The following is a 57671-nucleotide window of genomic DNA, read 5'->3' as shown; positions in this document are numbered from 1 at the left end:
CTATGACCAGCGCTGGACGGGCGTGATGGCGGCGGCGCTGGGAGCGGGCTACCATATCATCGAAGAAGGGTTGAGCGCGCGCACGACCTGTCTCGACGATCCCAACGATCCGCGCCTCAATGGCGCCAATTATCTGCCCTCGGCCATCGCCAGCCATCTGCCGCTGGATCTGGTCATCGTCATGCTGGGCACCAATGACACGAAGTCCTATTTTCGCCGGACACCCTACGAGATCGCCAACGGAATGGCGAAACTGGTCGGGCAGATCCTGACGAGCGCCGGCGGTATCGGCACGCCTTATCCGGCTCCGAAGGCGCTGGTCATCGCGCCGCCGCCGCTGACCCCGATGCCCGATCCCTGGTTCGAGGGTATGTTCGGCGGCGGCCACGAAAAGTCCAGGGAGCTGGCCAGGCAGTACAAGGCGATGGCGGATTTCATGAAGATCGACTTCCTGAATGCCGGCGATTTCGTCACGACAGACGGTGTCGACGGCATCCATTTCACCGCTGGCAACAACGCCGATCTCGGCCGCGCGGTCGCCGACAAGGTCAAGTCTATTCTTGAGCCAAGCCGCGCCAGCACCGCCGCCTGAAGTCGCAACGCCCGCCGGCTTGCGCAACAGGCCGGTTCGCAGGCGTGTCGCATTCTTCCTGTATGCCATTGTGGACCCAACGATGAGCCTGGTCCGTAATTCTGCCCAACACGTTCCGTGGCACTTGACCCACTTGCTTTTATGAAGACGAGCTATCCACTCAAGCCGTTCAACAAGCGCACATTCGAGGTTTGCCTGGGCCGATAGTAAGCTTGGGCTCCTCGTCCTTCACGCCGCCTGCACCGCCGCTCCCAACCCTCGAATGATCTTCGCCAGCTCCATGCACTCATTGCGCAAGGTGCTGTTGCGCCGCCAGGCGAAGCAGATCGTGCGCTGCGGCATGGGTTCCTGGAACGGCACGATCTTGAGATCGGGGATAGTGCCGGCAGGTCCCGTGGCCATTTCCGGGATCAGCGTCACGCCGAGCCCGTGCGCCACCATCTGCAAGAGCGTGGTCAGGCTGGTGGCGCCGTAGCTTGCCATCGCCACCGGCCGCACATTGCCGCAGACAGCCAGCGCCTGTTCGCGCAGGCAATGACCCTCCTCCATCAGCATCAGCCTTTCCAGCGCCGGGCTTTCGGGCGGCACCGGCGGCGAGGCGAAAGCCGGATCGCCTGACGGCACGGCCAGGAAGAACCGGTCGGGGAACAAAGCCTCCGTCACCAGGCCGGGATGGTCGAGCGGAAGCGCGGCGATGAAAGCATCGAGCTTTTGCGACGCGATGTCCTCGACGAGCGAGGCGGTCACCGCCTCGCGCAGTTCGAGCATCAAGTCCGGGAAATGCATTTTCAGCTCGGGCAGCGCACGCGGCAAAAGATAGGGCGCGACGGTCGGAATGATGCCCAGCCGGAAGCGCCCTCCCATGGCAGGGCGGCCACGCCGGGCGATGGTCTCGACCTCGCGTATGTCGGAAAGGATGCGTTCGATGCGCGGCAAAAGGGCTGCCGCCTCGTCGGTCATGCGCACCGATTTGCCGCCGCGTTCGAACAGCCGGCAGTTCAGCCGCTGCTCCATTTCCGCGATCTGCGAGGACAGCGCCGGCTGGCTCACGCCTGCAAGTTTCGCCGCACGCCCGAAATGCAGCGTCTGCGCAAGTGCGTCGAAATAATGCATCTGGCGGACGGTTAGGCCTATCATAAGAAAATCCTATTGAAAGGAACAGGAAAGGCAATTTGTTTTTATCGGCAGGCTGGCCTAGTCTGGAATCATTCCAGGATGGCGGCGCTGGCTGCCCGGAACCCTCGGCAAAATTGGAGTGCAAGATGGACGCGAAAACCGACGACAACAGCGCGGGCAAATGCCCTGTCGCGCATGGACCCGGTGCCAGGACCAACCGTGACTGGTGGCCCAACCAGCTGGACCTCGGTGTTCTCCACCAGCAGTCGAAGCTCTCCGACCCGATGGGCGAGGACATCGACTATGCCAAGGAGTTCGCGAGCCTCGATCTCGACGCGGTGATCAAGGACCTGCACCATGTCATGACGGATTCGCAGGATTGGTGGCCGGCCGACTTCGGCCATTACGGGCCGCTGTTCATCCGCATGGCCTGGCACAGCGCCGGCACCTACCGCATCGGTGACGGCCGCGGCGGCGCCGGCGCCGGCCAGCAGCGTTTCGCACCGCTCAACAGCTGGCCTGACAACGCCAATCTCGACAAGGCGCGCCGCCTGCTGTGGCCGGTCAAGCAGAAATATGGCCGCAAGATTTCCTGGGCCGACCTGCTGATCCTCACCGGCAATGTCGCCCTGGAATCGATGGGCTTCAAGACCTTCGGCTTCGCCGGCGGCCGCGCCGACGTCTGGGAACCCGAGCAGGACGTCGATTGGGGATCGGAAACCAAATGGCTCGACGACGAGCGCTACTCCGGCGACCGCGAGCTTCGCGGCCATCTCGGGGCCGTGCAGATGGGCCTGATCTACGTCAATCCGGAAGGCCCGAACGGCAAGCCTGATCCGCTTGCCTCGGCACGCGACATCAGGGAAACCTTCGGCCGCATGGCGATGAATGACGAGGAGACGGTGGCGCTGATCGCCGGCGGCCACACCTTCGGCAAAACCCATGGCGCCGGCGATGCCTCGCTGGTTGGCGCCGAGCCGGAAGGCGCCGGCATCGAGGCGCAGGGCCTCGGCTGGTCGAGCAAGCACGCGTCAGGCATTGCCGGCGATGCCATCACTTCGGGGCTCGAGGTCACCTGGACCACGACGCCGACCAAATGGAGCAACAACTTCTTCGACAACCTGTTCAACTACGAATGGGAATTGACGAAAAGCCCGGCCGGCGCCCATCAGTGGACGCCTAAGGGCGGCGCAGGTGCCGGCACGGTGCCGGACGCGCATGATCCCTCGAAGCGCCGCGCGCCGGCCATGCTGACCACCGATCTCGCGCTGCGGGTCGACCCGGCTTACGAGAAGATCTCGCGGCGGTTCCACCAGAATCCGGATCAGTTCGCCGATGCCTTTGCCCGCGCCTGGTTCAAGCTCACCCATCGCGATATGGGCCCGGTCGTTCGCTACCTTGGCCCGCTCGTGCCGAAGGAGGAGCTGATCTGGCAGGATCCGATCCCGGCCGTCGACCATGAACTGGTCAGCGAACAGGATATCGCATCGCTGAAGGCCAAGATCCTGGCCTCGGGCCTGTCAGTTTCCGAACTGGTCTCGACCGCCTGGGCTTCGGCCTCGACGTTCAGGGGTTCCGACAAGCGCGGCGGCGCCAATGGCGCCCGCATCCGGCTGGCGCCGCAGAAGGACTGGGACGTCAACCAGCCTGCTGAATTGGGCAAGGTGCTTGCCACGCTCGAATCCATCCAGAAGGCTTTCAACGCGGCACAGACCGGCGGGAAAAAGATCTCGCTGGCCGATCTGATCGTGCTCGGCGGCGTCGCCGCGGTCGAGAAGGCGGCAAAGGATGGCGGCAACGAGGTGAAGGTGCCGTTCACGCCGGGCCGCATGGATGCCTCGCAGGAACAGACTGATGTCGCCTCCTTTGCCGCACTCGAGCCAAAAGTCGACGGCTTCCGCAACTATGTCCGGGGGCCGCAGCCGATGTCGGTCGAGGCGATGCTGGTCGACCGGGCACAGTTGCTGACGCTGACCGCGCCGGAGATGACGGTGCTGGTCGGCGGCCTGCGGGTGCTCGGCGCCAATACCGGCAAGTCCAGGCACGGCGTGTTCACCGACAGGCCGGGCACGCTGACGAACGACTTCTTCGTCAACCTGCTCAGCATGAACACGGTCTGGGATCCGGCCGCCGGGTTGGATGAGATCTACGAAGCGCGCGACCGCAAGACCAAGGCGGTCAGGTGGACCGGTACCCGCGCCGACCTGATCTTCGGCTCGCATGCGCAACTGCGTGCGCTGTCTGAGGTGTACGGGTCCGCGGATGCCGGGCAGAAATTCGCCAGGGATTTCGTTGCGGCGTGGACCAAGGTGATGAACGCCGACCGGTTCGACATCGCTGCCTGATCCGAGCAAGGACTTCTCGACCCAAGAAAAAGGCGCGGGGCTCGGCCCCGCGCCTTTTTCTTGTCCAGGCTTTCGAAATCAGTCCTTTTCGAAGACGCGCGCCTTGGCGACGACGCCGGCAATGGCGCCGCCGATCAGCGGCGCGACGATGAACAGCCAGAGCTGGCTGATCGCGGCGCCGCCCGAGAACAGCGCCGGGCCAATGGAACGGGCCGGATTGACCGATGTGCCGGTCACCGGGATCATGGCGAAGTGGATACCCGCCAGCGTCAGGCCGATGACCAGTCCGGCGAAGGCCGTCGCATGCCTTTCCGCGGTAACGCCGAGGATCACGGTGACGAAGGTGAAGGTGCCGATCAGCTCCCACAGGAACGCGGAAGAGACGCCCCATTTCGTCTCGTCCCAGCCATTGGCGCCGAAGCCGCCAGTGTGTCCCCCGGCCTGGCCGGAGACGATGATCCACAGCGCCAGCGATGCCAGGATGGCGCCGATGATCTGCGCGATCCAGTAGGGGATGACGTCCTTGGCCGGCAACCGGCCGGCAAGGAACACGCCGAGTGTCACAGCCGGGTTGAGATGCGCGCCCGAAATGGGGCCGATCGCGTAGGCGGCCGCGATAAGGCCGATGCCGAAGGCCAGCCCGATGCCTTCCTGCCCGAGCGGCAGTGCGCCGCCGAAGCCACCCGTCACCACCGACGCGGTACCGATGAACACCAACAGGAATGTGCCTAGAACTTCCGCCAGATAAGTCTTCATTGCCATCTCCTCGTGACGATCCGCCGGTCCACGCTTTCCGCGCCGCGAATCATGGCGTCAAGAGTATTCCCAACCGAAAAACTTGGAAAGCTGAGCTGTCGCATCCCTACCGTGCTTGCAGCCGCCAGTTAAGAACATTAGAGAGCTTGCATCTATTGACGATCTGCTGTTGACCACACCGGAAGATTTACTGCTCGGGCGGTTTTCGCCGATCGCCCGACAGGTTGCCTGTCGTCGCGAGCCGGGGCGGGGTTCAATCTCACCGTGAAAGGCTCTAAGAGCAGGCCGAGATGATGCGCGCGATTTGGTGGACTGAAGAATGCGACTAGGCGGACGGCTGGCTGCGGCCATCGAAGTGCTGGAAGACATTGGCCGGCGTCATCGGCCGGTGGCCGATGCGCTGAAGGACTGGGGCCTGTCGCACCGCTTTGCCGGCGGCGGCGATCGCGCGGCGATCGGCAACATCGTCTACGATGCGCTGCGCCGCAAGCGCTCGGCAGGCTGGCTGCTGGGCGAGGACACGCCGCGCGCCATCGGCTTCGGCGCCCTGCTGCTCGAATGGGGCCAGACCGCGCGCTCGCTTAACGAAGCGCTCGACGGCGACAAGTTCGCGCCGCCGCTGCTGACGCCCGCGGAACTCCAGGCAACCGAAGAGCGGCGGGTTGCCGACGCGCCGCCCGCGGTGCGCGCCGACATACCGGATTGGTGCGAGCCGCTTCTGCAACGCGCCTTTGGCGAGGCCTGGGTCGAGGAGGGCGCGGCGCTCGCCACCCGCCCGCCGCTCGACATCCGCGTCAACACTTTGCAGGCCGATCGGGCCAAAGTGCTGGCGGAACTTACCGAAGCCGGCGCCAAGCCAGCCCCTATCGCCCCGCACGGCATTCGCATTCCGCCGATCGACGGCGACGGCCGGCATCCCAACGTGCAGGCCGAGCCGGCTTTCCAGAAGGGCTGGTTCGAAGTCCAGGACGAGGGATCGCAAATCGCCGCCGCTCTTGCCGGTGCCGAGCCTGGAATGCAGGTGCTCGATTTCTGCGCCGGCGCCGGCGGCAAGACGCTGGCGCTATCGGCGGCGATGGGCAATACGGGTCAGGTCTTCGCCCATGATGCCGAGAAGGCGCGGCTGGCGCCGATCTTCGATCGCATCCGCCGCTCGGAAAACCGCAACGTGCAGATCGTCACCAAGCCGGCGGAATTGTCGCCGCTCACTGGCCATATGGACCTTGTCCTGGTCGACGCGCCTTGCACCGGCAGCGGCACCTGGCGGCGGCGCCCGGACGCCAAATGGCGGCTGACGCAAAGGCAGCTCGACGCCCGCAAGGGCGAGCAGATGGCGATCCTCGATACCGCAAGCAGCTTCGTCAAGCCGGGTGGCCTGCTGGTTTACGTCACCTGTTCGGTGTTCGACGAGGAGAATGGCGACCAGATCGCAGCGTTTTGCCAGCGCAATGGCGGTTTTGCCCCGGTCGACCATCGCCGGCTCTGGGACAGCCGTTTTCCCGGCCATGAAACGGCGATGCGGCTCGGCGCGCTGGGCGGTATCTGCCTGTCGCCGGCGCTGAGCGGCACCGACGGTTTCTACATCTGCGCGCTGCGTAGGGCTTCCTGAATGGAGCGGAAAGCGAAGCCGTCCTGCGCGCCCTCGAGACCAAATTGCTGCAGTGCAGCATTGGATGATTGCTTGCCGCTCACGCCTCTGCAATAAGCTTTTCCGGCAAAGGTGAAAGCAGCGACGGCCATGGCAGCAAAGATCGTACCCGCTCCGGACTATGAGGACCGCGTCAGGGCGTCCTTCGCGCGCCAGCAGGCAATGGCGACCATCGGCGCCGAATTGACGCTGGTGACGCCCGGCATCATCGAAATCGAGATGCCCTATTCGGCCGCACTCACCCAGCAGCACGGTTTCCTGCATGCCGGCGTCATCTCGACCGCGCTGGACTCGGCCTGCGGCTATGCGGCCTTCTCGCTGATGCCGGAGAATTCCGGGGTGCTGACCATCGAATTCAAGGTCAATCTGCTGGCGCCGGGCAGGGGCGAGCGCTTCCTGTTCCGCGGCTCGGTGACCAAGCCCGGCCGCACCATCATCGTCGCCGACGGCCAGGCCTATGCCTTCGCCGCCGACGGCGAGGCCAAGTTGATCGCCACCATGACCGGCACCATGATGACGATGGTGGGCCGCGACGGGATTGCTGGGTGAGTCGCAGGTTCGCCGCAGGCGAATTCATCGTGCCAGTGGCACGATGAAAGGCCACGAACGCCGGGAGCTGCCTCAGGCAGCGGGTCCCGGCGAGCAGGCGGTGAAGACTGCAGGACAGGGAGGAGTAAATCATCATGACCGACAAAGTGTCGCGCCTGTCCGGCAAGAACGTCCTCTTCGTCATGGCGGTGCAGGCCGAATACGGGCCGCATCTACAGCGGCTGTTTACCCCGCTGATGACCGGTGTCGGCCCGATCGAGGCAGCCGTCCGGCTTGGCGCCGAATTGTCCTGGCTGAAGTCGCAAGATGCGCTGCCGGACCTCGTCGTGTCGCTCGGCTCCGCCGGCAGCCGGACTTTGGAGCAGACGGAGATCTATCAGGCGGTCTCGGTCAGCTATCGCGACATCGACGCCTCGCCGCTCGGCTTCGAGAAAGGCGCGACGCCATTTCTCGATTTGCCGGTTACGGTGCCGCTGCCGTTGCGCATCCCGGGCATAAAGGAGGCGACGCTGTCGACGGGCGGCGCAATCATCACCGGCGCGGCCTTTGACGCCATCGCGGCCGACATGGTCGACATGGAGACCTTCGCCTGCCTGCGCGCCTGCCAACTGTTCGGGGTGCCCCTGATTGGGCTGCGCGGCATTTCCGACGGCGCGGCTGATCTCAGGCATGTCGGCGACTGGACCGAATATCTGCACGTCATCGACGAAAAGCTGGCGGATGCCGTCATGCGCCTCGAACAGGCGATCGGCTCGGGCTTGCTTCGGACGGCATCTCCCGGTGACGTGACGGGACCGGTCTGAAAGTCAGGTTCGCAACCCATTGCGTCGACTCGTTTCTTTCTCTAAACGCTCGCCATGAAAACAGCCAATCAACCCGACACCGTCCTGATTGTCGATTTCGGCAGCCAGTTCACCCAGCTCATTGCCCGCCGCATCCGCGAGGCCGGCGTGTTTTCCGAGATCGTGCCGTTCCAGTCGGCCGAGGCGGCATTCAAGCGCATCAATCCAAAAGCCGTGATCCTATCCGGCGGTCCGGCCTCGACCACGGATATCGGCAGTCCGCGGGCGCCGCAGATCGTCTTCGAGGCCGGCGTGCCGGTGCTCGGCATCTGCTATGGCCAGATGGCCATGTGCGTGCAGATGGGCGGCGTTGCCGAAAGCTCCAATCATCGCGAATTCGGCCGCGCCTTCGTCGAGATCGAGAAGGAAAGTCCGCTGTTCGAGGGCCTCTGGGCAATCGGCCAGCGTCACCAGGTGTGGATGAGCCATGGCGACCGCGTCATCTCCTTGCCCAAGGGGTTCGAGGTGTTCGGCAAGTCGGAAGGCTCGCCCTTCGCCATCTTCGGCAATGTCGAGCGCAAGATGTATGGCATCATGTTCCATCCGGAAGTGGTGCATACGCCCGACGGCGCCCGGCTGCTCAGGAATTTCGTCCACAACATCGCCGGCATCGAGGGCGACTGGACGATGCGCGCCTACCGCGAGCACGCGGTCGAGGCGATCCGCAAGCAGGTCGGCAAGGGCAAGGTCATCTGCGCGCTCTCGGGCGGGGTCGACTCCTCGGTCGCCGCGCTGCTCATCCACGAGGCCGTCGGTGACCAACTCACTTGCATCCTCGTCGACCATGGCCTGATGCGTAAAGACGAGGCCGCCGGCGTCGTTTCGATGTTCCGTGAACATTACAATTTGCCGCTCATTCTGGTGAACGCGTCGGATCGCTTCATCGGTGCGCTCGAAGGCGAGGCGGATCCCGAGAAGAAACGCAAGACCATTGGCCGGCTCTTCATCGAGGTGTTCGAGGAAGAGGCCAAGAAACTCGGTGGCGCCGATTTCCTGGCGCAAGGCACGCTCTATCCCGACGTCATCGAAAGCGTCTCCTTCACCGGTGGCCCGTCGGTGACGATCAAGTCGCACCACAATGTCGGCGGCCTGCCCGAGCGCATGAACATGAAGCTGGTCGAGCCGCTGCGCGAACTGTTCAAGGACGAGGTCCGCGCACTTGGCAAGGAACTCGGCCTGCCCGAGAGTTTCATCGGCCGCCACCCGTTCCCGGGCCCGGGTCTCGCCATACGCTGCCCCGGCGGCATCACGCGCGAGAAGCTGGAGATCCTGCGCGAAGCCGACGCCATCTATCTCGACGAGATCCGCAAGGCCGGCCTCTATGACGCCATCTGGCAGGCCTTCGCCGTGCTCTTGCCGGTGCAGACGGTCGGCGTCATGGGCGACGGCCGCACCTACGAATTCGTCTGCGCGCTGCGCGCCGTCACCTCGGTCGACGGCATGACGGCAGATTTCTATCACTACGACATGGCCTTCCTGGGCGCCGCCGCCACCCGCATCATCAACGAGGTCCGCGGCATCAACCGCGTGGTCTATGATGTGACGTCGAAGCCGCCGGGAACAATTGAGTGGGAATAAAGGTCGGTCGTTCGCCAGCATTCGGCGACTATCGAAGAAACTTCATTAAACCTCTGAATCTTATCTTCTTTTCTCTCTAGGTCTATCGCTGACTATCGCCCCTAAGCGGAATCATTTGACGGTATATCTGACGGCATTCCTTTTCGCGTCATCTTCGCTGCAGACTGATGCCGTCAGTGCGCCGGACTCAAGCATGTTGGCATCTTTCGAGGTAAGGCATTGAATCCAATGGGCTCTCGCAGAGCCTTGACGGTAAAACGAATGACGGTAAAATTAGGCGTTTCACAATCCTAGATGCGCCCGTCCGTCTCCTCCTATGCTCACAGATATCGCACTTAAGAAGCTGAAACCAAAAGATAAAATATACAAAGTCACTGATCGTGACGGTATGTACGCGACCGTGGCTCCCACAGGGCAGATATCATTCCGATACGACTACCGAGTAAATGGTCGGCGAGAGACAGTGACGCTTGGCCGCTATGGGGAGGGAGGCATCTCGCTTGCAGAGGCGCGTGACCGCTGTCTTGCCGCACGAAAAATGGTTGCAGCCGGAAAATCGCCAGCCCAGGAAAAGCAGCGTGACAAGCGGCGCCTGTCTGGGACGGCCACGTTCGGCGATGCTGGCAGAAGATGGTTTAAAGAGGCGAAGATGGCGGACAGCACGCGCTCGATGCGCAAAGCCGTCTTTGATCGCGACATCTTGCCGATTTGGGACAAAAGGGTCCTCGCAGAAATAACATCGGACGATTTGCGGGCGCTGTGCGCAAAGGTGAGGGACCGTGGCGCACCGGCAACGGCCATTCATGTCCGGGATATCGTTAAGCAGGTCTATGGTTATGCCATTCTGCACGGCGAGAAGATCGCCAATCCGGCGGACGAGGTAGGGCCAGCTTCCATAGCCACCTTCGAGGCGAAAGACCGGGCGTTGTCACCCGCAGAAATTCGACTCATGCTGAAAGAGTTGGAAAATGTGCCGACGTTGTCGACCATTCGGCTGGGCGTAAAGCTGATCCTGCTCACGATGGTTCGGAAAAGTGAGCTTCTGGACGCGACGTGGGATGAGGTTGACTTCGAGAACGCGCTATGGAGCATTCCCAAAGAGCGAATGAAACGGAAGAAGCCACATAACGTCTACCTGTCCCGCCAATCCCTCGACATCATGATTGCGCTTAAGACTTGCGCCGCGAACTCTCGATACGTGCTTCCATCTCGCTACGACGCCGACGAACCCATGTCGCGCGCGACCTTCAATCGGATTACGATGGCGATTGTGGAACGCGCAAAACAACAAAATCTGCCGCTAGCTCCCTTTACCGTGCACGATCTACGGCGGACCGGGTCCACGCTCCTAAACGAGATCGGATTCAATCGCGATTGGATCGAAAAATGCCTTGCCCACGAAGACAGTCGCTCCTCCCGGGGCGTCTATAACAAGGCTGAATACGAACCGCAGCGGCGCCACATGCTGCAGGAATGGGCCGACATGATTGAAGCGTGGGCGGCTGGCAATAAACACGCACCCACACTGCAGCCGATTTCCGGGGCAGCCGTCATCCTCGATCCGATTTGACGGGCCTTCTCTTCCGTGACCGCACGTCTGGTCCTGGGGCCAGTTCGATTGAACCGGCAGAGGACGCGTTCCGCCGTTCCTGAATCCAGGCTTCGACTTCTCCCAGGTCCCAAACGACGCAGCGGGGGGTCAGATTGAACCGTCGTGGGAACTCGCCTCGTTGTTCCATTTCATAAATGGTCGTGTCCGATAGCGGGACGATTTCTCGCAACTGTGATCGGCGAACAGTTCGCACGACCTGTCGCGCCGCAATGTGAGGTAGAACCGGAAGGGAGCGATCCGCTGGCGCGGCCTCTATGCCTTGGCAGCTTTCGTGTTGAGTTTGCTTCTCCCGTTTGACCATTTGCATACCAAGGGCTCCTTCGGGCCAATGATCGCGCATCTGCTTCAATCTGAGTATAGCTCTCAACTACGATCGCATCGTCTCGTTTGACCAACCGGCGAGCTTTGCGATGGTCGAAAAGCCTAGGTCTTGCTCAGGAGCACACCCACTTCGCGAGCCTCAATGACAGTTTATTACGCGCCGATCCGCAAGAATGAACGGCGGCAATGGGGTACCTCCCTACGGCCTGCTGGTAGTTGTCGTCACCGGGCAGCGTCCCGATCGCACGGAAGGGCGCGGGCAAAGACCAGCACCACGGAGGCAGTATTCCTGATGGGGATACTGCAACACCTTTAGATTCCGGTTACCCGTTTTTACCCAGTTCGCCTGGTGCATTCAGAGCGAGGTATTTGGAAATCGCTTATGGTGGCTTTGGGCGAACTCGGGATGGAGGAGTGGACCCAGAAATTGGCAAAATGCCCCAGGGAGGATTACATGGGTCGCTCATTCGCCGTACTCTTTACAGGTGCCCGTCGCTACGCAAACAGCTTGCTTTTGACTTCAGCGTTTTTTGCCGTCTCGGCATCGCTCTCCAATTCGGCCGCTGCCGAAACCATGAACTGGCGCCAATTCGAAGGGACCAGCATAACTTGGGCCTACGACATCCACCCGTATGCCGATGCTCTGGCCGCGCAACTTCCCGAGTTTGAGAAGCTGACCGGCATCAAGGTCACGCCGGAACTGTACCCGGACGACTCCTACTGGAGCAAGATGACGATCCAACTGACGACGAAGTCGCCAGCATGGGATGTGTTCGGCACTGGCATTCAGCCCGCGTGGGACCTCGCTCCGAGTGGCGCTCTGGAGCCGCTGGACAAATACCTCGGCGATCCGAAGCTTACCGATGCTGGATATGACTTCAACGACTTCTTCCCGAGCCTACGCTCGGCGCTTACCTGGAAGCTGGAAGATGGCCAAGTCGCAACGGGGGATGGTGGCCAAATCTGGGCAATCCCGCACGCATTTGAGAACATCCAGCTGTTCTACCGCAAGGATATCTTGGACAAATACAACATCGCGGTTCCGACGACTCCGCCGGAAATGGCAAACGCGTGCGAAGAACTCAAAGCCGCCGATCCTTCCATCACGCCGTTGGGCGTCCGAGGCGTGCGTTTCTGGAGCAGTATCCACACCGCCGCAGTCTCGATCGCCCGCTCTTACGGTGTCCACGATTTCGTCGTCAAGGACGGCAAGCTCGACACGGGACTGGATTCGCCGGAATCGATCGCGTTCCACAAGGATTACGTGGACATGATCAAAAAGTGCGCGGCTCCTTCCTTCGCCAATGATAACTGGTACCAGGTCGTGGACGGCATCTCGTCTGGCCGCACCGCGATGGCGATCGACTCAAACATGTTCGGCTTCTGGAACGATGTTGCGGGAAAGCCGGCATCCGGCAAGATCGCCTTCGCTCCGCCGCTTCGCGCACCGAACGCCACGAGCTTCGATTCCAACATCTGGATCTGGGCTCTCGCCATGAACGCGGCTTCCGAAAAGAAGGGCGCGGCCTGGCTGTTCATGCAGTGGGCCACCTCCAAGCAGGTGGCCCTCAAGGGTGCCGTTGCCGGCCAGCTCGTCAATCCGCCGCGCACGTCGACCTGGCAGGACGAGACCTGGACTAAGTACGCTTCGCAGCCCGAGTTCAACAATTTCGTTGACAGCTTCAAAAAGACACAGGACCACGCCGCGCTGGCTTTCACACCGCGTGTCGGCTTCGGCGAAGCTATGAACGCATGGGCTGTGGCGATGCAGAAGATGGTAAACGGCGATGACGTCGAGACAACGTTGAGGGCGCTTGCCGAAGAAATCCGCGCTGGTCTCTGATCAAAAGGAACAGGGCAGTATTATTGCACTGCCCTGTTCCCGCCAACGACGGAGACCACGCCGTGTCATCCCAAGCACTTAAACCCATCGTGCCGGTGGCAGCCGAAGGACCTGGCGCGTGCGCTTCGTCCGGTTCGGATTCGCTGGAGGGGCGTTCCATCGACTGGTTCAGCCTTGCAATCATTCTTCCTGCCGTCCTTATCCTGTTCGGCTTCCTTCTTCTGTTCTTCTATGGTGTCTACCAATCTCTGACTGACCTTCGCCTGGGCAGGCCGATCGCTAAGTTCGTCGGCTTCGCCAACTTTATAGCGCTCGGCAGGACGGCTGATTTCTGGAACAGTGTTCGCGTCACCGTAACTTACGCGCTCTCGTCGGTCGTGATGGAGGCTCTGCTGGGCCTAGCAGTCGCGAAACTGTTCGCCTCCGGCGTGTTCATGGCCAGGGCTTTGCGTCCGGTCATCCTACTTCCCCTCGTCCTTCCACCCATGAGTGTCGCGTTGATGTGGACGACGATGATGAACCCGCAGAGCGGCATCATGAACTATCTTTTGTCCCTGATCGGGCTGGCGCCTTTCGCCTGGATTTCGGATACCAGGACCGCACTGCTTTCGGTGATAATGATTGATGTCTGGACCTACACCCCATTCTTCGCGCTCATCATCTTCGCAGGGCTCCAGGGCATCACGGACGATATTCGCGAGGCCGCCCGCATCAACGGCGGGAAGGCATGGGCCACATTTGTCAACATCGAGCTGCCGCTGGTCGCGCCCCACATCCTGATCGCCGCGATCTTTCGGCTTATCGAGTCCCTGAACCAGTTTGACATCATCTTCGGAACCACGCAGGGCGGTCCGGGAAACTCGACCTCGGCGCTTTCCGTGCAAGCCTACATCACGGCTTTTCAGAACCTTACATTCGGCCGCGGCGCGGCCTTGATGGTCGTCAACTGGCTCATCGTGTTGATCGGCGCGTTCTTTACCGTGAAACTCTGGCGGGCGGTTCGCCGCCGCGTGCAATAGGAGCCAGACCCATGGATTTCACGCGCTCCCTCACGACCAGGATCGTGCTCAACGCAATGGTTCTGATCTGCGTCGCCGTGCTCGCATTTCCGCTCGTGTGGATCGTCATGATGGCGTTGAAGCAGCAGAGCGACGTCATGGCCTGGCCTCCGAGCTTCGTCTTCACTCCCACAATGGACAATTTCCGCGTCCTGTTCGATGCGGCCCAGGCGGGCGCCACGAGCTATGGAACCATCAAGGTCGACTTCCTCAAACCCGTGATAAACAGCGTCGTCATCGCCCTCGGCGCAGTTGTGGTTTCGCTGATCGCGGGAGTCCCTGCCGGCTATGTATTGGCCAGACGCGACATCCCCTACAAGGAAGACATCGCGTTCTTCATCCTTGGGTTTCGCTTCGCTCCCGTTCTCTTGGTGGTGATCCCGCTCTTTAGCTTGTTTCAGTCCCTGGGCCTTTATGACACCTATATAGGCATGATCTGGGTCTACCAGGTCGTGACGCTGCCGATGATCGTCTGGCTGACACGATCCTATGTCGAGGACATCCCGAAAGACATCGAGGAGGCTGCGGCAATCGACGGCGCGAAACCGTTTCGTGTCGTCCTGCACATAGTCCTTCCGTTGCTGAAGCCCGGCCTCATCGGCGCGTCCCTGCTGGTATTCCTCCTTGCCTGGCACAACTTCGCGCTCGGACTGATGCTGAGTTCAACCAAGGCGCCTGTCACCGTCGCGCTGCTGAAACTCCTCAATCCCGGTATCCAATTCTATCCCGTCATGGCCGCCGGGCTGGTCGTTACCATGATCGTGCCGGTTATCCTGATCGTCATAGGACAGCGCCATCTTGAGCGCGGGCTGACCTTCGGAGCTGTTAAATGAACCCTTGCCCCCTGATCTTCTTTGGCACCACGAATCTCGACTTGTGCTTCAATGTGGAACGGCTACCCACGATAGGTGAAAGCTTGATCGGCTCTCTTGTCCGTCACCCCGGAGGCAAGGGTGCCAATCAAGCCGTGGCCGCGGCGAAGCTTGGCATGCGGCCAAAGTTCTTCACGCGCCTCGGCGATGATGAGGCGGGAGACGTCTTAATGCGCGCCCTGTCAGACGCCGGGGTCCTGACCGAGGCGGTCCAGATCGCGTCGGGCGAGGCCTCGGGGTCAGCGCTCGTCATGGTGGCAGACGACGGTAGCAACATGATCATCATCGATCCTGGCGCAAACGCGAATGTCACCGCGGCCGTGATCGACGAAGTCGCGCATCACATAGAGCCCAGGTCCATCGTGGTCGCCGAAATGGGCCTCCCCGTGAATGCGCTGGAGCGGCTTTTCGCGCTGAAGCCCAGGCTCGGCTTTCGCCTTATCTTCAATCCGGCCCCCGTGCGCACCGGGCTCTCTCGCAAGGCCTGGTCCCAGGTCGATTTCGTCACCCCCAACGAGTCAGAGACCTTCGAACTCACAGGAGTGGAAGTCGTCGATCCACAGAGCGCAGCCCGAGCTGCGACGATTCTACTCGAACTGGGGGCCAGGGCAGCCCTCATTACCCTGGGAGAGCGCGGGGCGTTCTATTCGAACGGCGAGGAAAGCTTTCTCCTTCCTTCGTTCCCTGTGGTCGTGGTGGATGCCACGGCGGCAGGCGATGCTTTCAACGGAGGGTTCGCGGCAGCGCTCGCCAGGAATGTGCCTGTCCGCGAAGCGGTCCGCCAGGCCATGGCCGTTGCGGCGCTCTGCGTCACGAGAAGGGGCGCACAGCCGTCAATGCCCACCGCCGCAGCTGTCGACGAGTTCCTGAACCACAGAACATTACTGGAGATACGATGACATCACCAATTTTCACGATGTCCGGCAAGACGGTTCTCGTCACCGGCGCGGGCGGCGGTATCGGTGCCGCCATCGTCAACGCCTTTCTGGCGAGCGGTGCCAATGTCGTGGCGACCGATGCGAGCAGTGAGGCGCTCACCCGGACCTACGGCATGGTTGAAGCCAACGGCCAACCGCTCACGCTCGCCATGGACGTGACGAGCGAACAGGACATCGTCCGCGTCCTCGACATCGTCGCCGAGCGCTTCGGACGACTGGATGTTCTCGTCAACAACGCCGGGATCAAATCGGCGGAGTCGCTTCTTTGCGGCGACAAGGCCAAGATCGACCGCACGATGCTGATTAATTCTGACGCGGTGCTCCTCTGCTCCAAGTCGGTCGTGCAACGATTTCTTCGTGACGGCGGCGGACGCATCGTCAACATCGGATCATCCCTGTCGTCGCAGGGCGCCGTATTCAACTATCAGGCAGGCGGAGCCGACTACTGTTTCTCCAAGGCCGTAGTCCACGATCTCACAAAACTTCTCGCCTATGAATGCGCACCCATGGGCGTCAACGTGAATGCCGTCGCGCCGGGCATAATTGATACGCCCATGCATGGCCGCCCAAAGGAGGAGACCGAAGCAAGGCATGCGGGTCGCATCCCGCTGGGACGGGTCGGATCGCCGGAAGACGTCGCCGGACTGGCGGTGTTCCTGGCGAGCCCCGCGGCCGCCTACATTACCGGTCAGATCGTTCATGTAAACGGCGGGATGTTGATGAATGGCTGATATGGTTTCAACGCTTGCGTGGCCGCGCATAACGGGGATCGTCTCCGACCTCGACGGCGTCGTCTATCGTGGCAAGAATGCGATCGAAGATGCTGTCGAGGCATTCAAGGCCTGGCAGGCCGAGCGGATCCCATTCTGCTTCGTCACCAACAACTCGACCCACACGGCCGGCGACGTCGTCTCGAAGCTGCGCGGCTTTGGCCTGGAGGCGGGGGAGGAGAACGTCGTCACATCCGCAGTCACCGCCGCGAAGATGATCCGGCAAACCTATCCCGCGGGGACGCGGACCTATGTCATCGGAGCGCCTTCGCTGAAGAAGGCCATCACCGATGCGGAGCTCGAGATCACCGACAAGCAACCGTGCGTCGTGGTCATGGGGCTCGACCGGGAAATCACGTACGAGAAGCTCACGATCGCAGTCGACGCGATCCTCAAAGGCGCGGTGCTGATTGGAACCAATCCGGACCTCCTGCTGCCCACCCAGACCGGTTTCGAGCCCGGGGCAGGTGCCTGTCTGACCGCAGTCTCGGCTGCCGCACGTGTGAAGCCCATCATCGTGGGAAAGCCGGAAGTGCACATGATCGAAGCTGCACTATCGCAGCTCGGCACAGATCGAGCCTCGACGCTGATGATCGGCGACCAGATACCAACCGACATACAGGCCGGGAAACGCGCCGGGCTATGCTCAGTCCTGGTGACCACGGGCGTTCCGCCGATCGACGATCCGTCGCTGCTGGCGCCGGATTTTACCGTATCGAGCCTGAAACAAATATTTTTGAAGCGCTGATGCGCGCCGGCACCTTGGGAGGAAATCATGGCTGAGGTTCGCCTCGAAGGGATCAGGAAGGCCTATGGCAACCTTGAGATCCTGCGCGATATCGACCTCGACATTCGGCATGGCGAGTTCGTGGTTTTTGTGGGTCCCTCCGGATCCGGCAAGTCGACATTGCTGCGCATGATCGGCGGACTGGAGAAGATCACCGGTGGAACGCTCAGGATCGACGACAAGGTGGTAAACAAGATTGATGCCGCGGACCGCAATCTAGGCATGGTCTTCCAGTCCTATGCGCTCTACCCGCATCTGTCCGTCCGCAACAATCTCGCGTTCCCGCTTAAGATGGCAAAGATGAAGAAGGACGAGATCGCCGACCGCGTCCAAGCCGCCGCCGCACTGCTCCAGATCGAGCACCTTCTCGACCGAAAACCAAGGCAGCTGTCCGGCGGACAACGTCAGCGCGTGGCGATCGGAAGGGCAATCGTCCGAGAGCCCAAGGTGTTCCTGTTCGACGAGCCGCTATCCAATCTGGATACCGAGCTGCGTGTCCAGATGCGAGTGCAGATAGCCAAGCTTCATAAGCAGCTGGGCAACACCATGATTTATGTGACGCATGATCAGGTCGAGGCGATGACCATGGCCGACAAGATCGTGATCCTAAAGGACGGGCGCATAGAACAGGTCGGGTCGCCGCACGATCTCTACCATCGGCCCGCCTCAAAGTTCGTGGCGGGTTTCATAGGGTCGCCAAGAATGAACTTTCTGCCCTGCAAGGAGAAAGGCTCCGACCAGGCAAGGACCGAGATTACCTTGAGCGATAAGATGTCCCGTTGGCTGCCGATACAGACGACATCGTCGAAAGGCGGCCGCGCGCTGACACTCGGCATCCGCCCCGACGATTTCGTGGCGCCAACCGGCATGCCGGGCGAGCTCGTCATCGAGATCGACGTCGACTTCGTTGAACATCTGGGAAGTGCGACATATCTCTATGGGACCGCTCTCGGCGACCATGTCGTCGCCCGATCGCCCAACCACCACTTTCCCGCCGGCAACGCCGGGCGGGTATCGCTCGCCGTCTCCGCTGCCGACTGTCACCTCTTCGACCCCGAAGGGAAGGCACTGACGAGGCTGGAGGCGCCCGGGAGCTGGAATTGAACATTGGATCCGCAAACGTGCTAGGATCGCGGCATTCCAATGGGAAAGCCTGAGATAACGGACTTCAAGCAAATCCTCGGCAACTCGCGTTCATTTATCCTGGGAGCCGCGATCGGCTCCGGCATGACAGCGCGGGCCGCCGAGCGCGCGGGGGCGGACTTCGTGCTAGCGCTCAACGCCGGCCGGTTCCGTGCGATGGGGGGGTCGTCTCCGGCGTCGATCTTTCCCATCCGCAACAGCAACGAATTCGTTGCCGGTTTCGCCCGCTCCGAAATCCTCAGGAGCACAAAACTCCCGGTGTTCTTCGGCGCCTGTACGTTCGACCCTCGGCTCGACCTCGATCGCTTCCTCGACAACATCACCCGATGGGGGTTTGCAGGGATCACGAATTTTCCGTCCGTGATCCATGTGGACGAGGCGCGCAGGTCGATTCTCGAGGGCTGCGGCCTCGGATATGCGCGCGAGGTCGAACTACTCATCAACGCCGCGGCGCGGGGGCTGATGACGATCGCCTACACCCGCACGCAGGCTGAGGCCCGCCGAATGGTCGAAGCGGGCGTGGGCGCGATCTGCATGAATTTTAATCTCAACCCTGCTGAAACTGCCGTGTCGTCGTCGTCCATCGGCCTGGCGGAACTCGCCGCCCGAACGGGAGACATCGCCCGGGCGGCTCACGGTATCAACAGGAATGTCGTCTGTCTGCTCGGAGGCGGCCCGATCACGAAGCCCCAGGAGTTGATGGACGTCTGCCGCGAGACAGGAACGCAGGGGTTCATAGGCGGTTCTTCCCTCGACCGGGTGCCGCTCGAAATGTCGGTGCTGGAGATGACCTCGGGGTTCAAGACCATCAACGTTCTGCGGGAAAAGGTCGATCTTATGGAGCGGCAGCTCCAGCTGAACGGCTACCGCCATGGCGTGATCGCGCAATCGGCGTTGATGAATCAGGCGCTTGACGCGGCAAAGCGTCTTTCGACGGGCACGAACCCGGTTCTGATCGTCGGCGAACCGGGCACGGGGAAGCGTCGCGTCGCGTCCCTGGTGCATGCCTTCGGCGCGAGAAAGCACCGCAAGCCGGTTACCTTCCCCTGCCGCAAGGCGCCCGGCAACCAGAACGAGATGGCGCTCTTCGGCATGGAAGCGGAAAAGGACGCACGGCGCCGGCTGTCGCTGCTGGAGATGTCAACGGAGACCTCCCTGGTCATTCTTCACCTCAACACACTTTCTGAAGACGGCCAGGAGCAGCTTGCCGATTATCTGGAGCGCGGCACCTTCAGCGCCGTAAACGGCGCGGTTGCGACGCGATCGGAAGCAAAGATCATCGCCACCTGCACCGTGCCGGCCGGAGCAAGCCTGGAAGCGCTGCCCCTATCGCCACGATTGAGAAGCGTCTTCGCCGGACTGGAAATTATCCTTCCTCCCATGCGGGACCGTCTGGAAGACCTTCCTGCGCTCATCCATCATTTCACAGTGGAGACCAAGGGCGATGCGGATGCAAAGGCGCTGACGATCGAAAACTCCGCCTTTTTGGCGCTGGCCAGCCATGCCTGGCCAGGCAATGTCAGGGAGCTTCGCCATGTCGTCGAACAGCTGGCCACCTTGCCCTCGAACACGTCGATCACGGCGGAACGGGTCCTTCCGGTCCTTGGAGCCAAACCGGCAACCAAAGCGACCACTACCCTTTCGGAGAGAGAATGGATCATCGACGCCTTGCGCCGGAACAAGCTTCACCGCGGCAAAGCTGCCGCCGCGCTCGGCATTACCCGCAAAACCTTATACAACAAGATCAAGAAGCACCGCATCCTAGAATGACGTCTCAGCCTTGGCGAGCGAGGGCGCCGGCAGCGACCAAACAGGCAGTTCACTACCCGTTTCGCCCAGACGCACAAGCGACGTGATCGGCGCTATCGGACAGGAAAGGGCCGTCGCCGGTAGATAGAGCATGGCTTCCGGCTGTTTCTCGAACAGGTTCCCTGCCGCGGCTGCGTCTCGATTAGTCGATGTCAGAGCTAAGCCCAAGCCATTCTCCGCGAACCATCTCATGCGCTCCAGCTCAATTGAATTCAGATGGTCTTCGGCCCCCGCCTCCGAGCTGGTTTGTATGAGAGAGGCTGGCGGAAGGTTCACCACGCCGCAGAAACCTTTCTCCGTCAGAGCATCCGCGACGTCCTCCCAAAGCGCGAACGGGTCGATCATCAAGATCGCTGCGTAGCAACGAGCGCCTGCAACGGGCTCGATCTCGTTGAGGCCGCGCAGCAACTCGCCATTCCAGTCGCAAACGGGAAGCGTCGCGATTACAAGGGGAAACCCAGCGGGCAAGGCGCGAAGGCTCGGCGCAAACACGTAGGCGTCATCGGCGCTCGGGGCATCGGTCCAGATCGGTCGGTCTACGATTACCCACCTACCCATATTTACCCATCTCTCCTTCGGCAGCCGATTATCCAGCCTGCCCGAAGCGTTTACTAGTCCTGGGCAACAAAGCAAGAGCGGTGCCTTGGAGGGCGAAGACATGGGAGCTCAAGGTTCGACGTCCCCTCCATCCCCTGCAGGAAGGTACGGAACATCGTGATCGCAGAGACAACCGTTGATAACTCCGTGGCCATTGTCGCGACGATGGACACGAAGCAAGTCGAGGCTTCGTTCGTGGCCGACATCGTCAGGGGCGCGGGACGCAGCGTCTTATTCGTCGATGTGGGCACCTCAAAGGACGGAAGGTTCCGGTCCAATGATCCGGCGGTTCTGCTTGCGGGAATCGCGCGCGAGGCCCGCAAGTCGGTGAACGGACTTTTCGAGACCGGCAAGGTCTCCGCCGTGATTGGCATCGGCGGCGGCAAGGGGAGCGGCGTGTTCGGCGAAGTCGTCGCCGACCTGCCATACGGTTTTCCCAAGCTGCTAGTCTCCAGCGCACGCCCGGCCCTGCTTGCCGAACTGGCCGGGAAGCTGGATGTCCTGCTCTATCCCACGCTGGTCGATCTCTTCGGCGTGAACGGGTTCACTTCGCGGGTGCTTGAAAACGCGGCGCGGGCAATCGCCGCCATGCATTACCTTCCCAAAGCGAAATCACGGCGAAAGATCGTAGCCATCACGTCGTTTGGCGTGACGACCCCCGCGGCCAATGCATGCGTCCGGCTTCTTGGGGACAAGAAGATGGAGGCGATCGTTTTTCCGGCGAATGGCGCTGGCGGTCGAAAGATGGAATCGCTGGTCGACGCGGGTGAATTCGATGCCGTAATAGATCTCACCACGACCGAGCTGGCCGACGAGCTCCTGGGCGGCACCGCCAGCGCCGGACCGGATCGGCTGACTGCAGCCGGGCGGTGCGGGATTCCGCAATTGATCGCTCCCGGCGCCGTGGACATGGTAAACTTCGGTGTCCTCTCCTCGGTGCCGCCCGAGTTCGCCGAGCGCAGGCTGTACGCGCACACACCGTATACGACCCTGCTGCGCACGACGCCTGAAGAGACGAACGCGATCGGACGTCTTACGGCGCAAAAGCTGTCGGCGTCGAGAGGACCCGCGCAAGTCCTGTGGCCCTCGAAAGGTGTATCGGATTACGACCGCGAAGGCGGGCCGTTTCACGACCCCGAGGCGAACCGCGCATGGCTCTCAGGCCTGCGCGCCGCGCTTCCCGGGAACATCCCCGTCCGGGAACTCAATTGCCACATCAACGATCCCGAATTCGCAAGTGCCGCGGTCGAATGGGTACTTGACCACATTGATACGGAGACCGCCGATGAGAATGTTTGACCGCAACGAAATCCTGGCCCGGATCGCCGAGCAGTCCGTAAAAGGCGCCGCGATCCTGGCTGCCGGTAGCAGCTGCGGCCTTGTCGCCAAATGTGCCGCGCTTGGCGGTGCGGACATGCTTGTCGTCTACAGCACGGGCCTCTCGCGGCTCATGGGCCTGCCGACCAGCCGGATTGGGGATTCGAACGCGCGGACCATAGAAATGGCCGACGAGATCCGCAATGTCATCTCCGACGTTCCGGTGATTGGTGGCGTTGAAGCGTGGGACCCGGTCCGGCTCGATCTCGACAGGCTTCTCGACAAGTTTTGGGCCGCTGGCTACTCCGGCGTGATCAACTACCCGACGATTTCGACGATGGGCGACAAGTGGCGCGACCGCCGTGGCCGCGTAGGCCTTGGCTTCGCGCGCGAAGTCGAGATGATCGCCACGGCGCGGAAGAAGGACATTTTCTCAATGGCCTATGTCGCCTCAGCGAACGACGCGGCGGACATGGCCAAAGCAGGCGCGGACTGCATCGTTCCTCATGTCGGCGCCACACGTGGCGGACTGGTCGGCCATGACGAGGGTCAGGCGATCGGCGAGGCGATCGAACGGATTAACCGGATCAACAACGCGGCGCGCACTGTCCGCGGCGACGTCATCCTTCTTGCCCATGGCGGCGCGATAGCCGAACCGCAGGACACCGAAGAAGTCTACAGGTCCACCGATTGCATCGGCTTTGTCGGCGCGTCCTCGATCGAGCGCATTCCGATCGAGCGGGCCGTGAAATCGGCTGCCGAAGCCTTCAAGGCCGTCCCCCTGAACCGCAAGAAACCCTAAGCACGACTGCCGAGGAATCCATGGCCGACACTGTAACCCCACTCGTGACCAAGCAGGAGGACCCCACACACTGGGACGCGGCCTACGACATGGTCGCGATTGGAAGCGGCGCGGCGGGCTTGTCTGCGGCCCTTTATGCTTCCCAGTCGGGACTAAGTGTGCTGGTGACCGAAAAATCCCCAAAGCTGGGCGGCACGACCGCCCTGTCGAACGGAATGATATGGGTACCCTGCTCGCCGCAGGCCTTAGCTGCGAAGGTCGAAGACAGCATCGACAATGCTCGCACGTATCTGAAGGGAGAACTCGGGAATTACTACCGGAAGGAGTTCGTCGAAGCCTATCTGGCGGATGGACCCGAGGCACTCATCGAGATCCAGAAGCACTCCGAGGTCAGGTTCACGCTCGCCGCGGCTCCCGATTACCACTCAAGCCGGCCCGGCGGGATGAACTCAGGCCGCGCGTTGAGCCCCGCTCCGTACGATGGCCGCCTGCTGGACAAGGACTTCGATCTGGTTGGCGATCCCATTCGCGTGGTTCTCGGAGGCATGATGATCTCTTCCGGCGAGGTTGGAAGATTCCTCAATCCCTTCAAGTCGGGGGATTCCACGAAGCATGTCCTGAGGCGCCTGGGGCGCTACATCGGCGACCGGATGCGCTACAGGCGCGGCACCGAGTTCAGCGGCGGAAACGCATTGATTGCGAGGTTCATCAAGAGCCTGAGACAGCTGCAGGTGGATATCTGGACCAGCGCGCCAGCCACCGGACTGATCATAGATCAGGGCAAGGTGGTTGGGGCGGTCATACGCAAGGACGGCAGGGACATGCGCGTGCGGGCAACTCACGGCGTTGTGCTCGCAACCGGGGGGTTCCCCCATGATGCCGGACTTCGCAGTGCTCTCAGCGGCGATCACCAGCATGACCAAAGCCTGGCCCATGCGGACGCCACGGGCGACGGCATCAAGATTGGACTGCAAGCGGGCGGCAAGATCGACAACGAGGTCGCGAGTGCCGGCTTCTGGACACCCGTGTCGCTGCTGCGCGAGAAAGGCGGGCGAATGCAGACGGTTCCTTACGGCTGGCTGGACCGCGGCCGCCCTGGCGTGATCGCCGTCGGCCCGGACGCGCGGCGTTTCGTCAACGAGTCGAACCCGTATCACGACATCTGCATGGCGATGTTCGAGAACGGCTACCCGAAGGATAAGCACTTCTACTTCATCTGCGATCATGAATTTCTCAAAAAGCGCGGAATGGGCCAAGTTCTTCCGTGGCCGTGGACCCTCAGCACGAAATCCTATGAGCGTGCCGGGTACATCCAGGTGGCGGATACCCTCGCGGCGCTGGCCGTGAAGATCGGCCTCGATCCCAAGGCGCTCGCACAGACGATTCAGGAGCATAACGAGCATGCCCGAACGGGTGTCGACCCGTATTTCCAGCGAGGTGAATCCGCGTTCAACCAAACGCTCGGTGATCCTTCCGTTGGCAAGCCGAATTCAAACCTCGGTCAAATCAAGACCCGTCCTTTTGTTGCCTTGCGGATCGTTCCAGCCACCTTGGGGACGGCTACCGGTCTTGCGACAGACACCTATAGCCGGGTGCTCGACCAGTGGGGAAAGCCGATCGATGGGTTATACGCCTGCGGCAATGACGCGACTTCAGTCATGCGAGGGGTCTATCCCGGCGCGGGCATCACAATCGGCCCTGGGATTGTGTTCGCATTCCGCGCGATCAAGTTCATCCGCGACAGCGCATTGCGCGGGCTTTGATATGCAGTTCGGTACCAGGACGTAAAAGACTGGGTCATACCAGTTCCCCATGTCTCCTGCGCCGACCAGGCCGATCTTTTGTCCTGTGTCGTACGCGTTGCGGGTGATGCCGGATCTCCGGTCAGGTCTATTGCATAACTCATTTACGCATTCCGAAAGAAGCCGTACTTTCTCAGAATGGGCAGCAGCTTGTGATGGTCATCGATGATGTAGTCTGGCTGCGCCGCCTGCAAACGTGATTCGGAAACAAATCCGCCTGTAATAGATATGCTGATCAGCCCGAGGTTACGTGCAATATCAGTTTCGATCGGCATGTCGCCAATGATGAAGGTCGACTCGGCACTCAGATTGTTCGTTTGCATGTACACGCCAAGCCGGTCGCCCTTACTCATAGATTTATATTGAGTGGCGCGGCTTTCAAATGCCAGAACCTCGGTAACACAATCGTCGATTCGGAGCCTTCGCAGTTGGGTACGAAGGGGCTCGACTATATGGTTGCTGAGAATGATGGTTGAGACAGCTTGTTGACGCGCCGTTTCCAAAATGAGGCGCGCGCCTTCGCGTAGATCGGCTTTGCTCGCCAGCGGTTCGTACATGTCGTGAAAAAAAGCGCTGTCATCGTTTTCCACTTCTGCGACCTCGCGCTCCGACATTCCAAGATTGCGGTAAAGGATAGAAAGTGGAACCTCGCACTGTTCCCGAAGAGTATGCATATCGATGGCAGCGCGACCGAAGCGGCTCAGAATAGCGTTGGTTGTTTGTAGAAATGCCTCGGCATCGTCAAGCAGGGTCCCGTTCCAATCGAATACAAGAGTAGGTTTCATTATGTGACCTCAGGCAGGCATAGTCAGGTTAAGGCGAGATTGATAGTCGATCTATTCAAATTCTTATTCGCGCGTTTTTCTCCTTCTGGAGTTGGCATGTCGAACGTAAACGGAGATAGATCAATCCCATCGGACCCTCCAGGCAGCAACGATATCAGAGCCTTAAAGGGCAGAAAGGTGATGGACGCAGCGTTGATTGATAGGGCTATTTTGCTTTCGATCATCCTGAGGATTTGCGGTTCGGTTTTATGAAAGCTAAGGCTTTCTTTCCGCTTTTTGGATGGCAGTGTTTTCCATACCTTCCAGAACGCCAGCTCGTCGATCGTCTCGATGCCCATGCCGTAGTAATTCGGTGCGACGATAGGCGGCGAACCGATCGCCCAATGCACAGCCTTCGCTCCGGCAGCATGGAGCATTGCTGTTACAGCCCGGCTTGTATCCCCCCGAATTAGTGCTTCGTCCACCATCATGACAACTCTGCCCCTAACATCGCTCTCTGCATTGACACAGTATTTCTGCGCGATAAGCGAGTTGCGAGTGCCAACGATACCTATAAGCGTCCGCTGCTGAAGTTGTGTTGCGATTACTTCACGTCGCTGGACGAAAGCGCCGTGTTTCTCGGCCAGAGACGCGAACAAGCCGTCGGCGTACGGGCCCCCGGTATGCGGCATGGAGGAAACGACAATAGGGGCAGAGCCCATCTGTGCCGCCACTTTCGGCGAAATAGTTCCACCGAGACTCGCGCCTATATTGTGCCGCGTGGCCAGGTGAGATTGACCTCGTATGGACGTTTCGAGATTTCCGATGTAAAGCGTTTCGTAGACGCAAAGCTTAGGGCTGTATCGGGTATGGCCAACGAAGCTGTCAATGCATTCTCCTGTTTTTCCATCCAAATACTTGATGTGGCCTGGCGAAACTTCCTCCGTGGTGCCTTGTAATCCGGCAAAAGCTGAATTTTCAGAAGCAAAAAGTATATCACCATCTTCCGTTTGCATAAATTCCAGCGGACGTAAACCGCTACTATTGCGGAAAGCGATCAGATTTCCTTCGCCATCTAATACAAGTGCACTCACGGCTCCATCAATCCGATCATCGATATCACGAAAGACATTTTCGTAGTTGACCGGGAGAGCATGCTGCCAAAAAGCTCTTTGGCAAATGTGCTCAATAAGCTTGAGCAGAAGCTCTGCATCCGTTTGGCCGTCGAAGCTATGCCCTCGCGCGTGCAATTCTTTCCGAAGTTCATTAGCGTTGACTAAAGCCCCATTCAACGAAAGGGCCAAATGGCGGCAGCCTGCTTTATGGTTATCAACAGGCTGGGCGACGTTGCCATCGTTTTCCAGGGAAGATGGACTTCGAATATGTGCAATCGCTACATGAGGCCTGAAATTCGCGTCCTGCCCATCGCAATCGATGGTTACCAATTCGCGTGGTGGCCGACACGACCTTATATGTCGAATTCCTTTTGCGTGCATGAACGCTGCAAGACCGAACCCAGCTTGTCCACGATTGTCAAGCTTCGGAACCATGTGCTTGAGCCGATTATAAACCGTCTGCTGTGAATGACTTGAAGGCAACACAAATGCGCCCGCAATACCGGACATCCGACTTTTCCTTCAATGCGGCTCAGCGCGAGCTCGTGGTTTGTTTCCACTTACGCAAGGCTCGTGCCAAGGTCTTGAAGGCACGCCTGACGATGCGCCACATCGTCTACGCGCCCGACGATCGGGATGTCGTCAAGCGGCCCTGATCCGGATGGTGGGACTTGCGATTCGCTGTCCTCGTCAGACGCCAGCTTAGGACTTGTCGCAGAATCGGTGGGTTTGCGGCATTAACACCGCGATTGTCGGCCACATGCGCCATCGGTCGCTTCAGGCGTGTGGTCGGAGAAATGCTGCTGGATTGCGGGATCGCGGTTTCTTATGGGACCATCCGCCGTGGCGTTCAAAAGTGTCCGGTTGAAGACGTTCATGTCTGAAGGCCGACAACAAAGCGGATGCACTCGGTTAGCTTGAATTCTTCGCAGGCAGCATGGGCGACGACAGCAATGATTACGGGGAGCGAGGGCGGTGGACCGAGGCGTGCCGGCGCGAAGAGGCAATCCGCGAATTCCTGGAGCGGTATCTACAAAGTTTGGGCGGTCAGGAACTGGACCTCAGCCCGGTCACCGCAAGCGCGGTCGACGCCAGGGACATCGCGCCCTCGACAAAGATCGAGAAGCCCTCGTGCGTCGAACGATGGAAGGCTTTTATCTCAAGCCGACACCCCCCCTTTCGCGCAGTTGGTTCGCCAAGTCCAAATCGCTTGCGCAAGCGGCCGGCCTTGCTCCACCAAACTGGCTCTCCATCAAATCCCGGGTTGAAGATGTCGATCTACGGGTGAGGGGTGTAAGCGCGAGAGCGAGGTCATCAAAGCTACAACCACGCCAGGTGCCCTTTCGGTGCCGCGGCGGCTTGAACTTGTGCAACCGATCATAGTTGACGTATTCGTTGTCGACGAAGAAACGCGTCTACCGCTCGGACGGCCTTGGCCTTGGCTGAAATTGGCGTTGGACATCTCTTCTCGCATGGTGACGGGCCTCTATCTAACCATGGAGGCGCCATCGCGAGTTTCGATAAGCCCATGCATACTGCACTCCGTGTTCGACAAGACCCCATGGTTCCAGGAGAGGGGTAGGCACTGCAGCTCTTCTGCGAGCGATTCTCCAGAAGAGCTGCTTTCACGCCTAATGTGCTGATTCTGAAGCATGGCTCTGAAACTTTCGCAAACTTAGTTGGAACGGACCAAATGGCGTCACGGGAGCATACGGAACGATATGGGAAGCTTTCCGTTTCTGGCCCACGAAAAACTCAATACAATCAACGATCTTAAGACGCCCTCCGGGCCCACCATTATCGTTATTTATAGTGCGTTAAATGGTGGTTCGCCACGAGGTTGGCCAACAGGTTCGCCAAGCAATGGTTTGCGCGTTACCAGCCTTACGACTCGGTCCATGCCCTGCACAGCCAAACGCACCTGCGACGCTTCCCGGGAATAGAGTTCGGCATGGTCGATATCGTCATGGCCGAGAACGTCCATCATCTGCCTGGTGGATGCTCCCGCCTCGGCGAGATAAACCCCGAGTGACTTCCTCAAGCCGTGCAGTGTAAGGCCCTTCGGCAATCCGGCGAGAGCGAGGTACGGAACGTCCCGGACCACGAGGTGCAATGTGTCGACCCTCAGGGCGTAGCCCTTTTCAAGCAGTCGGCGGATGTCGTCGTTATGACTGGCCAGTTCGATTAACACTGAAGACCATTCCTTCCTTGACCTTCACGCTGCCACCCGGAGCCAGGATGCCTTCCGGCTTGTGACCGTCGCCGCGGGTGTAAGTTACCGAGTAGGTGATCTCGGGTGCTGCGGATAATCGGGATAAGCTAGTGTCACCACCTCGGCGTAGGTGATGGTGTCCTTCTTCGGGACCTCGTAGGGGCTGCCGTCAACAATGATGGTGACGGTCTTGTCCTTGCCCTTTTCGTTCTCCTGGGTCTGCATTTTAGGATATCCTTGTGTTGAAGCCGCTAACCGCGCGGCGGGAAGGGATCGTTGCCGTAAGAGTTCGAGTCGCGGATCTGCCCGTTGGGGCGATGGATCACCACCTCGCTGTGCTGGTTGATGGCGATGTCTCTTGCCGAGGCGACCGCACCGGCTTGGGTCGGATGAAGCGAAGTGGCGCGGTTATTGCCGGCGCCGAGCACCGCCCACTGACCGTCGCGAGGTACGACATGCTGATTTTTGCCCATGAAAGTCTCCGTTAAGGTTCGTTTGTCCGTCGGCAGGCAGCAGCGGTGCGCCATCATGTGCTCGGAAACGCTTTGGTGGCGCTGCCACAGGAGAATCGTCGCGAATTATCTGATCAGTCGTGGCGAGTCCGCGCCGCCGCGGCATCGGAGACGCGCAAGGTCGGGTGTGTGAGGCGGATGTTCGGCTTGCGCCGGGTTTTGTGCAGTCCTGCATTTGAATAGACGTGCTTTGCCTGCACCAGCCGCCCATCAGGGTGCGGAACTGAGCCAATTCATGAAACCTTGCTGGAAGCGCCGAGGCACTTCGGCCTCTGGCACGTTCCACGAATTGAAGAGACGCTTGCCTGCTTCGGGTCACTGCACGAGCATGCTCGCATCGGTGTGGAGGTCCGATCGACCAGCCGGGCATACTACCAACCGATGCTAGGGATAGCGTCCAAAAAAGCGCCTAAGTTCGAAGTGCTACTGCATCTCTCCACTTCCGCGACTATGTGAGAAGGATTCAATCTCCTCCAAATCAATCCTGCCATCGCCGTTCTCGTCGACGACGTCAAATATCCTCCCGATCACATCCTGGATCTCGCTCTGCGAAAGTGCTCCATCGCCGTCGGCGTCCATTATCGCAAACATTATTTTCATCCTGGCCGCGTGCATCATGCGAGGCCCCATGCGATCAGGCTTTCGAGCTATCCTGTCCCCATCGTGCGGCCCTTGCCCTATGTCCCGGTGCCAATCTTGCCGATGCGGAGGCCTTTCTTCGGGGCCGCGATCTCCCTGCAGCTTGTCCTGTAACATCTCGTCCATCATCTGCCGCATCATCTCACGCGTCTGGTCTTCTGTCTGTTTGTTAGGGCCTGGCAGTGGTGTGGATCCAGACTGCTGCGGCGGCGGCTTAAGCTCCGGTGTCCCACTCGTCTGGGCCAGCGCCGGCAAGCTTAACATGACCAAAGCAGCGGCAGCTGCCGTCGTCCCACATTGTACTTTCATCGGATTTTCCTTCCTTGAATGGCCATGCCAAACTTCGGCATTCACGGCCAAACTTGCTCCTCAGACTTTGGTTCCGGATGCAAGCTGCACAATAGAAGCTCAAATCGTGAGGTTCGGCAGCTGAAGTACGATGCAGCGATGTCGAGCGACAACATCTTCGGTCATTTGATGGGCCGCCTCGCTCACGGCTGCGGGGTACTCACCGTTTGGCGGGCGCCGACGACGCAAACCGCCGCCGAACTGGAAGCGATTGCATCTTCACACGGCTGGACGCCCGAACCCGTGTTGAGGAACTGTCGGCTTCGGAGACTGTCAGTGGCGCGGCCATCAGACGATTTCCAGACTGCCGACCTTCGCTTGGGTGAGACGCGTAAAGGCTATCGAACGCGCAATCGAGGAACACAAACCACGGTGATCGTTGCTGCCGAAATGGTGAGATAGAGAATGCTCGCAGGCTGCTCCTAAAAAAGATGATCGAACGCCGCTTGGAATGGAACATGCGCTCCCACCACTGCTTGGCGCTCCGCCGGCATGCATTGTAGAGCTTGGCACAACGGGAACCTGCGTTGCAGTCGAAAGTTCTTGATGATGGCAACTCGCCCGATCACGAGCGTGCTCACCTCAATTGGCACGTTGACCTCTCGGCCGGCAGCATTCCTGGTGCTGCTGGCTTACGCGGCCCTTTGGCTATTTCTCGACAGGGCGAGTTTGAACTGGCACGGCGCGGCGACCCTGTTCACCTGGGCCATGACACTGTTCATTCAACGCGCAGAACATCGCGACACGCAGGCGATCCATGCCAAGCTGGATGAGATGTTGCGAACGAATAGCTCGGCATCGAACATCACCAGAATCGATGATGAGGAACCAGAGGAAATCGAAAAGCATCGCACTCGTAAACAGCAGGGCGATTGAGATGTGCCATGCGGACTCGCGGCGCTACGGGCGGGTGCGGACCCAGTGAGGTTTGGCGTAAACCGGGGAAGGCTGCTTAAGAGCCTCAAATACGTGGCCCTTGCCGTCATCGCCAGCCTGATCACTTTGCTGAGCATAAACTTGGCACCAGAGCCACGCATTTTGCGAACGCTTGTCCCGCACCGATTCGACGCGTCGGATCCCGAATTTGCAAGGAGCATGAGCAGTTATTCACAAGGACAGCTGTTCGATTCAAACTCGGTACAAACCCTTGTCAACGGAGATGAGATCTTCCCTTCAATGCTGCAGGCAATCCATGCGGCTCGGTCTACAATTGATTTCGAGACCTATATCTATTGGTCGGGGGTCGTCGGTTATGAGTTCGCGACCGCGTTGGCAACCAAAGCCCGGGAGGGTGTCGAGGTCCGTGTGCTCGTTGACTGGGTCGGCAGCCTGCCGTTCGATGAAGACCTGATCGAGATCATGACAAGCGCCGGTGTGCGGTTCCAGCGCTATAGACCTATTCATTGGTATACGTTGGATCGTGTAAACAACCGGACCCATCGCAAGCTGCTCATCGTTGACGGGCTGGTCGCGTTCACCGGCGGCGTCGGTATTGCCGACAACTGGCTCGGAAACGCCCGCAATCCAGATGAGTGGCGCGACACGCACTATCAAGTCAAAGGACCCGCAGTGTCTGCCTTCCAGGCGGCATTCGCGGAAAACTGGTTGGAGACGGCCGGCGAGACATTGCAAGGTGAGAAGTTCTACTCACCCTCCGAACCTGCGGGGTCGCTTAGCGCTCAGCTGATCCTGTCATCGCAGCCAAATGGCTCGGAGAACATGGAACTGATGATGCTGGCGGCGATCGCTGCCGCCAGGGATCATCTTCGCATCGGAATGGCCTATTTCGTGCCTGACGATATTGCCCTGCAGCAGATCTTGGACGCCAGGAAACGAGGGGTAGCAGTCGACGTGATCGTGCCCAACTGGCTCACAGACGTGCCCCTGGTCCGAAAGGGCTCGCGGTACTTCTGGGGCGACTTGCTCAAAGCTGGGGTCCGGATCTTCGAGTTCCAGCCAACGATGTATCATCCCAAACTCCTGATCGTCGACGACGTCTGGACGAGCTTTGGCTCTGCCAACCTGGACGAGCGCTCTTTGCGACTGAACGACGAAGCCACGCTGAATGTATACGGCCGGGATTTTGCCAAAACGCAGATCGACCTGTTCAGCCAGGATCTTGCGCGATCAAGGCAGATCAGTTTGGGCGAATGGGAAGCGCGCCCCCTGACCGAAAAAATATCGGACTGGCTGGCCAGCAGACTACACTCGCAACTCTAGAGCCTCTTGGTGGACGAGTCCCCGCAAACCGGCATCTGCGCCCGTCAAATGGCTAATATGGTGCGCCACGCGCAAGAATGGGAGCAACCCCGCAATAACACCGAGCGGATTGCTCAACACGCGCCCAGCAACTTCATCGGTCGATGCATCCCCACCTCGTCGGTCACGCGGCCCCTTTGCGATCATGACAGTGAGACCCGAAAGTGCTCTCAACGATGGTGTATTAAGGTCCGCGCATGGGCGGCTGGAAGCCTGAGCGATCAGAGGCACCGGCATGTCTTAATGAGGACGAATACGCCCACTTGCGTAAGGCAGCGCCAAAAGCCCCGGGGCGATCCAGAAGCCGGGCTCAGCCATTGCGGCGAGATCTGACAGAAGTCGCTTCATGTTGCCCCACCCGTGCCCTGACGAATCCGCGGCCGATCATAAACTCGAGACAAGAGTCCGCTCTTGTGGGAGGAGAAGCGGGCTCTTAGCTGCGACCTAAGACCCAGCGGCCGGCGCAAGAGCCGCCCAGCGGACCCGATCGCCAGAAAAAAAGTCCGCCCGCGCCATTTGGGCGTCACCGTTTCGCGGCATCGCTGTCGGCAGCGGCGCGAGACAGGAACATCTGCGTCGTCTCGGCGAGATGGCTCTTGAGCCAATCCCCCCATCGCCTCCTCTTCGCGCAGATTCTGTTCACACACACACGCGCCACCTCGGCCTCCCCTTCGGCGTTGGCCGCGGCGATGAGCATCGTGTAGGAGGCAATCTCCATATGCTCGAAAGTATAGCTGGCAAGCGAACCCTTCATCACCTCGTCGCCGGCGAACACGCCGCTGATCGACTGGGACATGGCGGTGAGCTTGCCACCTGCGTCTTTCATCGCGGAGGATCCCTCTCCGATCCGGTCAAGACAGCTTTTGAGGCGCGAGGCCTGCTGCCGCGCTGACGGATGCGGTCGCCGAGTTCCGGATAGCTTTCGAGGCGTGACAGTTGCCCGGAGAGCATCGTCTCGGCCTGCTCCTCCATGGCGTGAGCGTCTCTCAGCCACTGTATCAACCAGTCGCGCGATTGTGTCATGAAGCTCTCCCTTTGGGTTGCTCGCCCAAACCGCGAGCGGAGAGGATGGTTCCGCCCGGGCTATGGCAGGCTCGGCCAGAGGGCTGTCGACGCGCGGATTAACCACCGACGCGACTTCGAGCAGCGAGCCTCAACTGGCAGAGGGCCGGAGTCTGTAGCTTCTTTAGACCTCGGATAGGTTTTGGCGGTATCTATCGGGAAAAGGAGCGGGAAAGTCATGACCGAGTTCTGGCAGTCACTCCTCGCCAATCTTGCCCTGGTCTCCATCCTCGTGGTCGCCTGGGATCTTGTGGCGGACTTCACCGGGCGCCTGTCGACGCGGATGCAGTCGCTGGTTCTTGGTGTGGTCATGTGCATGGGCGCGATCATTTCCATGGCGACGGGCTTGTCCGTCTCCGGCTTCGTCGTCGATCTCCGCGCCGCCTTCATTGCGGCTGCCGCGTTCTTCGGTGGATGGCCGGCGATGTTCATCGCTACTGCCGGCTCCATTGCCTATCGCATCTATCTCGGTGGACAGGGCGCGAGCGTCGGTGTCGTGGGGATCCTCATCACCGCTATAGTCGGTATTGCGTGGCACCACATCGTTACTGCCCGGTCTCGCACCATGTTCGACATATTCGGACTCGGCGTGTCGGTAGCTTTCGCCGGGCTGATCACGCTCCTGATCATCCCCTCGCAAGTCGTTGCCGACCTGGTGCAGCAGAGCACACTCCCATCACTCGTGTTCCGCTTCCTCAGCACCGTCCTCATAAGCGTTCTGCTGGACCGGCAGCAGCGGCGGCGCGATCTTGCGATGTCCAACATGATCTACCGGGCCATGGTCCGCGAACTCCCGGATTGCCTGAACATTAAGGATGTCGACGGCCGGTTCATCGCCGCCAATCCCGCCACTGCCGAAATGATGCGCGCCGCTTCGGTCGAACAGCTTATCGGCAAGACGGATTTCGATTTCTACTCTAAGGACGTGGCCGAGCGCTTCCGGCAGGATGAGATGGGCGCTCTGGAAGCCGGGCAGACGCTGCGCATCGACCAGCCGGCGGTTTTCCCGGACGGCAGACAAGGCTGGCTCTACACGCTGAAGGCACCGTTCCGCGACGAGACCGGCAAGATCAGCGGCGTCATCACCTACAATCGCGACATCACCGAGCAAAAGCGAAATGCCCAGTTGAAGAACGATTTCATCTCGACGGTCAGCCACGAATTGCGCACCCCACTGACCTCCATCCGCGGCTCACTTGGTTTGATCGCGGCCGGCGTCGCCGGCGAACTGCCGCCCAAGGCCGCCAATCTCGTCAACATCGCCCACACCAACAGTGAAAGGCTGGTTCTTCTCATCAACGACATCCTTGATATGGAGAAGATCGAATCTGGCGTGATCACCTTCAAGATCAGGCAGATGGCTGTCCGCCCGGTCCTGGAACAGGCGATTGCCGCCAGCACCAACTACATGGCCGACAGCCGAATCAGGATCGTCTTGGTCGACGATGCCCCGCGCGCCGAAGCCAACATAGATCCGGATCGCCTGCATCAGGTGATGGCCAACCTGCTGTCGAATGCGATCAAGTTCTCGCACACTGATGGCATCGTCACGGTGAAACTCCATCGTCGTGCCCCCGATATGCTGCGCATCTCGGTCGTGGACCAGGGCGCTGGCATCCCCGAGGCGTTCCGCAGTCGCATATTCGGGAAGTTCGAGCAGGCGGACGCCTCCAGCACTCGCAAGATAGGCGGTACTGGCCTGGGCTTGAGCATCGTCAAGGCCATCACTGAAAAGTTGGGCGGCGGCATCTCCTTCGAAACCGAGGAAGGCAAGGGAACCTCGTTTCACATTGACCTCCCCGAAGCGCACAGGCAGACCGAGAAGCCGGTTTCGGTCGAGCGCCGGGCGCGCAAGCGCGATGGCCGCCTGCGTGTCCTCATCTGCGAGGACGAGCCTGACATTGCTGTGGTGATCGCAGCACTTCTCGATGCAGAAGGCTTTGCCAGCGACGTCGCGCCCGATATCGACACCGCCAAAGCGCTGCTGAGCTCGCGCGACTACGTGGCGCTGACGCTCGACATCAAGCTGGCGGGGGAATCCGGAATCAAGCTCTTCCACGACATACGGGCATCACCGGTGAATTCCGACATTGCGGTCATCGTCATCTCCGCCGTCGCCGACGAGGCCAGGCGCTCGCTGAACGGCAGCGCCGTCGGCATCGTCGACTGGCTGGAGAAGCCGGTGGATTCGAAACGGCTTCACGCCGCTCTTGCCAAGATCGTCGGCCGTAGGGTCGAGCCGAAGCCACAAATCCTGCATGTCGAAGACGATGAGGGCGTGCTTGCGGTGATGTCAGAAGGGCTGGGTTCGGGCGTCTCGATCACCTCGGCGAAGACACTAAAGCAGGCCCAGGAGGCGATCGCCCGCTATCGCTTCGACCTAGTCATCCTGGATATCGCGCTTCCCGACGGATCGGGCCTCGACCTCCTGACCGATCTGCCCCTCGAGACTGCGGTCATCGTGTTCTCGGCGGCGGAACTCGACCAGAAGCTCGGCGATCGGGTGCAGGCGATCATGACCAAGACCAGAGCGTCGGAAATCGATGTGGCAAAGTTGGTACGGAACATGTTGGTTTCGTCCCGCAATGGCACTCGGCCTGCCGCGCACGCCAAGGAGTGATGCTAATGCCCGCAAGGATCCTCTATGTAGACGACGAGGACGATATCCGCGAAATCGCCCAGATGTCGCTGGAGCTCGAGCCGGAATTCGAGGTGCGATCCTGTTCTTCGGGCATGCAGGCGCTGGCCGATGCCGCCGAATGGCGGCCCGACCTCATCCTGCTCGATGTGATGATGCCGGACTTGGACGGACCGGAGACGCTGAGGCGCCTGGCCGAGTCCCGGCCGACGGCGTCGATACCCGTGGTGTTCATCACCGCGCGCACCCAGACGCATGAGGTCGAACGCTATCTGGCTATGGGGGCGGTGGGGGTGATCGCCAAACCTTTCGACCCGCTTGCGCTTGCCGGTGAAGTCAAAAGATTGCTTCTATCGCGCACCTGAGCCGAGGTATGGCTTGGCCACCGAGCGCAGTTTGTCTGCACACTGTGCGATGCCGTTCAGGGCTCCTATACCATGTCGCCTTATTCATCTACTGATTGTGCCGAGGTGCAGGCGCAGCGAATCAGGTTGTCTATAATCGCGTGGCATCGGCGGACGTCGATGAGAGAGTCGAGACGAATATTTCTGTCTGCATGGACCGCATTGGCGGATGTCGGTTCATGGGATCACTCCGGGGGGCGACGGAACCGGAGCAAGGCTGGTGAACGGAGCGAAGGCAAGAGTTCTGATTTGCGATGACGATCCCTTGTTGATCGAGCTGATGGAATTCAGGCTCAGGGCAAAGGGATATGAGGTCATCAAAGCAGTAGACGGGGCGGAAGCGCTCTCGAAGGCAGAGCATGAGGCGCCGGACATCATCGTGCTCGACGCGATGATGCCCAAGGCCGACGGCCTGGAGGTCCTTGCCCGCATCAAGGGCGATCCGGCTTTGTCCGAAACCCCGGTCGTCATGCTGACCGCCCGCAAGGGCGAAAGGGACATCGTCTCGGCCCTCGAAAAAGGAGCCGACGACTACCTTGTGAAGCCATTCATCCCCGAGGAGCTTCTGGCGCGGTTGGCGCGTCTGCTCGCGCGAAAGAGCGGGAAACGCTGATGCGGCGCTGCCGGTGCGCAGCCCTTGGCGCATGTCTGATCCTGGCGATCGCTGCGCCCCAGGGCGCGGTGCTGGCGCAGACGGTGGATGAACTTTACGAGTTCGGCGTCAAGGCCAGGCAAGCGCAGCATTTTGACGAGGCGGTGGAGTTTTTACGGCGCGCCCTTGCGCTTAAACCCGATAACGCCGACGCCTTGGTGCAACTCGGTTTTGCCGAACTCGGCCGCGACAATCTGTCGGCAGCGCGCGACGCTTTTTCCAACGCCCTGTCCTTGGCCCCAACCTATCGGGACGCCAGCTTTGGCATGGCTGAGGTCGAGTTCCGCTCGGGCAATCTGGATGCCGCGCTTCCGCTAGCCGAAACGGCCCTGCGGGCCGAGCCCGGCAACGCTGACGCCGCCACGCTTATCGCGAATATCCAGAAGGCGAAGCAAGCCGCCGGCAGTGAGGTGAGACGGTCTCCCGCGGTTCCGGCGCCGACAAAGAAACCGACTAGCCGGCGGCCCGATCCCGTCGCCGGTCTGATGGAGCAGGGCAGACGCCTGCGAGCGGCGGGAAAGCTGCCCGAGGCGGAGAAAGTCTATCGCCGGGCACTGGGACTGGCGCCGAAGAACACCGACATCCTCGTCGCCCTTGGCCTGGTCGTCGGCTCCAGCCAAAGCTTCGACGAGGCGGGGCTTTTCTTCGACCGCGCGCTTGCGATCAAGCCGGGCCTTCTCGACGCGCGGCTCGGCAAGGTGCGCCTGGCGATCTGGCGGGGCGACGCGCCGAGCGCCCGCCGCTTGGTCGATGGCGTGCTGGCCTCAGTGCCAGGCAATGTCGAGGCGCTCGAGCTGGATGCGAGAGTGGCTTTGCTCGAGGCCGATTACACGCGGGCCGGGCAGTCGTTCCAGCGCGTGCTTGCGGCCGATCCGCGCAATGCCGAGGCGCTGGTCGGGCTCGGCGATGTGCGCCGCGCCGAGGGTAAAGAGGAGGACGCGCGGGATGCCTACAGCCAAGCGCTCGCCGTCGAGCCTGGCTCTTTCGATATCGAGCAAAGGCTGGCCGCGCCGCCGCCGCGCAAATGGCGGCTCGATCTCGGCAGCGAGGTGAGCGATCTCACGAGCGAGCTCGGCGACTGGACCGACAGTTCGGCAGGTCTTGCCTATCGGCTGTCGCCGCGCACCACGATTTCCGGTCGCACCCGGCTGGCTACACGCTTCGGCCGCACCGACGTCCAGATCGAAGGCCGTATCGACCAGGCCTTCTCGCCGGCGTTCTCTGCCTATGCTCTGGCGGCGGCGACGCCGGACGCTGATTTCCTCGCGCGCTATTCGATCGGCGCCGGGGCTTCGTGGCAGGTCATGGCGCCGGCAAAGGCGTTCGGCCCGCTTTCGCTCAACATCGACGCCCGCTACGACAATTTCGCCGACACAAATGTCACCAGCATCTCGCCATGGGTGCAGACCTCTATCCTAGACGGCCGCCTGGGGCTTTCCGCCCGCTGGGTTCATGCGCAGGATGATATCGGCACGGGCGCAGACGGTTATGTGCTTCGCGTCGACCTTGCTGCGACACCGCACTTCAACGTGTTCGGCGGTTATGCCGACGCTCCCGAAATCTCCGACGGCACGCTGGTGCCGACGCGCGCGGTCTTTGGTGGTGTTTCCTGGGACATCAGCGATCCGCTGACGTTGCGCGCCAGCATCGCGCATGAAGAACGACCGAGATTCGACCGGAATACATTCGGTCTCGGCCTGACCGCGCGGTTCTGACCATGTGGTACATCTGGGATCTCTCCATACTGCTCAGCGCTCTTTCGCTGGTGATCATGCTGTTCCTGATCGCGAGACGCGTCCTGCAGGAGCGCCGGAGCAAGGCTGCGGCCGACCAGCGGCGTCAGCTTCTGACTGCGCTGATCGCCTTCACCGAGAGCCGCGACCGCGAGGTGTTGAAAACGGCCATTCTTTCGGTGCCGGCTGGCGTGGCGATCAATACCGGCTTCGAGTTCATTTCGCTTTTGCGCGGCGAGGAGCACGACGATGTCCTTGCTGCTTTCAAGGAATGTGGCCTGCCGGCCCTTGTCGGCAGGCAACTGGAAAAGGGCAACGGCGCCGAACGCATCCATGCGGCCGAGATGCTGGCGGCGCTGCGCTCGGAAGGTGCGGTGGCAAGCCTGCTTTCCGCGCTCGACCACGACCGCTCGCGCGAGGTCAGGATCGCCGTCGCCATAGCGCTCTGCGATCTGAACAGCCTGCCGCCGCTCGGCATTGCGCTGCGCAAGATCGGCGTGGCCGGGCAGCGCTCGCGACGCCTGATCGAGCTGTTCAGGCGCTTTCCGCACGCGCGCCTGGAGGAACTGGCGGACCATGCCGCGCGCGCCGACGCCGTGCCCTTCATAAGGGCGGCCGCGATCGACGCATTGGCCCGCGCCGGCGGCTTCCGCTTCGCCGATCTCTTCGCCCGCTTGGCCGACGACGCCTCGTCCGAGGTTGCCGCGGCGGCACTGCGGGCGCTCGGCCTCACCGGAAATGCCGACGCGCCGGCGATCCTCTCGACCGCGATGACAAAAGGCGACTGGGAGGTGCGCAGCGCGGCCGCCGATGCCGCCGGCCGCCTCGGCCTCGCCGAACTTGGCCGGCCGCTATCCAAGCTGATGGGCGACGAGGTGTGGAACGTGCGCTATGCCGCCGCCAACGCGCTGCGCTCCTTCGGCCAGCCGGGAGAGCGGTTGCTGCGCCAGATTGCCGACAGCGAGGTCTCGCGCAGCCAGCGCACCGCCTCGCTCATTCTTGCCGAGGGACCAGCCGTATGATCGCCGACTGGAGCGACGAGATCGTTCTTGCCGCCACCATCTTGTCTTGGTTCATCATCGGGGCCGGGCTGGCGCAGACGACGATATACCTCCTGCAGCTCATCGTCGCCGGCTATGCATTGTCCAAGCGCCCACCGGTCGCGCGCTCGGCGCTGCTTTGGCACCGCTATGGCGATGTCGCGCCGCCGATCGCGCTATTGGTGCCCGCCTACAACGAGGCCTTGAACGTGGTCGAGAGCGTCCATTCCATGCTGGCGCTCGAATATCCCAATTTCGAGGTCATCGTCATCAACGACGGCTCGAAAGACGAGACCTTGCTGCGCCTTATCGAGGCGTTCAAGCTGGTAAAGTTCCATCGGCCCCATGAGGAGGCGCTCGCGCACAATCCGATCCGCGGCCTCTATTCGTCACCGATGACCGAGCGGCTGTTCGTCGTCGACAAGGAGAACGGCGGCAAGGCCGACGCCCAGAACGCCGGCATCAATGTCTGTCGCGCGCCGCTCTTTTGTGTCATCGACGGCGACTCTATCCTTGAGCCCGACGCGCTGATGCGTGCCGCCCAGCCATTCATCGACGACCCCGAGCGCACCATTGCCGTCGGCGGCACGATCCGCATCGCCAACGGCTCCAGGATCGAGGCAGGCAGGGTGCGCGAAGTCCGTCTGCCACGCCGTCTGTTGCCACTGCTCCAGGTGGTCGAATACCTGCGCGCCTTCCTGATGGCGCGGCTTGCCTGGAGCCGCATCAACACACTGATGCTGGTCTCCGGCGCTTTTGGCATGTTTCGCCGGGCCGAAGTGGTGGCGGTCGGCGGCTTCACCAAGGGTTCGATGGGCGAGGACCTCGACCTCGTCATCAAGCTGCACCGCTATATGCGGGATAAAAAGCGCAAATACCGCATCCAGTTCATTCCGGAGCCGGTGTGCTGGACCGAGGCGCCGGAATCGCTGAGCGTCCTTGCCCGGCAGCGCACGCGCTGGCAGCGCGGCTCGCTCGAATGCTTCTTCCGCTACCGCTCCATGCTCTTCAACCCGCGCTATGGCCGCGTCGGCTTTCTCGGCTTCGGCCACATCTTCATTGTCGACGTTCTGGGACCGGTGGCGGAGGTGCTGGGCTATATCCTCATCCCCGCCTTCTGGCTGCTCGGTGTCCTTTCGGCCGAATATCTTCTGGCCTTCACCTCGCTCATCTTCACCTATGGCGTCTGCGTGAGCGTATGCTCTCTCGTTCTCGAAGAGGCCGAGTTGCAGCGTTTTCCCCGCGCCAGGGACCTCGCGGTATTGACGGCGGTCGCCGTGATCGAGAATTTCGGCTACCGCCAGCTCAACAATTTCTGGCGCGTGAAGGGCTGGTGGCAATTTCTTCGGGCCGACCAGAGCTGGGGTGAGATGACCAGGACCGGCCTGGGCGGCGCGAAGAAGTGAGCCCCGTCTGCTGAGTCACTTCAGCGTCCGCTCGATCTCCGTGATAAGCGCATCGAGTGCGGCGTGCGAGGCCCCATCGTCCGCCTGCTCGATCAGCAATGTCTCCAACGCCGATGCCCGCGCGCTGATCTCCGCAAACCCGAATGTCCCCGCGGCCCCGGCGAGCGAGTGCGCGGTGGGAATCAGGGTGTCGTTGGAGCCCACTGACGGGCCTCTCTGACGCGCCGCCCTCAACTCCGCGAGTTGAGTGGCGCACCGAGCCAGGAAACGCTGTCGTAAGGGGGCGAAGGGATCATTCAGAATGGAAGGGGCCTCCATGGATGGCTTTAAAGGTATTCAAGCAGAAAACTCGGTGGAGTGGAACGAACTGCTTGCGGTCCACGCTCCTGTCAGAGCAGAACTGCGGCGCCCGCTTCAGCCAAATGCAATGGCGATGAGTTTTTGATGTCCAACCGCGGAATGAGCGAGCTGGTCGGCATAGACCTTCTTGAAGGCCGGCGAGCGGGGTGCATTCAACGTATTTTCAAATGTTTGGAGCCTGCTGCGGTATTCGGATAGGCCGACAGGTCGGCGGCCGCAGCACGTCCGCTATCATGCAATTGGTGAAAGTGTACCATCCTGCCGCCATGAGCTCACGACCGGCAATACGGCTTGCATGGCCCAACAGTTTGCCTAGCCACTCGTCAAGCGCGGGACATCTGAAGCGCAACACGATTTCGTCCTTCCGATTTGGCACGAAAAAGAGCCAGATCGGCGGCATTGACGAAATCCTTCGGCGTTTCGTTCTCGGTGGGCACCGCTGTTGCGACGCCAACGCTGATGGTCACGCGATCCGAGCCGTGGGGTATGTTCAGCTCCCGCACGCTCTGGACGAGCTGCTCTGCGATCGCACTGGATTGTTCCAGTAAAGTGTCGACCAGCACGATGACGAACTCTTCGCCTCCGTACCGCGCAGCGAGATCGGTGGAACGGCCGGAACCGCTCTGGATTACGCGGGCGATTTGCTTGAGCACCTCGTCGCCGGCCATATGGCCATAGGTATCATTGTATCGTTTGAAGTTGTCGGCATCGATCATCAACAGCGACAATGGGGATTGTGCGCGAAAAGCACGCTTCCATTCAGACGCCAGATATTCGTCAAAATAGCGCCTGTTGCCGAGGCCCGTCAGGCCATCGATCCGCGTCAGACGTTCAAGCTCGAGATTAGCACTGATCAGCTGTCGCTGGCTTTCCCTTAGCGCTCGGTATGCAGCTTCTCGCTGGACGTGATCCAGATAGGCCCGCGTGTGATATCGAACGCGTGCAATCAGCTCGATACGATCCGGAAGCTTTACGAGATAATCGTTCGCTCCCGCAGCGAACGCTTCGCCCTTGGTGGCTGGGTCTTCCTTGCTCGACAGCACAATGACTGGTACCGCGCGTGTCGAAGCATGCTTCCGGTATTCTCGCACCAGATGCAGCCCATCGACCCCGGGCATGACGAGATCCTGCAGGATGACGGTTGGCTTTACCTCGTCGGCGACCGTGATCGCTCTCAATGGGTCGGTGCAGAAGTGTAAGGAGATATCAGGCTCGCTGGCTAGAGCGCGCCTGACCGCCTCGCAAACCATGATCTGGTCATCGATGAGCAGAACCATGGATGAATAGTTATCTGCAAGTGGTGGGACCAGCTGTGGTTCTAGCGTCATCGGACGAACCCTTTCACCTGGAGCGCTGAAAGGGCTTCGATTATGCGTGAGCCGATCGCACTCAAAGGAAGAATATCAACAGCCGCGCCGACGTCGGCGGCGGCCTTCGGCATGCCGTAGACGGCGCTGGTTGCTCTATCCTGCGCGATTGTGAGATGCCCCTTGTCGCGGAGCTGTCTCAACCCGTGCGCACCATCCCTGCCCATGCCTGTGAGCAGGACTCCAATCACCGAGCCAGGCCACCACTGCGCGGCACTTTCGAAGAACACATCTACGGACGGCCGATAAACGCTGTCCTCGGGGCTAGGCGTATAGCCAAGTTGCTGAGCTGACTTGAAAACCAGATGATCCGCGGAACTGGCAATGAGAACGGTGCCCGCTTGAGGACTATCGTTTTCCCGCGCTGGACGGATCGGGAGAGGCGTATGCTGGCCGAGCCAATCAGCAAGGCCTGGAACGAATTGGGCATCGAGATGCTGTACGAGCACGATGGCGGCGGCGAAATCAACGGGAAACGCGCTCAGGACTGCGGCAACGGCGGCCGGCCCGCCAGCAGAGGCACCGATTGCAATTAGCCGTCGAGTTGTCGGCTCAGCCGCACGGGACATCCTCCTTCTTGCCTTGCCCGGCGCATCGCCGATCAGCTTGCCGATCGTTGCTATCTTGTTGGTCAACAGCCGTGCGGATTGCGAGGACGCATCACCTTCGATGCCTACTGAGGGAATATCGACGGCGTCGAGCGCGCCATGCCCCATCGCTTCGTAGACGCCGGCGACGTTGGCTTCGATACTGGCGGTCACCAGCAAGATTGAACATGGGGTTTCCGCCATGATTCTGCGGGTCGCTTCCACCCCGTCCATCTCTGGCATCGCTAGATCCATGAGTATCAGATCCGGCAGATCACGTCTGCAGACCTCGACCGCCTCACGCCCATTGGTCGCAATCCATGCGACTTGGTGTTCGCCGGTCGACATGACCAGCCGGCGCAGAAGTTCAACCGCCATCGGCATGTCGTTGACTACGCCAATTCTCATTCGTTGGTCGCCAATTTCGATCTCATTCAGTCGCCTCGCCGATCATGTCCACGACGGCATGGATCAGCGCCTCGTCCTGAAAGGTACTCTTGGTCAGATAATAGTCGGCACCGGCGTCAAGCCCGCGCGAGCGGTCTTCTTCCCGATCCTTGTATGAAACGATCATGATGGGTGTGTTCCTGAGATGGACGTCCTTTCTGATCAGGCTCACCAGTTCGATACCATCCATGCGCGGCATGTCTATGTCAGTGACGACGAGATCAAAAGGACCAGATCGGACGGCATTCCACCCGTCCATACCGTCGACTGCCACTTCGACGTCATAACCGTGATTGCCCAGCATCTTGCGCTGGAGTTCGCGAACCGTGAGTGAATCGTCAATCACCAGCACGCGCTTGCGTCTGCTCGGTCCGGGACCGCCCGCGGCTCGCCGAAGGGCTCGAAATCCGCTGGACGACGCAAGCTTTTCCACCGATCGAACCAGATCATCGACGTCGAAGATCAGAACAGGCGAACCGTCCTCCATCAGGGCCGCTGCGCTGATGTCCTTGATCTTGGCAAACCGGGAATCGAGAGGTCTGATCACCAGTTCGCGTTCCCCGAGAAAACGGTCGACGATTACGCCGTAGGCGTCCCCCCGACCCGTTTCCACCACGACGACCGAGAGTTCCTCTGCTTCGGACGCAGACTCTCCTCGATCCAGCACCTCGCGCGCTGTCACCAACCCGATCTGTCGATCGTTCAAGCGAAAATGCGGGCGGCCCTGCAGGAGGTTGATCTCCACCCGCTGCAATTTCATTGTCTTGGAGATGGCAGCGAGTGGAAACGCATAGGGCTCCCCATCGACTTCGACGAGTAAGGTGCGCAGGACTGACAACGTCAGCGGCAGTTGCAGTTGAAACCGGGTTCCTCGACCAAATTCCGAGGAGACGCTCGTGATTCCGCGGACCTCCTTCGTCATCGCCTGCACTGCGTCGAGTCCCACGCCACGGCCGGAGACGTCGGACAGGCCAACTTTCATCGAAAAGCCGGGCAGAAAAAGGAATGCCAGCAATTCCGTTTCGCTGAGCGCGTCGGCGCTTTCCCTGGTTGCAAACTGCCGGGCGACGACAGTCTCGCGCAGCTTCGAGAGCTCGATCCCTCTGCCGTCGTCCACCACGGCTATTTGCAGCAGTCCGGCATTGTGCCTCGCTTCGAGCCTGATGAGTCCCTCTTCGGGTTTGCCGGTTGCGAGGCGCTCATCAGGCGGTTCAAGCCCATGGTCTACCGCGTTGCGCAGAAGATGCCCCAAGGGGGCATCCAGCTGCTCGAGGATATCGCGGTCGATGCCGGTCGAGCCGCCTACGATCTCCAGTCGCACCTGCTTGCCAAGTGTACGACCGAGGTCGCGGACCGTTCTTGCGTAGTGTCTCACCCCGTCTTCAAAAGGTCGCATCCGGCTCGCCAACGTCTCCTCGTACAATCGGTTGGCAAGATCGGTGGCTTTCCGATCGACTGAATCCAACTCATCGAGACGCTCCGCCAAGAAGGCTTGGCTCAACCGAAGCTTTCGCTGCGTTTCAACCAGCGCCTCCACCACAGCCGCATCTTTTGCGACCGGCAGCAGCACTGCATCGAGATTGTCGAACGCACTTGCGATGTCTGATTGAAGGCGCTTCAGCCGCAGCAGCCCGTCAGCGAATGGCCTGAGCCGCCGAGCTTCCATCAGCGACTCGCCGGCCAAACCGAGCAATCGGTTCAGGCTGTCTGCCGTCACCCGAACTATTCTATCTGAGCTGATGCTCCCTCGGGCTTGAGCTTTCGGCTCGACAAGGGGGTTCGCTGACGAGGTTGCCGCCGCCTCCTTTCGGCTATGCTCTGGCGTTGCGAAATCAGCTGCCGAATCTTGGGGTGCGGGCTCGGGGAGGGACAGTTCCTCGAACTTCGCCAGAAAGCTTTCGACTTCCGGGTTGACGCTCTCGTTCGATGATCCCGATGCGATCAATTTCAGAAGGTCAGAGCCTTGCAGAAGCGCATCTATATGCTCCTTGCGTACCCTCAGATGCCCACGTTGCGCGGCGACCAAGCAATCTTCCATTGCATTTGCAACTTTGACGGCGGGCGTCAGATCGATAATGCGGGCTGCTCCTTTCAGCGAATGCGCGGCCCGCATGCATTCTTCCAGGGCGTCGGTGGCGACAGGATCGCGTTCGAGCGCTAGAAGGCCGGAGGTCAAAGCCTGTGATTGCGTCTCCAGTTCGGCCTGGAAAAGGCTCAACATCGAAACCTGACTGAAGTCCTCATCTGTCATGCCATGCTCCGATCCATCATCGTGAGCAGTTGTCCCGGGTCGAGACAGCCAACAGCCCGTTCACGCCAGGGCAAAACGGCAACAGTAGCCGCCGACAGAGTCTTGCCGATCGTAGCGGGCACAGCGAGAGTGTCGCGTGCCCGGTAGCGATGTAAGCCGTGGACCTCATCAACCGTGAAAGCAACCCGCTTGTCCCGCTCGCCCACCACGACGAGGCGGCGAAATATCTTGGCTCGTCTGCCTTGTTCCTCCTCCTTGGGTTCGTCGATCCCGAGCAATTCAGCGAGCGACAGGCAAATCAGCAATTCGCCCCGGACATTGGCGATGCCGAGCACTGCACTATTCCTGCGGTGTGGAAGGGAATGAACGGGACGGGATTCAGCCACTTCATGAAAAATGCCAGCTGGAAGCGCCAGCCATTCGTGCCCCAACCGGAAGAGAACGGCCGTCTGCGGCGCTTCATCGTCCGCCGAAACGACCGCTGCACGACCAGCGCTATCGGGCCATTCGCCGCGATATGACGAGGGCGCCGCACGATCAAGGAGGCGCCGTGCAATCTTCCTGTAGGTCGGGCAATTCCGGCAGTGTAGATGCTGCTCCAGTTGGGGACAGGACTTGTCACCCCGAACGCCTATCCGCCGCCAGCAATCGTCGATTTCAATCTGCTCCACTGGCAGAGCGATCCTTGTCGAAGCCGGCATCAGGTGCCGCTCCTTTTCTGGACCCGGACCAGCCTGTCGGCCAGCGCCTCGGCGCCGCTGTGGTCGCCTTGCTTGCGAAGCAGCAAAGCCAGGTGGACCAGAGCCTCTCGATGATTTGGCGCGAGATAGAGTGCCTTGCGATAGCTTTGCGCGGCCTTGGATGCAGCGCCATCCGCATCCTGAACGAGGCCCAGCAGGTAGAAGATTTGCGCGGAAGGACCGAATTTCTCGAGATGGGCGAGGGCGACCTCCTGTGCCTCCTTTACCCGACCCGCATTGGCGATCCGTTCAACCGCGACTAGGCTTTCCGAGACCTGATCAACGGGCTTGGCCAGGGCCGGCGCACTGTTTTCCTTGCCGACGGTCAGTCGTGGCCGAAGAACGGGCTTGCTCTTGTTGAGCTTCGGGGTTGATGTCCGCACCGGGATAGCAGTTGTCGGCGCCGCGGCCTTGATGGGCTCCGATTCCAGGAAGGCAAAGGCCAAGGGCCATTCAGCGGAAATAAAGCCATGCAGCCTTGGAAGTGCTGCTTCCGCGGGACCGACCAGAAGAAGTCCGTCCGTGGCCAAGAGGTCTTTCAGGCGGGTCAATGCGCGATCCTGCAGTTCGCGATTGAAATAGATCAGCAAATTCCGACAGAGTACGATGTCGTAGACCTCTTGCCCAAAAATTGCGCGAGTACCGAATAGGTTGCCGACCCTGAAGCGAACCTGTTTCAGCACCGCAGCACTGGGCCGCAACCCACCCTCGACCGCTTCGAAATAGCGGTCCCTGAATTCGAGATAGCTGCCGCGAAAGGAATTGCGCCCGTAGACGGCACGTTCAGCCAGCGCGATATTGCGGGTACTGACGTCCACCGCATCGATGTTGAACTCGTGCGCCTCAAAACCGGCATCGAACATGGCCATTGCGACCGAATAGGCCTCTTCACCGGTTGAACATGGCAGGCTCAAGACTTTTGTTGGCTGAGCACGCTTGTGCACGCGCGCATGCCGCGCCAACATCGTGAACGCTTCTCGGTCGCGAAAGAACCAAGTCTCCGGGATCACCACCGCATTGATCAACTCCTGAAGCTCCTGCGGGGAACCGGTCAAGTGTTCCCTATAGGCCTGAGGATTGGCAATCCGGCACGCTGCCATCCGGTCTCTGACCGCCTGACGGACCACTGTCGGGCCAACGCTGGCACTGTCCAGTCCAATGGTTTCCATCAGGAGCTTTTCTATTGCGCCGGTCATTAAACACCCATCACGGCCTGGCGGAGCAATGCGGTACGAATCTCTTCCGAAAGCAGCGCTTCCGCTTTGACCCACTGAATGATCTCCGTGCCATCCGAAGTCACCGGACCAAGATAAGACGGCGTTCCTGGCTCGAGGCCGAACGGCGCGAAGTCGGCAGGGTCTCGCTCGACCGTATCCGTCACCCGTTCCGCGACCAACCCAAGCAGGCGTTGCTCGCCATCTCGCGCCGGGTAGCGCGTAACAACGATCCGGGTGCCCAATAGGCGCTCCGATGGCCGGCCAAGCGCAAGAAGAGTAACATCGATGAGAGGGATGGGTATTCCGTTATAACTGACCAGACCGACCACACCGGTTGGCGCACCCGGCAGAACTTTCACATCGATATAGGGCAGCACCTCTTCAATTTGGTGGACATCGATCAAGTAGCGATCCGAACCCATACTGAAGGCGAGGAATAGCATTATCACCTCCTACTGCCGGCCCGCTATGCTCTCAGCTTGAACCTTGAAATGCTGCTTCGCATGCTACCTGAGACTTGATTGAGCTCGTCGATCGCGAGCGTCGATTGCTGAAGGGACTCGACTGTTTGCTGAGCTGCCTCGCTTAGCTGGGTTAGCGTGTCGCTTATCTGTCCCGCGCCGATCGCTTGTGCTTGCATGCCTTCATTGGCGACTTCGAAACGTGGCACCAACCCCTGGACCTGCTGGATGATGTCGAAGAGTTGCCCGCCGACCTGCTGGATTTCGTGCATGCCCCGGCGGACCTGCTCGGAAAACTTGTCCATGCCCATCACACCGGCAGCAACTGCCGACTGGATGTCTTTGACCATCTGCTCGATATCGTAAGTGGAGACGGCCGTCTGGTCCGCAAGCCTTCGGATCTCTGTCGCCACCACTGCAAAGCCCCGGCCATATTGGCCGGCCTTCTCAGCCTCGATGGAAGCGTTGAGCGACAACAGGTTCGTCTGATCGGCCACTTTGGTGATGGTCGTCACCACCTGATTGATGCTGCCAGCTTTCTCGCTGAGGATTGCGAGTTTGGAATTGATCGCACCCGCCGCGTCCATGACCTGCTGCATGGTTCCTTCCATACGGGTCAGCCCCTCTTGCCCTCCGCCCGCGACGGCAGCCGTTTGCTCGGCAACTGTCGAGACCTCGTTCATCGTGCGAACCAGCTCGTTTGAAGTGGCGGAAATTTCCTTGGCTGTCGCGCGGATCTCAGTCGTGGTCGCGGCGATTTCAGTCGCTGTTGCCTGCTGCTGCTTGGAGGTTGCAGCAATCTCAGTTATCGACGTGCCAACCTGTATGCTGGACCTTTGTACCTGACCAATGAGAGTTGTGAGATCGTCTGCCATTGCGTTGAAGCCGTCGGCAAGCACGCTGAATTCGTCCCGGCGCCTCAGATCGAGGCGTTCGCTGAAGTCGCCTTGCCGTATCATTTGAACCGCGTCGACCAAACGTGTGAGCGGAGCTGTGACAGCGCGAAACAGCTGGTAACCCAAAAGAAGGGCTAGCCCGAGGGCTATCAACAAGCCCACGCTCAAACCGACTTCCGCCGTGCTAACGATTGAGCTGATCCGCTGCGTCGCGCTGTTTGCCTCGCCTCTGTGATCCTCGAGCATGGCTTGCAGAGCGGACTGCAATTTCACAAAGATCGGCTCTACCGTGTTCTTGATGACCGGGCTTTCATTGGGAGTTTCACCTTTCGACAAGGCAGCTCGGCTCGTGTCCAGCACAGCAGTTTCCGCCAGCCGAAATTGGTTGGCGAGTTCTTTGACGACTGCGTAATTCTGCTTGTCGATGTCGGACACGATCGTTGCTTCATACTCGTCCATCAACCGCCGCACTTGGTCGCGATTGGTCGCGATCGTGCTTTCAAGCGTGCTTTTATCCGACGGGTTGTCCTGGAGGGCATATTCCTGAAGCAGGCTATGTGCCTTCATCTGCCCCATCATGATCTCGGTGCTGTGATAGAGGTCTGGAAGAATGCTCTTCTCGACCTCAGTTGCCTCCCGCTCCGCCTGAAGAAACCAGGCGTACGCGATAACGGCGATCACGGACATAACCACCAGAACTGCAGCGAAACTGACGAGGATGCGGTGGCGTATTGTCAGACTCGTCATGGAACCGGTTCACCTATGGGGGCATCGAGGCCTGCGCGAAAAGCGCTCGTTCCGACGTTTCGAAAAGGTGCGTCGAAAAGCAGCAGTCTTATGCAGAATGGTTTCTTTTCCGTTCCATCGCTAATGATGCCGAAGCGGCTCGCCAGTCGGCGCCCCCAATAAGCGTGCTCAAAGGCATGTCTCGCCGTCGACATAGATAAACCCGACATCGGCTGGGGCGGCACGCGCCGTCAAGTGGAGCGTGCATGAGCTGCTTGAGGCCAGGAGTTGAATGACTGCTTAGCCCCGCTTGATGCCGAAAGCCGACCTCTCGCTTGCGTCCCCTAATTTCATCTTGAATCCAACGCAAAGTAAAAAAGGGCGGAGCTGAGACACATATGGTGTGCGCGCCGAGCGGACTTTGCGCTGCCGCCCGAGAAGAAGACCCCGACGGCGTTGTGCCAGAGGGCTCGGATGCCTGCAGGGTCAGGTCAAAGGCCAAAGACCTTTTTGGACCGCAACAACCTGGCGGGAGCAACGTATAGACCCGGTGATCATACCCTGATTTACTGTCCCCACCCGATATTTTGAACGAGCCCAAAAAAAGCGGGCAAGAACAGCCGGTCACGAGCGAGCGAAGCCTGAGAGGTCGGGGGAGGGCGAGCGTCCCAGTACTGATTCGAACGTACAGGCGAGGGAGAGGAGCAGTTCGTCTGCTCTGCCAGGACAGATCAGTTGCAAACCCGTAGGCAATGTCGACGGAGCGTGGGGGAGCGGCAGGCTCGCCGCGCAGAGGCCGAGGACATTTGCCGATCGAGTAGGGCCGGCGCAGGCGTCCAGGAGAGCGGCGGATGCTGACAGAGACGTAAAATCTCCCGGAAATGCCGGCGGCAGCTTCCATTTCACCGGTCCGACCCAGGCATCGATTCCGTTGAACCAGGCAGTGTTGAGCTGAACAAGTTCCTGCTGCCGCCGACGCGCACTCGCATACGAGGTCTGCGTGATGTCGAACCCGGCGGCGATGCTGGCGGCAATGTCTGGGTTCATCAAAGCGCTCGTGCGGTGGAACCGCTCGCGGCCGAACGAGGTGACCATTTCGGCTAGGCTGATGGTGCGGAAGAGCGGATCGATCTCGGCGAGTTCCGGAATGTCCATTTCCACAATCGTGACGCCGACGGCTGCAAGCGTCGACAAGGCGCCTTCCAGCCGAGCCGCCACATGACGGTCCAGAAGGTCGCCGAAAAGGGCCCGAGGTCGGCCGAGCTTTACTCCTCTGATCGTTGCCGCCGGAGGCACGGGAGTGCCGCGAAGAGCGGCCCAAACGATGGCGGCGTCCTCGGCCGAACGGGTTAGCGGGCCGATAGTGTCGAGCGTCGCCGAGACCGGGAAGCTGCCATCCGTCGGCCAGATGTTCGCCGTCGGCTTCAGACCGAACACGCCGCAGAACGCAGCCGGGCCGCGGATCGAGCCGCCGGTGTCGGTGCCAATGGCAAAACCGCAAAGGCCCGCAGCCACGGCGGCCGCCGACCCGCTGGAAGAGCCGGCGGTCAGTCGAAATACAGCGGCATCCCATGGATTGCGCGGTGTACCCCGCCGATAATTGGTACCTGTGCCGCTCATCGCGAACTCGACGGCCTTGGTCTTGCCAATAATGACGCAGCCGGCGGCGGCAAGGCTGCGCATGAAACCGCCCGGGCCGCCGATCAGGTCCGAGACATCGACATCCGAGCCGGCCGTTGTCGGCATTCCTTCAACGGCGATGATGTCCTTGATCGCGATGGGAACACCCATCAAGGGGCCGAAATCAACGCCGCCGGCGAGTGCCTCGTCGACGAGTTTGGCGGCTCGCAACGCGGCTGATGCCGCCACGTGTTCATAGGTTTGCAGCTGGCGATCGTAGGCGGCGATCCGCGCCAAGTAGGCCTCAGTCGCGGCAACGGCCGTCGTCTCGCCGGCCCGCATCCGGCGACCGAAGCCACGGATGCCACCGGGATCGAGCGGGTCGGCCGGAATGGTCATCGGAATTCAACCTCCTGCAACCCCACGCCCGTAATCACGTCCAAAACGCCCTCGGGCGATGCGCTAAGTTCACACGCCCGGCACCGGGTGCTCGCGGCGTCTAGGGAGCGGCTGCTGCTCGTGTAGGGGCGTCTTGGCCGGTCTGCGCCACCGCTATGATGTGCGCCAGTGCTTTTTCGACCATGCCGTTGTGGCTGCGTTCGGCAATCAGCCTCGACAGGGTCGCTACCGGCGGTGGGCCGCCACCGATCGCATTCTCCAGCCAATTTGCGGCGAAATCGATCTGCAGCCGCTCCGCCGTCAGCTCGGCTTTTTTGATCTGGGCGCGCAGCTGTTCTTTCGCATTGTCGGCGATATCCTCGCGTGGCGGCTTCAATGTTCGGCGAAGCGCGCGCAGCGGAAGCACTACGTCTTCACGCCAGCTTGACATTGCGGCCCGCAGCGCTGCGATCTCATCGCTTGAAAGGGACTTGCCCAAAGCTATGTCGGCATAGATGAGCATCAGCATTTCCACCACGTCCAGACCTGCCTCGTCCTGCAGGACGAGGCAGGCTTCGGAAACGCCCTCGCGTCCATAGAAGTCAATCAGGAATGCCCATGCGGCGTCTGCGGGAGAGGACTGTTCGTTCAAGTCAATCCTCCTCGTATTGGGTGGCCAGTTCGCCGATCGAGACTGGTTTCAGGGGGGGGCGGATACGGTAATATCCCGTTGCGTCGGGAGTCTGGCCGGTTTCGTGCGCGACGATGGCGCTGACCGTCGGACCACACATACGGCCCTGGCAAGGACCCATGCCGCAACGCAGGAACGCCTTGGCCTGGTTCGGGCCGAGACAGCCCCACCGGACGATGTCGCGAATGGCTCCGGCACGAATAGCCTCGCAACGACATACGACCACGTCGTCCGCCGGAACGAGCACTTCATTGCGCGGACGATAGAGCCGGTCGAGGAAAGGCCTGATCGTCAGGTGGGCGTCAAGGGCCTGCTGCGCGACGGCCTTTCGGCTTTCCAATTCGGTATCGGAAATCTTATCGAGACCCTTGAGGATCGCAAGCGCGCACAACGCGCCGGTATGGGCGCTTGCCATCGCGCCCACGATGCCGCCGCCGTCGCCGGCGATGAAGACGCCCGGAATGGAGGTTTCCCGCATCGGGTCGAGGATCGGGAGGAAGCACTGTTGCTCTTCATCCCATCGATGGGCACAGCCGATGGATCGGGCTATCTGCTGGCTCGGTATCACGCCCTCGTGCAGGGCAACCAGATCGAGGTCGATGCGTATGGTGCCCGTTCGGGTCCGGAAGCTGGCGGCGACAGCCCGCTCGGCGCCCTCGATGCGGAGCTTGGAAACGCCGCGATAGATTTTCACGCCGCGTCGGTGCAACGCGGCCATCAATCCCAGGCCTTTCCAAAGGTAACCCAAACCGTGGCCGCAAACGGCTTTCGGCAAATGCCGCAGTGCGGGTATGAGATTGGTCCGCTTGGCGGTGTCGAGAAGCACGAGGTCGGAAACGCCGGCTTCAAGGCACTGGGCCGCGAACAGGTAGACGAGAGGACCGCAGCCGGCCAGCACGAGGCGCCCGGAAGGGCGAAGCCCCGCATCCTTGAGCATGATCTGCAAGGCGCCGACCGTCAGGACGCCGGGCAGCGTCCAGCCAGGCACCGGAACCGGCCGCTCCATCGCGCCCGAGGCAATGACGAGGGCCTTTGCCTGCAACTGCTCGACCTTGCCGTCGGCCTTCGTCCAGACCGTGCCGTCGGCATCGATGCGCCAGGCGCTCGTGTTGAAACGCAACTCCGCGGCGCTGGCGCGCATCCTGGCCGTCAGCGCAGCGCCGTCCGCATAGTCGGAGCCGAGCACTGCGGAAAGTCTCGCACTGTCCGTGTTGCGTTCGACGGCGCGGTAGATCTGTCCGCCGGGCGCGGGTTGTTCGTCGATGACGAGTGTGCGGGCACCGCCTTCGGACAGTGTTGCGGCAGCCGTCATTCCGGCAGGTCCGGCTCCGATCACGATAGCGTCCCAAAGGCCGTTCATCCGAGCGTCCTCGCACCGTGCTGGCGCCTGATGATCATCCCGGGGCGGGCCCTTGTCAGGCAGGATTGCTGATTCTGCTTGCCGTCGATTTCGACCAGGCACTCAAAGCACACGCCCATCATGCAATAGGGTGCGCGCGGGCTTTCGTCGACAGGGCTTCCTCTCAATGGTGAAACTCCGGCCGCCAGCAGCGCCGCAGCGACACTGTCGCCAGACTGGAAGGGAACCTGGGAGCCCTCAAAGTCGAGGACGTTGGCGCCCGGAGGCAGTGCGGAACTACACTCAACTCTGGTGAACATCGAACCTGCCGCCTGTGAAACTCGAAAGATGTTGCGGTAGCCGGCCTTTCGCCAGCGCCGGACCGATTTCCAGCGCATGCACGCTGGCGAGGGTGACGCCGCTGTGGCAGGTGACCGCAAAGGCGCCCGGAAAACGAGCGGATTCCTCGTAAATGGGGAGGCCGTCAGGCGTCATGACGCGCAACGAACCCCAACTGCGCACCACCGTGGCCTCAGCCAGCGCGGGAAAAACGCGGGCTGCCGTCCTGCAAAGCGCGGCCGCGGTAATCACGTCTGTTCCGTCGTCGAAACCTCGATCTTCATGGCTGCTGCCAAGCAGGACCGTGCCCTCAAGCGATTGCCGGATGCAGTTGGTGGCATAGGGCAGGAATGGCTTAATCCGTTCGGTGACGACAATCTGTCCCCGCTCGGGCTTCACCGGCATTGAAAGCCCCACATGCCCGGCGAGGTTGGCCGCGCCCAGACCAGCGGCCAGGGCGATCCGCCTGCCGGTAACGCAGCCAGTACGGCTGACTGCCTTGAACCCGTCCTTTTCCGTGGCGATGTTCTCGACCCGGAACCCGGGGCGGTAGCTGCCGCCGGCGTCCTGCAGCCCTCCCTGCAGCGCGCGTAGCAGATATAGAGGATTGACGTGGCCATCGAGCGAGGAAAACGAAGCGCCAACCACGTCATCACCGATACCGGGCAGCATAGCCCGCAAGTCGGCGCGGTCGAGGATGGATATGTCGATGTCGCCGCCATCGGCCCGTGTGCGGGCGATGACATCGCGGCGCTTGTCTAGTTCCGCCTCGCTAAAGCAGAATTGCAGCCCTCCAGGTTGCCGCCACCCGATGTCGAAGGAAACGGCGTTGCTCAACTTTGCGGCAAATCCCGGCCAGATTCGGCCTGCGTGCAGTGACCATTGCATATAGTGTGGGGTGCCGACGCCCTTTCCCTGGAGCCAGACAAGGCCGAAGTTGCCACGAGCGGCGCGATGGGCCTGGTCGCCTTCGTCGAGCAGGACGACGTTGGCTCCGGCAGTCTGCGCGCCCCATGCAAGGGCCGCCCCGACGAGGCCGCCCCCCACGACGATCAGGTCGAACACCTCCATCGCTACTGCACCTCACGAGGTTTCCGGGTGGAAACCGCGAGGCCTCAAGCCTGCGTGAAGCCACTCGACCAGCGACACGACATCGTAGACAGGTACGCCAAAGGCCTTCTCGATTGCCTGCGAATAGGGAGGAAGATTGGCGCATTCGCTGACCAGGGCGCCTATCGACGGCGTTTCGGCGAGCATGCGCTCCACGCTCTCCAGAGCGTCGCGTTCCTGTGCCGCGTAGGAGACCCGGGAGGCGTTGTTGCGCATATTGGCGCGGATCGGCCCGTCAAAGGCGAGTTCGCCGAGCGGAAGGCCGACAGGAGCCCCGATATTTGTGAAATGCTTGTCTGTAATGGCCTTGCGGTCCGAAACGATGACGCCGACAGTCTTGTCCGCCGGCAACGTCTGCAGCACGAGCGGGATTTGCATCAGACTGGATGAGGCTACCGGCACCCGGCTGTAGGCGCGCAATTGCGGATGCACCACCGCCAGGAACCCGCAACTGGTGGCGATGCCGTCCATGCCCAGTTGGGTCAACCGGTCTATCGCATCGTAAAAAGCCGGCAAGACCTTTTCGGGAGCGCCTTCGATCACATCCTGTGGGCGTACTCCGGTGACAACATGATACTGTACCGGAAAACGCCAAGTCAGGGCATTGGCGACATCGCCGGGAAGGCGCTCGAACCCCGTGTCGAGCACGATAATGCCAACATGCGCGCCGTGGACTGGACGCTGGCGGTGCGGGCGATCAGCGGTTTGCAGGACATTAATAACAGGTTGCATGGTAAGGACTCTGCTGGGTCAGGAGGCGTCGTCGGCGGGCTTCGGACAGGCTTCGCGGTCGACGCTCATTCCCTCCCACCGCGCCACCTTGCCGCTGTCGATGCCGAAGAGGTCGAGCGCGCGGCCGACGCTGTGGTCCACCATCTCTTCGAGCGAGCGCGGCTTGGCGTAGAAAGCAGGCACAGGCGGCATGAGGATCGCCCCCATTTCGGCGAGCGCGGTCATTGTCCGAAGGTGCCCGAGATGCAGCGGAGTCTCGCGAAGCATCAGAACGAGCTTGCGGCGTTCCTTCAACACGACGTCCGCGGCGCGGCTCATGAGGCTAGAGGTGACGCCGGAGGCGATCTCGGACATCGTCCTGACGGAGCAGGGTGCGATCAGCATGCCGAGCGTCCGGAAGGATCCGCTGGAAATCGAGGCACCGATGTTTTGAACATTGTGGAAGACGCTGGCCCGTTCGGCGATCTCCGCAGGACGCATGCCGAGTTCCTGGGAAAGCGTCAGATGCGCCGACCGCGTCACTATCAGA

At 60.9% G+C, this 57671-nt stretch carries 52 protein-coding genes and 5 pseudogenes (2 of these 57 cut by a window edge); 29 read left to right on the top strand and 28 right to left on the bottom strand.

Annotated elements, in window-relative coordinates; all coding sequences use genetic code 11:
* Positions 1–592, top strand: the 3' portion of a protein-coding gene (locus LB547_RS11115) for an SGNH/GDSL hydrolase family protein (RefSeq protein WP_140623944.1). It extends 92 nt beyond the left edge of the window; only the last 592 of its 684 coding nucleotides appear in the window; the start codon falls outside the window, past its left edge; its stop codon occupies positions 590–592.
* Positions 593–820: 228 nt separating this feature from the next.
* Here the strand turns inward: LB547_RS11115 and LB547_RS11110 are convergent, their stop codons facing one another.
* On the bottom strand, positions 821–1729 hold the full coding sequence (locus LB547_RS11110; RefSeq protein ID WP_140763337.1) for a hydrogen peroxide-inducible genes activator: 909 nt from the start codon (positions 1727–1729) through the stop codon (positions 821–823).
* A 125-nt stretch (positions 1730–1854) separates the two neighbouring features.
* On the opposite strand from LB547_RS11110, the gene katG reads away from it, so the two are divergent.
* On the top strand, positions 1855–4053 hold the full coding sequence (katG, locus tag LB547_RS11105; RefSeq protein WP_140763334.1) for a catalase/peroxidase HPI: 2199 nt from the start codon (positions 1855–1857) through the stop codon (positions 4051–4053).
* Positions 4054–4131: 78 nt separating this feature from the next.
* Here katG and LB547_RS11100 read toward each other — a convergent pair whose 3' ends face one another.
* Entirely contained in the window at positions 4132–4809 is a 678-nt protein-coding gene (locus LB547_RS11100; protein ID WP_140498338.1) for an MIP family channel protein, read from the bottom strand.
* A gap of 319 nt (positions 4810–5128) precedes the next feature.
* On the opposite strand from LB547_RS11100, the gene LB547_RS11095 reads away from it, so the two are divergent.
* The 5 genes from LB547_RS11095 to LB547_RS11075 all read left to right on the top strand — a co-directional run bounded on the left by LB547_RS11095 (position 5129) and on the right by LB547_RS11075 (position 10996).
* Entirely contained in the window at positions 5129–6418 is a 1290-nt protein-coding gene (locus tag LB547_RS11095) for an RsmB/NOP family class I SAM-dependent RNA methyltransferase (RefSeq protein ID WP_140763331.1), read from the top strand.
* A gap of 129 nt (positions 6419–6547) precedes the next feature.
* A complete protein-coding gene (locus LB547_RS11090; protein ID WP_027146613.1) occupies positions 6548–7006 on the top strand; it encodes a PaaI family thioesterase in 459 nt (152 codons plus the stop codon).
* Between the two features lie 134 nt (positions 7007–7140).
* Complete coding sequence (locus LB547_RS11085; protein ID WP_140763328.1) at positions 7141–7809, top strand: 5'-methylthioadenosine/S-adenosylhomocysteine nucleosidase; 669 nt, start codon at positions 7141–7143, stop codon at positions 7807–7809.
* 54 nt (positions 7810–7863) lie between these two features.
* Positions 7864–9426, top strand: a complete 1563-nt coding sequence (gene guaA, locus LB547_RS11080; RefSeq protein ID WP_140498335.1) for a glutamine-hydrolyzing GMP synthase — start codon at positions 7864–7866, stop codon at positions 9424–9426.
* Positions 9427–9742: 316 nt separating this feature from the next.
* The gene (locus LB547_RS11075) at positions 9743–10996 is read left to right on the top strand and encodes a tyrosine-type recombinase/integrase (RefSeq protein WP_064994668.1); all 1254 of its coding nucleotides are present in this window, start codon (positions 9743–9745) and stop codon (positions 10994–10996) included.
* Here the strand turns inward: LB547_RS11075 and LB547_RS11070 are convergent.
* Complete coding sequence (locus LB547_RS11070; RefSeq protein WP_084016063.1) at positions 10977–11231, bottom strand: helix-turn-helix transcriptional regulator; 255 nt, start codon at positions 11229–11231, stop codon at positions 10977–10979. The two genes, LB547_RS11075 and LB547_RS11070, sit on opposite strands and share 20 nt — an antisense overlap.
* 510 nt (positions 11232–11741) lie before the next feature.
* Here LB547_RS11070 and LB547_RS11065 point away from each other — a divergent pair.
* The 8 genes from LB547_RS11065 to LB547_RS11030 all read left to right on the top strand — a co-directional run bounded on the left by LB547_RS11065 (position 11742) and on the right by LB547_RS11030 (position 20540).
* Complete coding sequence (locus tag LB547_RS11065) at positions 11742–13202, top strand: ABC transporter substrate-binding protein (RefSeq protein ID WP_224655862.1); 1461 nt, start codon at positions 11742–11744, stop codon at positions 13200–13202.
* Positions 13203–13291: 89 nt separating this feature from the next.
* Positions 13292–14221, top strand: a complete 930-nt coding sequence (locus tag LB547_RS11060; protein ID WP_224656327.1) for a carbohydrate ABC transporter permease — start codon at positions 13292–13294, stop codon at positions 14219–14221.
* Positions 14222–14232: 11 nt separating this feature from the next.
* A complete protein-coding gene (locus LB547_RS11055) occupies positions 14233–15093 on the top strand; it encodes a carbohydrate ABC transporter permease (protein WP_064994671.1) in 861 nt (286 codons plus the stop codon).
* Entirely contained in the window at positions 15090–16031 is a 942-nt protein-coding gene (locus tag LB547_RS11050; protein ID WP_064994672.1) for a ribokinase, read from the top strand. Before LB547_RS11055 ends, LB547_RS11050 begins: the two co-directional genes overlap by 4 nt.
* The gene (locus LB547_RS11045) at positions 16028–16801 is read left to right on the top strand and encodes an SDR family NAD(P)-dependent oxidoreductase (RefSeq protein ID WP_064994673.1); all 774 of its coding nucleotides are present in this window, start codon (positions 16028–16030) and stop codon (positions 16799–16801) included. Before LB547_RS11050 ends, LB547_RS11045 begins: the two co-directional genes overlap by 4 nt.
* Positions 16794–17588 carry an HAD-IIA family hydrolase gene (locus tag LB547_RS11040; protein WP_064994674.1) on the top strand — a complete coding sequence of 265 codons (795 nt, stop codon included), beginning with the start codon at positions 16794–16796 and terminating at the stop codon, positions 17586–17588. The genes LB547_RS11045 and LB547_RS11040 overlap by 8 nt, the downstream gene beginning before the upstream one ends.
* Before the next feature lie 27 nt (positions 17589–17615).
* Complete coding sequence (locus tag LB547_RS11035; RefSeq protein WP_064994675.1) at positions 17616–18731, top strand: ABC transporter ATP-binding protein; 1116 nt, start codon at positions 17616–17618, stop codon at positions 18729–18731.
* 39 nt (positions 18732–18770) lie between these two features.
* Entirely contained in the window at positions 18771–20540 is a 1770-nt protein-coding gene (locus tag LB547_RS11030; RefSeq protein ID WP_064994676.1) for a phosphoenolpyruvate hydrolase family protein, read from the top strand.
* Here LB547_RS11030 and LB547_RS11025 read toward each other — a convergent pair.
* Complete coding sequence (locus tag LB547_RS11025; RefSeq protein WP_140692109.1) at positions 20532–20987, bottom strand: hypothetical protein; 456 nt, start codon at positions 20985–20987, stop codon at positions 20532–20534. The genes LB547_RS11030 and LB547_RS11025 overlap by 9 nt on opposite strands.
* 306 nt (positions 20988–21293) lie before the next feature.
* On the opposite strand from LB547_RS11025, the gene LB547_RS11020 reads away from it, so the two are divergent.
* The 3 genes from LB547_RS11020 to LB547_RS11010 are packed head-to-tail and all read left to right on the top strand — an operon-like array spanning position 21294 to position 25058.
* Positions 21294–22475, top strand: a complete 1182-nt coding sequence (locus LB547_RS11020) for a Tm-1-like ATP-binding domain-containing protein (RefSeq protein ID WP_224655861.1) — start codon at positions 21294–21296, stop codon at positions 22473–22475.
* Positions 22462–23295 carry a phosphoenolpyruvate hydrolase family protein gene (locus tag LB547_RS11015; RefSeq protein ID WP_064994677.1) on the top strand — a complete coding sequence of 278 codons (834 nt, stop codon included), beginning with the start codon at positions 22462–22464 and terminating at the stop codon, positions 23293–23295. Before LB547_RS11020 ends, LB547_RS11015 begins: the two co-directional genes overlap by 14 nt.
* A gap of 20 nt (positions 23296–23315) precedes the next feature.
* The gene (locus LB547_RS11010) at positions 23316–25058 is read left to right on the top strand and encodes an FAD-dependent oxidoreductase (protein WP_064994678.1); all 1743 of its coding nucleotides are present in this window, start codon (positions 23316–23318) and stop codon (positions 25056–25058) included.
* Between the two features lie 143 nt (positions 25059–25201).
* Here LB547_RS11010 and LB547_RS11005 read toward each other — a convergent pair whose 3' ends face one another.
* The 7 genes and pseudogenes from LB547_RS11005 to LB547_RS10985 form a co-directional block, all read right to left on the bottom strand.
* A complete protein-coding gene (locus LB547_RS11005) occupies positions 25202–25882 on the bottom strand; it encodes an HAD family hydrolase (RefSeq protein ID WP_064994679.1) in 681 nt (226 codons plus the stop codon).
* A 23-nt stretch (positions 25883–25905) separates the two neighbouring features.
* Positions 25906–27486, bottom strand: a complete 1581-nt coding sequence (locus tag LB547_RS11000) for a hypothetical protein (RefSeq protein ID WP_224655860.1) — start codon at positions 27484–27486, stop codon at positions 25906–25908.
* Positions 27487–28855: 1369 nt separating this feature from the next.
* Positions 28856–29056: pseudogene (locus LB547_RS32630) on the bottom strand (tyrosine-type recombinase/integrase); the annotation flags it as partial.
* Between the two features lie 9 nt (positions 29057–29065).
* Positions 29066–29167: pseudogene (locus LB547_RS32500) on the bottom strand (hypothetical protein); the annotation flags it as partial.
* On the bottom strand, positions 29142–29216 hold the full coding sequence (locus LB547_RS32625) for a hypothetical protein (RefSeq protein WP_347439606.1): 75 nt from the start codon (positions 29214–29216) through the stop codon (positions 29142–29144). The pseudogene LB547_RS32500 and the gene LB547_RS32625, both read right to left, overlap by 26 nt.
* A gap of 35 nt (positions 29217–29251) precedes the next feature.
* Positions 29252–29413, bottom strand: a complete 162-nt coding sequence (locus tag LB547_RS32620) for a multiubiquitin domain-containing protein (RefSeq protein WP_246679088.1) — start codon at positions 29411–29413, stop codon at positions 29252–29254.
* A gap of 26 nt (positions 29414–29439) precedes the next feature.
* The gene (locus tag LB547_RS10985) at positions 29440–29661 is read right to left on the bottom strand and encodes a DUF2188 domain-containing protein (protein WP_140495891.1); all 222 of its coding nucleotides are present in this window, start codon (positions 29659–29661) and stop codon (positions 29440–29442) included.
* 31 nt (positions 29662–29692) lie between these two features.
* On the opposite strand from LB547_RS10985, the pseudogene LB547_RS10980 reads away from it, so the two are divergent.
* Positions 29693–29791, top strand: a pseudogene (locus LB547_RS10980) (DUF488 family protein); the annotation flags it as partial.
* Between the two features lie 332 nt (positions 29792–30123).
* Here the strand turns inward: LB547_RS10980 and LB547_RS10975 are convergent.
* Positions 30124–30693 carry an EF-hand domain-containing protein gene (locus LB547_RS10975; protein WP_224655859.1) on the bottom strand — a complete coding sequence of 190 codons (570 nt, stop codon included), beginning with the start codon at positions 30691–30693 and terminating at the stop codon, positions 30124–30126.
* 177 nt (positions 30694–30870) lie between these two features.
* Here LB547_RS10975 and LB547_RS10970 point away from each other — a divergent pair.
* From LB547_RS10970 to LB547_RS10960, 3 genes and pseudogenes are all read left to right on the top strand, one after another.
* Positions 30871–31057, top strand: a pseudogene (locus LB547_RS10970) (serine/threonine protein kinase); the annotation flags it as partial.
* 179 nt (positions 31058–31236) lie between these two features.
* Positions 31237–31563, top strand: coding sequence for a low affinity iron permease family protein (locus tag LB547_RS10965; protein WP_140632143.1), 327 nt, complete (start codon positions 31237–31239; stop codon positions 31561–31563).
* A 93-nt stretch (positions 31564–31656) separates the two neighbouring features.
* Positions 31657–32907: a phospholipase D-like domain-containing protein gene (locus LB547_RS10960; protein ID WP_224655858.1), complete on the top strand. Its 1251-nt coding sequence runs from the start codon at positions 31657–31659 to the stop codon at positions 32905–32907.
* Between the two features lie 562 nt (positions 32908–33469).
* Here the strand turns inward: LB547_RS10960 and LB547_RS10955 are convergent.
* Positions 33470–33897: pseudogene (locus LB547_RS10955) on the bottom strand (DUF892 family protein).
* Positions 33898–34186: 289 nt separating this feature from the next.
* On the opposite strand from LB547_RS10955, the gene LB547_RS10950 reads away from it, so the two are divergent.
* From LB547_RS10950 to LB547_RS10925, 6 genes are all read left to right on the top strand, one after another.
* Positions 34187–36628: an ATP-binding protein gene (locus tag LB547_RS10950; protein WP_140500732.1), complete on the top strand. Its 2442-nt coding sequence runs from the start codon at positions 34187–34189 to the stop codon at positions 36626–36628.
* Between the two features lie 5 nt (positions 36629–36633).
* Entirely contained in the window at positions 36634–37011 is a 378-nt protein-coding gene (locus LB547_RS10945; RefSeq protein WP_140500731.1) for a response regulator, read from the top strand.
* Between the two features lie 259 nt (positions 37012–37270).
* Positions 37271–37663 (top strand): response regulator transcription factor, encoded by a 393-nt coding sequence (locus tag LB547_RS10940; RefSeq protein WP_140500730.1) that lies wholly within the window; start codon positions 37271–37273, stop codon positions 37661–37663.
* The gene (locus LB547_RS10935) at positions 37663–39417 is read left to right on the top strand and encodes a YaiO family outer membrane beta-barrel protein (RefSeq protein WP_140763968.1); all 1755 of its coding nucleotides are present in this window, start codon (positions 37663–37665) and stop codon (positions 39415–39417) included. The genes LB547_RS10940 and LB547_RS10935 overlap by 1 nt, the downstream gene beginning before the upstream one ends.
* Positions 39418–39419: 2 nt before the next feature.
* Entirely contained in the window at positions 39420–40457 is a 1038-nt protein-coding gene (locus LB547_RS10930; RefSeq protein WP_140558793.1) for a HEAT repeat domain-containing protein, read from the top strand.
* Positions 40454–41881 carry a glycosyltransferase family 2 protein gene (locus LB547_RS10925; RefSeq protein WP_181168449.1) on the top strand — a complete coding sequence of 476 codons (1428 nt, stop codon included), beginning with the start codon at positions 40454–40456 and terminating at the stop codon, positions 41879–41881. Before LB547_RS10930 ends, LB547_RS10925 begins: the two co-directional genes overlap by 4 nt.
* Positions 41882–41896: 15 nt before the next feature.
* Here LB547_RS10925 and LB547_RS10920 read toward each other — a convergent pair whose 3' ends face one another.
* The gene (locus LB547_RS10920) at positions 41897–42199 is read right to left on the bottom strand and encodes an Hpt domain-containing protein (RefSeq protein ID WP_181165450.1); all 303 of its coding nucleotides are present in this window, start codon (positions 42197–42199) and stop codon (positions 41897–41899) included.
* Here LB547_RS10920 and LB547_RS32345 point away from each other — a divergent pair.
* Entirely contained in the window at positions 42198–42326 is a 129-nt protein-coding gene (locus LB547_RS32345; protein ID WP_263483116.1) for a hypothetical protein, read from the top strand. The two genes, LB547_RS10920 and LB547_RS32345, sit on opposite strands and share 2 nt — an antisense overlap.
* 238 nt (positions 42327–42564) lie before the next feature.
* Here the strand turns inward: LB547_RS32345 and LB547_RS10915 are convergent, their stop codons facing one another.
* From LB547_RS10915 to LB547_RS10850, 14 genes are all read right to left on the bottom strand, one after another.
* On the bottom strand, positions 42565–43518 hold the full coding sequence (locus LB547_RS10915; RefSeq protein WP_281406002.1) for a PleD family two-component system response regulator: 954 nt from the start codon (positions 43516–43518) through the stop codon (positions 42565–42567).
* A 47-nt stretch (positions 43519–43565) separates the two neighbouring features.
* Positions 43566–44603 (bottom strand): chemotaxis response regulator protein-glutamate methylesterase, encoded by a 1038-nt coding sequence (locus tag LB547_RS10910; RefSeq protein WP_140518210.1) that lies wholly within the window; start codon positions 44601–44603, stop codon positions 43566–43568.
* A 22-nt stretch (positions 44604–44625) separates the two neighbouring features.
* Positions 44626–46893 (bottom strand): hybrid sensor histidine kinase/response regulator, encoded by a 2268-nt coding sequence (locus LB547_RS10905; RefSeq protein ID WP_140763965.1) that lies wholly within the window; start codon positions 46891–46893, stop codon positions 44626–44628.
* Entirely contained in the window at positions 46890–47594 is a 705-nt protein-coding gene (locus LB547_RS10900; RefSeq protein ID WP_140651005.1) for a chemotaxis protein CheW, read from the bottom strand. Before LB547_RS10900 ends, LB547_RS10905 begins: the two co-directional genes overlap by 4 nt.
* On the bottom strand, positions 47594–48829 hold the full coding sequence (locus tag LB547_RS10895; protein WP_140525722.1) for a CheR family methyltransferase: 1236 nt from the start codon (positions 48827–48829) through the stop codon (positions 47594–47596). Before LB547_RS10895 ends, LB547_RS10900 begins: the two co-directional genes overlap by 1 nt.
* Positions 48829–49293 (bottom strand): chemotaxis protein CheW, encoded by a 465-nt coding sequence (locus tag LB547_RS10890; protein WP_140763962.1) that lies wholly within the window; start codon positions 49291–49293, stop codon positions 48829–48831. Before LB547_RS10890 ends, LB547_RS10895 begins: the two co-directional genes overlap by 1 nt.
* 23 nt (positions 49294–49316) lie before the next feature.
* Positions 49317–50954: a methyl-accepting chemotaxis protein gene (locus LB547_RS10885; RefSeq protein WP_140763959.1), complete on the bottom strand. Its 1638-nt coding sequence runs from the start codon at positions 50952–50954 to the stop codon at positions 49317–49319.
* Between the two features lie 603 nt (positions 50955–51557).
* Positions 51558–52952, bottom strand: a complete 1395-nt coding sequence (locus tag LB547_RS10880; protein ID WP_140672558.1) for an amidase — start codon at positions 52950–52952, stop codon at positions 51558–51560.
* A gap of 100 nt (positions 52953–53052) precedes the next feature.
* Positions 53053–53583, bottom strand: coding sequence for a TIGR02444 family protein (locus LB547_RS10875; protein ID WP_181171700.1), 531 nt, complete (start codon positions 53581–53583; stop codon positions 53053–53055).
* A 1-nt stretch (position 53584) separates the two neighbouring features.
* Positions 53585–54982, bottom strand: a complete 1398-nt coding sequence (locus LB547_RS10870; protein WP_140672556.1) for an NAD(P)/FAD-dependent oxidoreductase — start codon at positions 54980–54982, stop codon at positions 53585–53587.
* Complete coding sequence (locus LB547_RS10865; protein WP_140560679.1) at positions 54979–55281, bottom strand: (2Fe-2S)-binding protein; 303 nt, start codon at positions 55279–55281, stop codon at positions 54979–54981. The genes LB547_RS10870 and LB547_RS10865 overlap by 4 nt, the downstream gene beginning before the upstream one ends.
* Positions 55265–56371: an NAD(P)/FAD-dependent oxidoreductase gene (locus LB547_RS10860; RefSeq protein ID WP_140763953.1), complete on the bottom strand. Its 1107-nt coding sequence runs from the start codon at positions 56369–56371 to the stop codon at positions 55265–55267. Before LB547_RS10860 ends, LB547_RS10865 begins: the two co-directional genes overlap by 17 nt.
* Before the next feature lie 12 nt (positions 56372–56383).
* Entirely contained in the window at positions 56384–57142 is a 759-nt protein-coding gene (locus tag LB547_RS10855) for an aspartate/glutamate racemase family protein (protein ID WP_140763950.1), read from the bottom strand.
* Between the two features lie 18 nt (positions 57143–57160).
* Positions 57161–57671: the 3' portion of a UbiX family flavin prenyltransferase gene (locus LB547_RS10850; RefSeq protein WP_140567921.1), read on the bottom strand. The gene runs 143 nt beyond the window's last position; the window shows 511 of its 654 coding nt (coding positions 144–654); its start codon lies beyond the right edge, outside the window — the gene reads right to left on this strand; its stop codon occupies positions 57161–57163.

Origin of the sequence: Mesorhizobium sp. B264B1B, from assembly GCF_020165765.1 — a bacterium.
In the GTDB taxonomy this organism is placed as follows: Bacteria; Pseudomonadota; Alphaproteobacteria; order Rhizobiales; family Rhizobiaceae; genus Mesorhizobium.
Note: the sequence above shows the minus strand (reverse complement) of the source record. Positions and strands in the feature narration are given on the sequence as shown.

Bases quoted from the DNA above. Each gene is read 5' to 3' on its own strand.
- guaA (WP_140498335.1), top strand. From the start codon at position 7,864: ATGAAAACAGCCAATCAACCCGACACCGTCCTGATTGTCGATTTCGGC.
- LB547_RS11000 (WP_224655860.1), bottom strand. From the start codon at position 27,486: ATGTCCGGTATTGCGGGCGCATTTGTGTTGCCTTCAAGTCATTCACAG.
- LB547_RS11090 (WP_027146613.1), top strand. From the start codon at position 6,548: ATGGCAGCAAAGATCGTACCCGCTCCGGACTATGAGGACCGCGTCAGG.
- LB547_RS11110 (WP_140763337.1), bottom strand. From the start codon at position 1,729: ATGATAGGCCTAACCGTCCGCCAGATGCATTATTTCGACGCACTTGCG.
- LB547_RS10860 (WP_140763953.1), bottom strand. From the start codon at position 56,371: ATGGAGGTGTTCGACCTGATCGTCGTGGGGGGCGGCCTCGTCGGGGCG.
- LB547_RS11050 (WP_064994672.1), top strand. From the start codon at position 15,090: ATGAACCCTTGCCCCCTGATCTTCTTTGGCACCACGAATCTCGACTTG.
- LB547_RS10935 (WP_140763968.1), top strand. From the start codon at position 37,663: ATGCGGCGCTGCCGGTGCGCAGCCCTTGGCGCATGTCTGATCCTGGCG.
- LB547_RS10950 (WP_140500732.1), top strand. From the start codon at position 34,187: ATGACCGAGTTCTGGCAGTCACTCCTCGCCAATCTTGCCCTGGTCTCC.
- LB547_RS11015 (WP_064994677.1), top strand. From the start codon at position 22,462: ATGAGAATGTTTGACCGCAACGAAATCCTGGCCCGGATCGCCGAGCAG.
- LB547_RS11100 (WP_140498338.1), bottom strand. From the start codon at position 4,809: ATGAAGACTTATCTGGCGGAAGTTCTAGGCACATTCCTGTTGGTGTTC.
- LB547_RS32620 (WP_246679088.1), bottom strand. From the start codon at position 29,413: ATGCAGACCCAGGAGAACGAAAAGGGCAAGGACAAGACCGTCACCATC.
- LB547_RS11005 (WP_064994679.1), bottom strand. From the start codon at position 25,882: ATGAAACCTACTCTTGTATTCGATTGGAACGGGACCCTGCTTGACGAT.
- LB547_RS11085 (WP_140763328.1), top strand. From the start codon at position 7,141: ATGACCGACAAAGTGTCGCGCCTGTCCGGCAAGAACGTCCTCTTCGTC.
- LB547_RS11035 (WP_064994675.1), top strand. From the start codon at position 17,616: ATGGCTGAGGTTCGCCTCGAAGGGATCAGGAAGGCCTATGGCAACCTT.
- LB547_RS10890 (WP_140763962.1), bottom strand. From the start codon at position 49,293: ATGCTATTCCTCGCCTTCAGTATGGGTTCGGATCGCTACTTGATCGAT.
- LB547_RS10925 (WP_181168449.1), top strand. From the start codon at position 40,454: ATGATCGCCGACTGGAGCGACGAGATCGTTCTTGCCGCCACCATCTTG.
- LB547_RS10965 (WP_140632143.1), top strand. From the start codon at position 31,237: ATGGCAACTCGCCCGATCACGAGCGTGCTCACCTCAATTGGCACGTTG.
- LB547_RS11095 (WP_140763331.1), top strand. From the start codon at position 5,129: ATGCGACTAGGCGGACGGCTGGCTGCGGCCATCGAAGTGCTGGAAGAC.
- LB547_RS11075 (WP_064994668.1), top strand. From the start codon at position 9,743: ATGCTCACAGATATCGCACTTAAGAAGCTGAAACCAAAAGATAAAATA.
- LB547_RS11010 (WP_064994678.1), top strand. From the start codon at position 23,316: ATGGCCGACACTGTAACCCCACTCGTGACCAAGCAGGAGGACCCCACA.
- LB547_RS10910 (WP_140518210.1), bottom strand. From the start codon at position 44,603: ATGAGAATTGGCGTAGTCAACGACATGCCGATGGCGGTTGAACTTCTG.
- LB547_RS10895 (WP_140525722.1), bottom strand. From the start codon at position 48,829: ATGACCGGCGCAATAGAAAAGCTCCTGATGGAAACCATTGGACTGGAC.
- LB547_RS10900 (WP_140651005.1), bottom strand. From the start codon at position 47,594: ATGCCGGCTTCGACAAGGATCGCTCTGCCAGTGGAGCAGATTGAAATC.
- LB547_RS10915 (WP_281406002.1), bottom strand. From the start codon at position 43,518: ATGGTTCTGCTCATCGATGACCAGATCATGGTTTGCGAGGCGGTCAGG.
- LB547_RS10855 (WP_140763950.1), bottom strand. From the start codon at position 57,142: ATGCAACCTGTTATTAATGTCCTGCAAACCGCTGATCGCCCGCACCGC.
- LB547_RS10930 (WP_140558793.1), top strand. From the start codon at position 39,420: ATGTGGTACATCTGGGATCTCTCCATACTGCTCAGCGCTCTTTCGCTG.
- LB547_RS32345 (WP_263483116.1), top strand. From the start codon at position 42,198: ATGGATGGCTTTAAAGGTATTCAAGCAGAAAACTCGGTGGAGTGGAAC.
- LB547_RS11045 (WP_064994673.1), top strand. From the start codon at position 16,028: ATGACATCACCAATTTTCACGATGTCCGGCAAGACGGTTCTCGTCACC.
- LB547_RS11055 (WP_064994671.1), top strand. From the start codon at position 14,233: ATGGATTTCACGCGCTCCCTCACGACCAGGATCGTGCTCAACGCAATG.
- LB547_RS10920 (WP_181165450.1), bottom strand. From the start codon at position 42,199: ATGGAGGCCCCTTCCATTCTGAATGATCCCTTCGCCCCCTTACGACAG.
- LB547_RS11040 (WP_064994674.1), top strand. From the start codon at position 16,794: ATGGCTGATATGGTTTCAACGCTTGCGTGGCCGCGCATAACGGGGATC.
- LB547_RS11065 (WP_224655862.1), top strand. From the start codon at position 11,742: ATGGTGGCTTTGGGCGAACTCGGGATGGAGGAGTGGACCCAGAAATTG.
- LB547_RS10885 (WP_140763959.1), bottom strand. From the start codon at position 50,954: ATGACGAGTCTGACAATACGCCACCGCATCCTCGTCAGTTTCGCTGCA.
- LB547_RS10905 (WP_140763965.1), bottom strand. From the start codon at position 46,893: ATGACAGATGAGGACTTCAGTCAGGTTTCGATGTTGAGCCTTTTCCAG.
- katG (WP_140763334.1), top strand. From the start codon at position 1,855: ATGGACGCGAAAACCGACGACAACAGCGCGGGCAAATGCCCTGTCGCG.
- LB547_RS10985 (WP_140495891.1), bottom strand. From the start codon at position 29,661: ATGGGCAAAAATCAGCATGTCGTACCTCGCGACGGTCAGTGGGCGGTG.
- LB547_RS10880 (WP_140672558.1), bottom strand. From the start codon at position 52,952: ATGACCATTCCGGCCGACCCGCTCGATCCCGGTGGCATCCGTGGCTTC.
- LB547_RS11030 (WP_064994676.1), top strand. From the start codon at position 18,771: ATGGGAAAGCCTGAGATAACGGACTTCAAGCAAATCCTCGGCAACTCG.
- LB547_RS10870 (WP_140672556.1), bottom strand. From the start codon at position 54,982: ATGAACGGCCTTTGGGACGCTATCGTGATCGGAGCCGGACCTGCCGGA.
- LB547_RS10945 (WP_140500731.1), top strand. From the start codon at position 36,634: ATGCCCGCAAGGATCCTCTATGTAGACGACGAGGACGATATCCGCGAA.
- LB547_RS10865 (WP_140560679.1), bottom strand. From the start codon at position 55,281: ATGTTCACCAGAGTTGAGTGTAGTTCCGCACTGCCTCCGGGCGCCAAC.